This window comes from Roseovarius ramblicola (assembly GCF_042430665.1).
Taxonomy (GTDB): Bacteria; Pseudomonadota; Alphaproteobacteria; order Rhodobacterales; family Rhodobacteraceae; genus Roseovarius; species Roseovarius ramblicola.
In genome coordinates this window covers 277,519-333,510 of sequence record NZ_JBHMEC010000008.1, presented here as the reverse complement: position 1 = coordinate 333,510, position 55,992 = coordinate 277,519, and the positions used below count along the sequence as shown (strand labels likewise).

Annotated in this window: 52 protein-coding genes (2 of these 52 cut by a window edge); 23 read left to right on the top strand and 29 right to left on the bottom strand. The window is 66.4% G+C overall.

The features are described from left to right. The 3 genes in view from ACFFU4_RS05115 to hslO are tightly spaced (each overlapping or abutting the next) and all read right to left on the bottom strand, a layout consistent with a single transcriptional unit that may run on beyond the window. Positions 1-1,025: the 5' portion of a CCA tRNA nucleotidyltransferase gene (locus ACFFU4_RS05115; protein ID WP_377067712.1), read on the bottom strand. It extends 121 nt beyond the left edge of the window; only the first 1,025 of its 1,146 coding nucleotides appear in the window; it begins with the start codon at positions 1,023-1,025; its stop codon lies beyond the left edge, outside the window. Then, a complete protein-coding gene (locus ACFFU4_RS05110; protein ID WP_377067710.1) occupies positions 1,022-1,645 on the bottom strand; it encodes a CoA pyrophosphatase in 624 nt (207 codons plus the stop codon). Before ACFFU4_RS05110 ends, ACFFU4_RS05115 begins: the two co-directional genes overlap by 4 nt. Next, entirely contained in the window at positions 1,614-2,609 is a 996-nt protein-coding gene (gene hslO, locus ACFFU4_RS05105) for an Hsp33 family molecular chaperone HslO (protein ID WP_377067708.1), read from the bottom strand. The genes ACFFU4_RS05110 and hslO overlap by 32 nt, the downstream gene beginning before the upstream one ends. 75 nt (positions 2,610-2,684) lie before the next feature. Between hslO and ACFFU4_RS05100 the strand changes: the two genes are divergently transcribed. Next, positions 2,685-3,161, top strand: coding sequence for an NUDIX hydrolase (locus ACFFU4_RS05100; protein ID WP_377067706.1), 477 nt, complete (start codon positions 2,685-2,687; stop codon positions 3,159-3,161). Here ACFFU4_RS05100 and ACFFU4_RS05095 read toward each other — a convergent pair. Further along, a complete protein-coding gene (locus tag ACFFU4_RS05095; RefSeq protein WP_377067704.1) occupies positions 3,103-4,362 on the bottom strand; it encodes a PP2C family protein-serine/threonine phosphatase in 1,260 nt (419 codons plus the stop codon). The two genes, ACFFU4_RS05100 and ACFFU4_RS05095, sit on opposite strands and share 59 nt — an antisense overlap. Before the next feature lie 164 nt (positions 4,363-4,526). On the opposite strand from ACFFU4_RS05095, the gene ACFFU4_RS05090 reads away from it, so the two are divergent. Further along, positions 4,527-4,859 (top strand): Hpt domain-containing protein, encoded by a 333-nt coding sequence (locus tag ACFFU4_RS05090; RefSeq protein WP_377067702.1) that lies wholly within the window; start codon positions 4,527-4,529, stop codon positions 4,857-4,859. Positions 4,860-4,928: 69 nt separating this feature from the next. Here the strand turns inward: ACFFU4_RS05090 and ilvA are convergent, their stop codons facing one another. Then, the gene (gene ilvA / locus ACFFU4_RS05085; RefSeq protein ID WP_377067700.1) at positions 4,929-6,167 is read right to left on the bottom strand and encodes a threonine ammonia-lyase IlvA; all 1,239 of its coding nucleotides are present in this window, start codon (positions 6,165-6,167) and stop codon (positions 4,929-4,931) included. A gap of 103 nt (positions 6,168-6,270) precedes the next feature. On the opposite strand from ilvA, the gene ACFFU4_RS05080 reads away from it, so the two are divergent. Further along, positions 6,271-7,497 (top strand): argininosuccinate synthase, encoded by a 1,227-nt coding sequence (locus ACFFU4_RS05080; protein ID WP_377067698.1) that lies wholly within the window; start codon positions 6,271-6,273, stop codon positions 7,495-7,497. A 71-nt stretch (positions 7,498-7,568) separates the two neighbouring features. Here the strand turns inward: ACFFU4_RS05080 and ACFFU4_RS05075 are convergent, their stop codons facing one another. Further along, positions 7,569-8,291 carry a sulfotransferase-like domain-containing protein gene (locus tag ACFFU4_RS05075; RefSeq protein WP_377067696.1) on the bottom strand — a complete coding sequence of 241 codons (723 nt, stop codon included), beginning with the start codon at positions 8,289-8,291 and terminating at the stop codon, positions 7,569-7,571. Between the two features lie 103 nt (positions 8,292-8,394). On the opposite strand from ACFFU4_RS05075, the gene tmpT reads away from it, so the two are divergent. Beyond that, a complete protein-coding gene (gene tmpT / locus ACFFU4_RS05070; protein WP_377067694.1) occupies positions 8,395-9,033 on the top strand; it encodes a thiopurine S-methyltransferase in 639 nt (212 codons plus the stop codon). On the opposite strand, the gene ACFFU4_RS05065 is transcribed toward tmpT, so the two are convergent. Continuing rightward, on the bottom strand, positions 9,030-9,938 hold the full coding sequence (locus tag ACFFU4_RS05065; protein WP_377067692.1) for a D-amino acid aminotransferase: 909 nt from the start codon (positions 9,936-9,938) through the stop codon (positions 9,030-9,032). The two genes, tmpT and ACFFU4_RS05065, sit on opposite strands and share 4 nt — an antisense overlap. 146 nt (positions 9,939-10,084) lie before the next feature. Here ACFFU4_RS05065 and msrA point away from each other — a divergent pair, with 146 nt between their 5' ends. After that, positions 10,085-10,753 (top strand): peptide-methionine (S)-S-oxide reductase MsrA, encoded by a 669-nt coding sequence (gene msrA, locus ACFFU4_RS05060; RefSeq protein ID WP_377067690.1) that lies wholly within the window; start codon positions 10,085-10,087, stop codon positions 10,751-10,753. A gap of 55 nt (positions 10,754-10,808) precedes the next feature. Here the strand turns inward: msrA and ACFFU4_RS05055 are convergent, their stop codons facing one another. After that, positions 10,809-13,064 carry an NADP-dependent malic enzyme gene (locus tag ACFFU4_RS05055; protein WP_377067688.1) on the bottom strand — a complete coding sequence of 752 codons (2,256 nt, stop codon included), beginning with the start codon at positions 13,062-13,064 and terminating at the stop codon, positions 10,809-10,811. Between the two features lie 159 nt (positions 13,065-13,223). On the opposite strand from ACFFU4_RS05055, the gene mutS reads away from it, so the two are divergent. Further along, positions 13,224-15,857: a DNA mismatch repair protein MutS gene (gene mutS / locus ACFFU4_RS05050; protein ID WP_377067827.1), complete on the top strand. Its 2,634-nt coding sequence runs from the start codon at positions 13,224-13,226 to the stop codon at positions 15,855-15,857. Positions 15,858-15,870: 13 nt separating this feature from the next. On the opposite strand, the gene ACFFU4_RS05045 is transcribed toward mutS, so the two are convergent. Both ACFFU4_RS05045 and hrcA read right to left on the bottom strand, forming a co-directional pair. Then, a complete protein-coding gene (locus tag ACFFU4_RS05045) occupies positions 15,871-16,440 on the bottom strand; it encodes a nucleotide exchange factor GrpE (RefSeq protein ID WP_377067686.1) in 570 nt (189 codons plus the stop codon). Between the two features lie 3 nt (positions 16,441-16,443). After that, a complete protein-coding gene (gene hrcA / locus ACFFU4_RS05040; protein ID WP_377067684.1) occupies positions 16,444-17,514 on the bottom strand; it encodes a heat-inducible transcriptional repressor HrcA in 1,071 nt (356 codons plus the stop codon). Between the two features lie 118 nt (positions 17,515-17,632). Between hrcA and rph the strand changes: the two genes are divergently transcribed. The 3 genes from rph to hemW are packed head-to-tail and all read left to right on the top strand — an operon-like array spanning position 17,633 to position 20,097. After that, positions 17,633-18,349, top strand: a complete 717-nt coding sequence (gene rph / locus ACFFU4_RS05035; RefSeq protein WP_377067682.1) for a ribonuclease PH — start codon at positions 17,633-17,635, stop codon at positions 18,347-18,349. Then, positions 18,342-18,950 carry an RdgB/HAM1 family non-canonical purine NTP pyrophosphatase gene (rdgB, locus tag ACFFU4_RS05030; RefSeq protein WP_377067680.1) on the top strand — a complete coding sequence of 203 codons (609 nt, stop codon included), beginning with the start codon at positions 18,342-18,344 and terminating at the stop codon, positions 18,948-18,950. Before rph ends, rdgB begins: the two co-directional genes overlap by 8 nt. Next, positions 18,943-20,097 carry a radical SAM family heme chaperone HemW gene (hemW, locus tag ACFFU4_RS05025; protein WP_377067825.1) on the top strand — a complete coding sequence of 385 codons (1,155 nt, stop codon included), beginning with the start codon at positions 18,943-18,945 and terminating at the stop codon, positions 20,095-20,097. The genes rdgB and hemW overlap by 8 nt, the downstream gene beginning before the upstream one ends. Before the next feature lie 4 nt (positions 20,098-20,101). On the opposite strand, the gene ACFFU4_RS05020 is transcribed toward hemW, so the two are convergent. The 6 genes from ACFFU4_RS05020 to rho all read right to left on the bottom strand — a co-directional run bounded on the left by ACFFU4_RS05020 (position 20,102) and on the right by rho (position 26,870). Then, the gene (locus ACFFU4_RS05020) at positions 20,102-20,944 is read right to left on the bottom strand and encodes a ParB/RepB/Spo0J family partition protein (protein ID WP_377067823.1); all 843 of its coding nucleotides are present in this window, start codon (positions 20,942-20,944) and stop codon (positions 20,102-20,104) included. A 72-nt stretch (positions 20,945-21,016) separates the two neighbouring features. Beyond that, on the bottom strand, positions 21,017-21,826 hold the full coding sequence (locus ACFFU4_RS05015; RefSeq protein WP_377067678.1) for a ParA family protein: 810 nt from the start codon (positions 21,824-21,826) through the stop codon (positions 21,017-21,019). After that, on the bottom strand, positions 21,819-22,421 hold the full coding sequence (gene rsmG / locus ACFFU4_RS05010) for a 16S rRNA (guanine(527)-N(7))-methyltransferase RsmG (RefSeq protein ID WP_377067676.1): 603 nt from the start codon (positions 22,419-22,421) through the stop codon (positions 21,819-21,821). Before rsmG ends, ACFFU4_RS05015 begins: the two co-directional genes overlap by 8 nt. Continuing rightward, a complete protein-coding gene (mnmG, locus tag ACFFU4_RS05005) occupies positions 22,418-24,289 on the bottom strand; it encodes a tRNA uridine-5-carboxymethylaminomethyl(34) synthesis enzyme MnmG (protein WP_377067674.1) in 1,872 nt (623 codons plus the stop codon). The genes rsmG and mnmG overlap by 4 nt, the downstream gene beginning before the upstream one ends. A gap of 3 nt (positions 24,290-24,292) precedes the next feature. Then, positions 24,293-25,579, bottom strand: coding sequence for a tRNA uridine-5-carboxymethylaminomethyl(34) synthesis GTPase MnmE (mnmE, locus tag ACFFU4_RS05000; RefSeq protein ID WP_377067672.1), 1,287 nt, complete (start codon positions 25,577-25,579; stop codon positions 24,293-24,295). A 19-nt stretch (positions 25,580-25,598) separates the two neighbouring features. After that, positions 25,599-26,870, bottom strand: coding sequence for a transcription termination factor Rho (rho, locus tag ACFFU4_RS04995; protein ID WP_377067670.1), 1,272 nt, complete (start codon positions 26,868-26,870; stop codon positions 25,599-25,601). 515 nt (positions 26,871-27,385) lie between these two features. On the opposite strand from rho, the gene ACFFU4_RS04990 reads away from it, so the two are divergent. From ACFFU4_RS04990 to dnaQ, 4 genes are read left to right on the top strand one after another with little or no spacing between them, the layout of a single operon-like run. Next, on the top strand, positions 27,386-27,985 hold the full coding sequence (locus tag ACFFU4_RS04990) for a Maf family protein (RefSeq protein WP_377067668.1): 600 nt from the start codon (positions 27,386-27,388) through the stop codon (positions 27,983-27,985). After that, positions 27,982-28,815 carry a shikimate dehydrogenase gene (locus ACFFU4_RS04985; protein WP_377067666.1) on the top strand — a complete coding sequence of 278 codons (834 nt, stop codon included), beginning with the start codon at positions 27,982-27,984 and terminating at the stop codon, positions 28,813-28,815. The genes ACFFU4_RS04990 and ACFFU4_RS04985 overlap by 4 nt, the downstream gene beginning before the upstream one ends. Next, entirely contained in the window at positions 28,812-29,405 is a 594-nt protein-coding gene (coaE, locus tag ACFFU4_RS04980) for a dephospho-CoA kinase (protein ID WP_377067664.1), read from the top strand. The genes ACFFU4_RS04985 and coaE overlap by 4 nt, the downstream gene beginning before the upstream one ends. Then, on the top strand, positions 29,398-30,093 hold the full coding sequence (dnaQ, locus tag ACFFU4_RS04975; protein ID WP_377067662.1) for a DNA polymerase III subunit epsilon: 696 nt from the start codon (positions 29,398-29,400) through the stop codon (positions 30,091-30,093). Before coaE ends, dnaQ begins: the two co-directional genes overlap by 8 nt. A gap of 3 nt (positions 30,094-30,096) precedes the next feature. Here the strand turns inward: dnaQ and ubiG are convergent, their stop codons facing one another. Further along, positions 30,097-30,843 (bottom strand): bifunctional 2-polyprenyl-6-hydroxyphenol methylase/3-demethylubiquinol 3-O-methyltransferase UbiG, encoded by a 747-nt coding sequence (gene ubiG, locus ACFFU4_RS04970; protein ID WP_377067660.1) that lies wholly within the window; start codon positions 30,841-30,843, stop codon positions 30,097-30,099. A 49-nt stretch (positions 30,844-30,892) separates the two neighbouring features. Between ubiG and pip the strand changes: the two genes are divergently transcribed. The 6 genes from pip to infB all read left to right on the top strand — a co-directional run bounded on the left by pip (position 30,893) and on the right by infB (position 38,521). After that, on the top strand, positions 30,893-31,867 hold the full coding sequence (gene pip / locus ACFFU4_RS04965; RefSeq protein ID WP_377067658.1) for a prolyl aminopeptidase: 975 nt from the start codon (positions 30,893-30,895) through the stop codon (positions 31,865-31,867). A 25-nt stretch (positions 31,868-31,892) separates the two neighbouring features. Next, entirely contained in the window at positions 31,893-32,951 is a 1,059-nt protein-coding gene (gene zapE, locus ACFFU4_RS04960; protein WP_377067656.1) for a cell division protein ZapE, read from the top strand. A gap of 142 nt (positions 32,952-33,093) precedes the next feature. Continuing rightward, complete coding sequence (gene rimP / locus ACFFU4_RS04955) at positions 33,094-33,669, top strand: ribosome maturation factor RimP (RefSeq protein ID WP_377067654.1); 576 nt, start codon at positions 33,094-33,096, stop codon at positions 33,667-33,669. 4 nt (positions 33,670-33,673) lie between these two features. Beyond that, a complete protein-coding gene (gene nusA, locus ACFFU4_RS04950) occupies positions 33,674-35,368 on the top strand; it encodes a transcription termination factor NusA (RefSeq protein WP_377067652.1) in 1,695 nt (564 codons plus the stop codon). A gap of 23 nt (positions 35,369-35,391) precedes the next feature. After that, entirely contained in the window at positions 35,392-36,015 is a 624-nt protein-coding gene (locus tag ACFFU4_RS04945; protein ID WP_377067650.1) for an RNA-binding protein, read from the top strand. Positions 36,016-36,022: 7 nt separating this feature from the next. Then, entirely contained in the window at positions 36,023-38,521 is a 2,499-nt protein-coding gene (infB, locus tag ACFFU4_RS04940; RefSeq protein WP_377067648.1) for a translation initiation factor IF-2, read from the top strand. A gap of 79 nt (positions 38,522-38,600) precedes the next feature. Here infB and ACFFU4_RS04935 read toward each other — a convergent pair whose 3' ends face one another. The 9 genes from ACFFU4_RS04935 to ACFFU4_RS04895 all read right to left on the bottom strand — a co-directional run bounded on the left by ACFFU4_RS04935 (position 38,601) and on the right by ACFFU4_RS04895 (position 48,715). After that, positions 38,601-39,956, bottom strand: a complete 1,356-nt coding sequence (locus ACFFU4_RS04935) for a TRAP transporter large permease (RefSeq protein WP_377067646.1) — start codon at positions 39,954-39,956, stop codon at positions 38,601-38,603. Positions 39,957-39,959: 3 nt separating this feature from the next. Then, positions 39,960-41,204, bottom strand: a complete 1,245-nt coding sequence (locus tag ACFFU4_RS04930; RefSeq protein WP_377067644.1) for a TRAP transporter small permease subunit — start codon at positions 41,202-41,204, stop codon at positions 39,960-39,962. A gap of 87 nt (positions 41,205-41,291) precedes the next feature. Then, complete coding sequence (gene dctP / locus ACFFU4_RS04925) at positions 41,292-42,392, bottom strand: TRAP transporter substrate-binding protein DctP (RefSeq protein ID WP_377067642.1); 1,101 nt, start codon at positions 42,390-42,392, stop codon at positions 41,292-41,294. A gap of 195 nt (positions 42,393-42,587) precedes the next feature. Continuing rightward, positions 42,588-43,976, bottom strand: a complete 1,389-nt coding sequence (locus ACFFU4_RS04920; protein WP_377067640.1) for a polysaccharide biosynthesis/export family protein — start codon at positions 43,974-43,976, stop codon at positions 42,588-42,590. A 30-nt stretch (positions 43,977-44,006) separates the two neighbouring features. Further along, positions 44,007-44,621, bottom strand: coding sequence for a YjbF family lipoprotein (locus ACFFU4_RS04915; protein ID WP_377067638.1), 615 nt, complete (start codon positions 44,619-44,621; stop codon positions 44,007-44,009). Further along, positions 44,618-46,687 carry a YjbH domain-containing protein gene (locus ACFFU4_RS04910; protein WP_377067636.1) on the bottom strand — a complete coding sequence of 690 codons (2,070 nt, stop codon included), beginning with the start codon at positions 46,685-46,687 and terminating at the stop codon, positions 44,618-44,620. The genes ACFFU4_RS04915 and ACFFU4_RS04910 overlap by 4 nt, the downstream gene beginning before the upstream one ends. 148 nt (positions 46,688-46,835) lie before the next feature. Beyond that, positions 46,836-47,819 carry a UDP-glucose 4-epimerase GalE gene (galE, locus tag ACFFU4_RS04905; protein ID WP_377067634.1) on the bottom strand — a complete coding sequence of 328 codons (984 nt, stop codon included), beginning with the start codon at positions 47,817-47,819 and terminating at the stop codon, positions 46,836-46,838. A 40-nt stretch (positions 47,820-47,859) separates the two neighbouring features. Next, positions 47,860-48,372 (bottom strand): transcription termination/antitermination protein NusG, encoded by a 513-nt coding sequence (nusG, locus tag ACFFU4_RS04900; RefSeq protein ID WP_377067632.1) that lies wholly within the window; start codon positions 48,370-48,372, stop codon positions 47,860-47,862. A 148-nt stretch (positions 48,373-48,520) separates the two neighbouring features. Next, the gene (locus ACFFU4_RS04895) at positions 48,521-48,715 is read right to left on the bottom strand and encodes a SlyX family protein (protein ID WP_377067630.1); all 195 of its coding nucleotides are present in this window, start codon (positions 48,713-48,715) and stop codon (positions 48,521-48,523) included. Between the two features lie 99 nt (positions 48,716-48,814). Between ACFFU4_RS04895 and hisS the strand changes: the two genes are divergently transcribed. The 3 genes from hisS to hisG are packed head-to-tail and all read left to right on the top strand — an operon-like array spanning position 48,815 to position 52,208. Then, positions 48,815-50,431: a histidine--tRNA ligase gene (gene hisS, locus ACFFU4_RS04890; protein WP_377067628.1), complete on the top strand. Its 1,617-nt coding sequence runs from the start codon at positions 48,815-48,817 to the stop codon at positions 50,429-50,431. Then, positions 50,431-51,516, top strand: a complete 1,086-nt coding sequence (locus ACFFU4_RS04885; RefSeq protein ID WP_377067626.1) for an ATP phosphoribosyltransferase regulatory subunit — start codon at positions 50,431-50,433, stop codon at positions 51,514-51,516. The genes hisS and ACFFU4_RS04885 overlap by 1 nt, the downstream gene beginning before the upstream one ends. Next, entirely contained in the window at positions 51,513-52,208 is a 696-nt protein-coding gene (gene hisG / locus ACFFU4_RS04880) for an ATP phosphoribosyltransferase (RefSeq protein WP_377067624.1), read from the top strand. Before ACFFU4_RS04885 ends, hisG begins: the two co-directional genes overlap by 4 nt. A 201-nt stretch (positions 52,209-52,409) precedes the next feature. Here the strand turns inward: hisG and ACFFU4_RS04875 are convergent, their stop codons facing one another. The 3 genes from ACFFU4_RS04875 to ACFFU4_RS04865 all read right to left on the bottom strand — a co-directional run bounded on the left by ACFFU4_RS04875 (position 52,410) and on the right by ACFFU4_RS04865 (position 54,436). Next, the gene (locus tag ACFFU4_RS04875) at positions 52,410-52,970 is read right to left on the bottom strand and encodes an outer membrane protein (RefSeq protein WP_377067622.1); all 561 of its coding nucleotides are present in this window, start codon (positions 52,968-52,970) and stop codon (positions 52,410-52,412) included. Positions 52,971-53,237: 267 nt separating this feature from the next. Next, complete coding sequence (locus tag ACFFU4_RS04870; RefSeq protein ID WP_377067620.1) at positions 53,238-53,897, bottom strand: outer membrane protein; 660 nt, start codon at positions 53,895-53,897, stop codon at positions 53,238-53,240. Between the two features lie 113 nt (positions 53,898-54,010). After that, positions 54,011-54,436 (bottom strand): DUF1489 family protein, encoded by a 426-nt coding sequence (locus ACFFU4_RS04865; RefSeq protein WP_377067618.1) that lies wholly within the window; start codon positions 54,434-54,436, stop codon positions 54,011-54,013. Positions 54,437-54,631: 195 nt separating this feature from the next. On the opposite strand from ACFFU4_RS04865, the gene ACFFU4_RS04860 reads away from it, so the two are divergent. Further along, on the top strand, positions 54,632-55,992 hold the 5' portion of the coding sequence (locus tag ACFFU4_RS04860; RefSeq protein WP_377067616.1) for a trimethylamine methyltransferase family protein. It continues 193 nt past the right edge of the window; 1,361 of the gene's 1,554 nt are visible here — the first part of the coding sequence; the start codon lies at positions 54,632-54,634; its stop codon lies off the right edge, out of view.

Genomic DNA, 55,992 nt, shown 5'->3' with positions numbered 1-55,992 from the left:
GGACAGACCGCCGCCGCGCCGCGCCGCAGATCGTCGAACGCGTCCGGCGCAGGCGGCGTGCCAAGGAGCGCCGCGCGCAGGAGCACGATATCGCCGCCATCCCGGACCCCGAGACGATAGCCCAGTTCGGCGGGTGACACGGGGTCCGCGATCCCGTCGCGCAGGCGCGCCAGCCGCCGCGATTCGGCGCGCGAGAGGCGCAGCCGCTCCGGCACATCCTCGCCGCCCAGCGCGGCGAGGCGGCGGAGGGAATCGGGGGGCGTGCCGGTCTCTGACTCGATGTGGACAAGCGGGGCGAGCGCCGCGCCGTCGGCCCCCGGCAGGATCGCCCCGAGCACGCCCGCCGCCTGCATCGCGGCGACCGAGGGCGCGGGATCCGGGGCGCCCAGAAGCTTGCGCATCTCGGCCCCGATCCGCTCTCGCGAGAGGGTGGCGAGGCTGTCTTGCGCGGTGGCGCACGCGGCGAGCCCCTCGGCGTCAAGCCCGCCCTCGGGATCGCCGTAGCAGGCGTGAAAGCGGAAAAACCGCAGGATGCGCAGGGTGTCCTCGCGTATGCGCTGCGCCGGATCACCGATAAAGCGGACGCGGCGGGCGCGCAGATCGGGCAGCCCGCCAAGCGGGTCGATCACATGCCCGTCGGGCGTGGCATAGAGGGCGTTCATGGTGAAATCGCGACGGCGCGCGTCGGCCTCGATGCTCTGGCCGAAGGCCACCTGTGCATGGCGTCCATCGGTCTCGATATCGGCGCGAAAGGTGGTCACCTCGTGCGGCACCCCGCCCGAGACCACGGTGATCGTTCCGTGTTCAATGCCGGTGGGGACCGGCCTGAGTTCGGCCTCTTGCGCGCAGGCCATCACCGCCTCGGGGGGCGCGTCGGTGGCGATGTCGATATCGCCCACCGGCACGCCCAGAAGCGCGTTGCGCACGCAGCCGCCGACGAACAGCGCCCTGTAGCCGCCAGCGACAAGGGCGTCACAGACCGCGCGGGTCCCGGGGCGGCGGATCCAGTCGTCCTCGATCCTCATGACCGGCCCGCCATATCGGCCATCACCCGCAGGATGCGGGCGGTCGCGCCCCAGATGTAGTAGGGCCCAAAAGGCACCGTGTAATAGCGCCGCCACGTCCCCTTCCAGCGGCGCTGCTCGACGCGGAAACGGCCGGGATCGAGGACGTGCGCCAGCGGCACGGCGAACACTTCGGCCACCTCGCCCGGCTCGGCCACGGCGGTGAAGGGTGCGGTGACGCGGGCGAGCACCGGCGTCACGTCGAAGCCGGTGACCGTCTCGTGGCGCGGCAGGTCGGCGAGGATCTCCACGGAACCGGGGGCGAGGCCGATCTCCTCGTGCGCCTCGCGCAGGGCGGTGGCGTGCAGGTCCGGGTCGCCCGCATCCTGCTTGCCGCCGGGAAAGGCGATCTGACCGGGATGGTGCCGCATTACCGAAGAGCGCATGGTCAGGATCACGCGCGGCGCATCGCCGCCCGTGTCGACCGCCACGAGCACGGCGGCGGGGCGCAGCCGCCGCCCCTCCGGCAGGGTGACGCCGGGGTTGAGATCGTAATCGGACGATCCCGCGCGTGCTGTGCCCGCCGCCCTCAGAATGCGGGTGAGGGGATCACTCGGTGTCACCCGGGGCCTCCGGGGCATCGAAGCCGAGGGTGGCCGGGTCGAGCCGGTAATGCGCCCCGCAGAACTGGCAATCGGCGGTGACGATGCCCTCGTCGGTGGTCATGCTGGCGATGTCGCGGGCCGAATAGATCGACAGGCTGTTGCGCACCCGCTCCTCGGAGCAGGTGCAGCCGAAGCGCACCGGCTGCATCTCGAAGACGCGGGGGGCCTCGTCGTGGAAGAGGCGCACCAGAAGGTCGGCGGGGGAAACGGACGGCCCGATCAGCTCCAGCGTTTCGACCGTGTCGAGCAGGTGGTTGGCACGGCCCCAGTTCTCGGCATCGTCGCCGTGCACGATGTCGCGGGCGGCGAGCAGACCGCCCTCGCCCGAGCCGCCGCCGGTGGCGGAGGGCGACGCCTGGGGCATGTGCTGCAGCATCACGCCACCGGCGCGCCAGTGCTCGGCCCCGCCCGGTTCGGTGGAGCGGCCGAAGCTGAGCGCGAACCGGGTGGGCAATTGCTCGGACTGGGCGAAATATGCCTCGGCGCAATTGCGCAGGGCCGCGCCGGCGATCGGGGTGATGCCCTGGTAGGGGGTGGTGCCCTGGCCCTGATCGAGCAGCACGGCGAAGTAGCCCTCGTCGAGCTGCGCGAAGGCGTCACCGTCGGTGATCATGTCGCCGTCGAAGCTGGCATAGGCGCGCATCCGGGCCGGATCACCCTCTTTCGCGGGGGCGAAATAGTCGCTGGCGATGCGGCGCACGGCGCCCTTGCTCTGAAGCTGGAGCGACAGCTTCCAGCGCAGCTTGATGGTCTGGCCGATCAGCGCGGTCAGGAGCGCCATCTCGGCGATCAGGGCCTCGACCGCCGGGGGATAATCGTGCTGCTCCAGGATCGCGTCGAGCACGCCGTCGAGCCGCGCGACCCGGCCGCGGATATCCGCGTGATCGAGCTGGAACGGCAGGACCGTGTCGTCCCAGGCCAACCTCTGTCCAAACGTCATGGGCTTTCCTTCGCTGCGCGGGTCGGGCATATCGCGAGCGCGCGGGCAGGACAAGGCGGGCATGGGAGAGACGGCATGACACGGCGATTCGGCGAGCCGCCGCGGCCCGGAATCCGCTATCGGCCCCGGCCCGGCGTCTATGCGGTGCTGCCGCGGGGCGGGCGGATCCTGGTGACGCATCAGGCCGAACCGGTGCCCGAGCTGCAACTGCCCGGGGGTGGGATCGACCCGGGCGAATCGCCGCTGCGCGCGCTCCATCGCGAGGTGTGGGAGGAGACCGGCTGGCTGATCGCGCGGCCGCGGCGCATCGGGGTGTTTCGCCGGTTCGCCTATATGCCGGACTACGATCTCTGGGCGGAAAAGCTCTGCGTGATCTACAGCGCCCGCCCGGTGCGGCGGCTGGGGTCTCCGACCGAACCGGGGCATCATGCGCTGTGGATATCGCCGGCGCGCGCCGCCCGCGAGCTCGGCAATGCGGGCGACCGGCACTTTGTCAGCCGGGCCGCGGCATGGGCCTCAGTTCCAGCAGAACCGCCGAGATATCGTCGGTAAAACGCGCCTCGCCCGCGTGATCGGACAGCTTCCACATGAGTGATTCGAGAAAGGCCGGGCCGCGTGTCTGCCGCAGGTGCACCATGATCGCGGCGAGGCCGGTATCGTCGAGCATGGTGCCATCGGGGGCGGCACACTCGGTGATTCCGTCGGAATGGATGAGCAGCCGGTCGCCGGGGGCGAGCGTGAACTCAATCTGGTCGAAGCGCGCCTCCTCGATGAGCCCGACAGGCAGGCCGCCCTGTCCCACGAACTCGACCGACCCATCCGCGCGCTGCACCGCCGGGTGCGGGTGCCCGGCCTGCGTGAGAATCACACGCCCCGTTGCGAGATCGACATCGGCGAGTGCGATGGTGAAGTAATGCTCGGTCTCGAGATCGGAGAGGAACACATGGTTGAGCCGCGCCACCGTCTCGGCCGGGGGGCGCGCGGCAAAGCGGCCCGGCGCAACCTCCTGCAGGGCGAGGTTGTGCTCGGGCACGGTGGCCGAAAGATACCCGGCAAGCCGCGCGGTCATCAGCGCGGAACTGATTCCGTGACCCGATACGTCGAGGCCATAGAGGCCGACATGGGTATCGGAAATCGGAAACATGCCCACCAGATCGCCGCCGACATGGCCGGAGGAATGCAGCGCCAGCGACACCTCCGCCGGACCGAGATCGCGGTACCGCTCGCTGAGCAGCGATTGTTGCAGCTTCTTGGCCTCGACCAGGTCGCTGTCGAGCGAATCATAGAGCGCCTGCAATTCGTCCAGCGTGGCCCGGACGAGGCGATTCCTGGCGAGAAGCTGTTGCTCCATGTCGAGGATGCGCGTGCCGGCGGCCATGCGCGCCCGCAGCTCGGCGGAATTGACCGGCTTGGTCAGGAAATCATCGGCCCCGTCATCCAGACCGAGCGCGACCTCTTCCTTGCCGCTCTTGGAGGTGAGCAGGATGAAATAGACGTAGCTTTCGCTCTTCATACCGCGGATGGCGCGGCAGAATTCCGGGCCGCTCATCCCCGGCATCATCCAGTCGCTGACCACCAGATCGGGGAGGTCGCGGTGACAGATGCCGATCGCCTCGCCACCGCTTGCCGCCTCTTCCACGGCATAGCCCCATTGCCGCAGATAGCTGCCGAGAATGCGCCGCTGCGCCCGGCTGTCATCGACAACGAGCACGCGGCGCGGCGCCGCGGGGCCGCCTGCCTGATCTTCGGTCATGTTCGCGAGCCGCACCGCTCTCACCCCTGAATGTTACGCGGCGAGGCTCGCATCGGGTATCTTTACATTCCGTGAATGGTAAAATTTTCCGGTATTTTCCCGTCGGCGTTAACACGTTCTGAAGACCTCGTGGGGAGACTGGCGAAAATGCGGGAGAGACCGACATGATAGACTGGAGCCGGGTGCGTGAACTGCGGGAAGAGATCGGTGCCGACGCTTTCGAGGAGGTGCTCGACCTGTTCCTGGAGGAAGTGGAGACGGCGCTGGCGGTGCTGCGCACCGCCACGACGGAGGACGATCTCGGGGCACAGTTGCATTTCCTGAAGGGCGGCGCGCTCAACCTCGGCTTTGCCGCGTTCGCGGACCTGTGCGCCGATGGCGAGGCACAAGCGTGCGCCGGCGCGCGCGACAGCGTGGACATCCCCGGGATCGTGTCCGGCTATGAGACGTCGAGAGCCGCGTTTCTCGCCGGGATCGCCGAGGGGATCGCCGCCTAGAGCGTGCCCGCGTTCATTCGCATTCACGCGACACGCTCCAACTTCTTGATTTCGCATGTTCAAGGAGCTCTAGATGAGGAACTCGGCCAGAACCTCGTCGCGCGTGATGTCGCGATACGCGAATCCGGTCCGGTCGAGCCGCTCGATCAGCGCGTCGAAATTGCCGGCATGCGTGGTCTCGATCCCGATCAGGACCGAGCCGAAATTGCGCGCGGATTTCTTGAGGTATTCGAACCGCGCGATATCGTCGTCGGGGCCGAGCACGTCGAGAAAATCGCGCAGTGCGCCGGGGCGCTGCGGCATCCGCAGGATGAAATATTTCTTGAGCCCCGAGAAGCGCTGCGCGCGCTCCTTGACCTCGGGCAGCCGCTCGAAATCGAAATTGCCGCCGGAGGTGACGCAAACGACTGTTTTACCACGGATAACCGAGGCCATATCCTTGAGCGCATCGACCGACAGCGCGCCCGCCGGCTCGAGCACGATGCCCTCGACATTGAGCATCTCGAGCATGGTGGTGCAGAGCCGGTCCTCGGCAACGGTCAGAAGGCTGTAGCCGTCATGCGGGGCGAGCCGCGCGAAGGGGCGCGCGCCGATCTGCGCCACCGCCGCCCCGTCGGCAAAGGTATTCACCTGATCCAGCCGCACCGGTGCCCCGGCCCCGACCGCCGCGGCAAGACAGGCCCCGCCCGCGGGCTCGACCAGGGTGAGCGGCACGCGGTCGCCGAAATAGCTGCGCACGCCGGAGGACAGCCCGCCGCCGCCAACCGGCAGGAACAGGTGATCGGGCAGCCGGTCCATCTGCATCTCGATCTCGACGGCGACGCTGGCCTGACCGGCGATCACGTCCTCGTCGTCGAACGGCGGCAGGAAATGTCCGCCCACCTCCGTGCAATAGGCCTGCGCGGCGGCGAGCGTGTCGTCGAAATAGTCGCCGATGAGCCGGATGGTGACGGCATCGCCGCCGAATTTCTCTGTCTTTCCAATCTTTTGCTGCGGTGTCGTCACCGGCATGAAGATCGTGCCATGCACCCCGAAATGGCGGCACATACAGGCCACGCCCTGCGCGTGATTACCGGCGCTCGCGCAGACGAACTGTGCCGTGGCGGGCCGCGCCGAGAGCACATGGCGCATGGCGTTGAAGGCGCCGCGCAGCTTGTAGGAACGGACCGGGCTGAGATCCTCGCGCTTGAGCCAGATATCGGCCCCGTACCGCTCCGACAGGTGGTCGTTGCGTTGCAGGGGCGTGGCCGGAAAGACGGCGCGCATGGCGGCCTCGGCGGCGCGGGCGGTATCGCGGAACTCGGACATGGCCGTGTCAGTGACGCAAACGCGGGCGGCTGGCAAGGGGCTGGCTTGCCCCGCCCCGCAAAACCCGCTAATCGCGCGGGAAATCCGCGAAGGGAGACGCATGATGTCCGCGCCGAAGAAAGTCGTTCTGGCCTATTCCGGGGGTCTCGATACCTCGATCATCCTGAAATGGCTGCAGACGGAATATGGCTGCGAGGTGGTGACCTTTACCGCCGACCTGGGCCAGGGCGAGGAGCTGGAACCCGCGCGGGAAAAGGCGAAACTCCTTGGGATCAAACAGGAAAATATCTATATCGAGGATGTGCGCGAGGAATTCGTGCGCGATTTCGTGTTTCCGATGTTCCGCGCGAATGCCGTCTACGAAGGGCTCTACCTGCTCGGCACCTCGATCGCCAGGCCGTTGATTTCAAAGCGCCTTGTCGAGATCGCGGCCGAAACCGGGGCCGATGCCGTGGCCCACGGCGCGACCGGCAAGGGCAACGACCAGGTGCGGTTCGAACTGGCAGCCTATGCGCTCAACCCCGATATCAAGGTGATCGCGCCGTGGCGGGAATGGGACCTGACCAGCCGCACGCGACTACTTGATTTTGCAGAGAAAAACCAGATTCCGATCGCCAAGGACAAGCGCGGCGAGGCGCCGTTTTCGGTGGATGCAAACCTGCTGCACACGTCGAGCGAGGGCAAGGTTCTGGAAGACCCGGCGGAGGCGGCGCCCGACTATGTCTATCAGCGGACGGTGCGCCCCGAGGACGCGCCGGACACGCCGGAATTCATCGAAATTTCCTTCGAGAAAGGCGATGCCGTGGCTATCGACGGCACCCCGATGAGCCCCGCCAACATATTGACAAAACTCAACGAATTGGGCGGCAAGCATGGTATCGGGCGGCTCGATTTCGTGGAGAACCGCTTTGTCGGGATGAAGTCGCGCGGCATCTACGAGACGCCGGGCGGCACCGTCCTGCTGGAGGCGCATCGCGGGATCGAGCAGATCACGCTCGACAGCGGCGCCGGGCACCTCAAGGATTGGCTCATGCCGCGCTATGCCGAGCTGATCTATAACGGCTTCTGGTTCAGCCCGGAACGCGAGATGTTGCAGGCGGCGATTGACCAATCGCAACATCATGTGTGCGGCACCGTCCGGCTCAAGCTCTACAAGGGGGCGGCCACGACCGTCGGGCGGTGGTCGGATCACAGCCTCTATTCCGAGGCGCATGTGACGTTCGAGGAGGATGCCGGGGCCTATGACCAGAAGGATGCCGCCGGGTTCATCCAGCTCAACGCGCTGCGGCTGAAGCTGCTCGCGGCGCGGAACCGGCGGCTCAAGGGCTGAGCCGAACCGCACGGTTCAAGCCGCGAACCGGGAGGCTCGCGGCGCGCCCGGCACGGTGGCGCAAGGATTTGCTAATCGGGCAAGAGCGCCACGGCGCGCAGCCGGTCGTAGGCGGGCATCGCCGCCTCGGCCAATGCCGCGCGCGGACCGTCGAGCGCGGGCGGCGGCCCCTCGGCGGGGGCGAAGCCGGCGCTGTCATGCACCGCCCCGTACCAGTGCGCCGCCCAGACCCCGTCATCGGCGTGGCCGCCGCGCGGCCAGGTGAGCATTGCGGGCGTCCAGTCGAGGCCCAGCGCGGCACAAAGCCGTTGCAACATGGTTGACGGATCGCGCCGGATATCGGCCGAATCGATCACCACCGGGGCGTGCCCCACGGAAACCAGGTATTCATAAAGCTCGACCTGCTGAACAAAGCCGATATCGGCGAGGGTGGGGTTGTCGTATTTCGCGGAAAAGCTGGCGGCGACGCGCGCCGGGTGGCGGATGAGAAACACGTTGACCACCTCGCGTACCCAGTCGCGGGGGATGCCGGGGATCATGTGCTGGGCCATGTGCTTTTGGTAGAAATGCGGCTTTTGCGCGGGAACCGGGCCCAAGAGGCGCGCGACCACCCTGGCCGGGTCCTGCGGTTGCGCGGCGAGGATGGCGTCGCGCATCGGGTGATCGAGGCCGGTCTGCGCGAGGTAGGCGGCATAGAACGGCTCGTCCACCACCGCGCAATCGCCGCGCGCGGCGAAGGCGTACATCATCGCGGTCGACAGGTTGCGCGGCCCCGACCACATGGCGATGCGCATCCCCTTCCCTCCCCTTGCTCCCCGGTTCGTGAGCCGCAAGCGCTTGGCTTTGCCCGCAACTCTGCTACCACATCGGGGCAGGCGATAAAGGGGGCCATGGGCGATGGACGCGCAATTCTGGCATGACAGGTGGCAAGAGGGGCGGCTCGGCTTTCACGAGGGGCGCGTGAACCGGATGCTGGAGGCGCATGTGGGTGCGCTGGGCCTCGGGCCGGGGCAGCGCGTGTTCCTGCCGCTGTGCGGCAAGGCCGTGGATATCCCCTGGCTGTTGTCGCAGGGCTATCGCGTGGCCGGGGCGGAGCTGAGCGAGATCGCGGTGCGCGACCTGTTCGCGGAGATGGGGGTGGTGCCGGAGGTGACGGAAACGGGATCGCATCGCCGCTATTCCGCCGACGGGATCGACATTTTCGCGGGTGATATCCTTGAGATCACGGCAGATGTGCTCGGCCCGGTGGACGCGGTCTATGACCGCGCGGCGCTGGTGGCGCTGCCGGAGGAGATGCGCCGCCGGTACGCCGCGCATCTGTCCGGGATCACGGCGGGCGCGCCGCAACTTCTGGTGACGTTCGAGTACGATCAGGCGGCGATGGACGGCCCGCCGTTTTCCGTCACCGAGGACGAGGTGGCGCGCTGTCACGGGGCGCGGTATGCCATCGAGGTGCTGGCCGATGCGGAGGTGCCGGGGGGCCTCAAGGGGATCGTCGCGGCGCGCGAAAAGGCGATGCTGCTGCGGCCGGTCTAGGCCGTTTCGCGCCGGATCAGAGCGTTGTAAAGGTCCTGAATGCGGGTCGTGACGGGGCCCTGCGCGCCGTCGCCGATCGTGCGGCCGTCGATCTCGCCCACCGGGGTCTGTGCGCCGAACGTGCCGGTGAGGAACGCCTCGGCGGCGGAGTAGGTCTCGACCAGCGAAAAATTCTTCTCGTAAACGGGGATGCCATCCTCGCGGCAGAGGTCGATGACCTTTTGCCGCGTGATGCCGTTCATGCAGTAGTCGCCCGTCGAGGTCCAGACCTCGCCCCGCCGGACGATGAAGAAATTGCAGGCGTTGGTGGTGTTCACGAAGCCGTGGATATCGAGCATCAGCGCCTCGTCGGCCCCGGCCTTTTCGGCGGCGATGCAGGCGAGAATGCAGTTGAGCTTGGAATGCGAGTTGAGCTTGGGGTCCTGCGTCATCGGCAGGCCGCGGACATGCGGCACGGTGGCAAGGCGGATGGGGCGGGCGATGGAGGGGGTCGAATGCTCCATGATGATGGCGATGGTGGGGCCCTGGCGCGACAGCGAAGGATGCTGGAACGGCCGGGTCTTGACGCCGCGCGTCACCATCAGGCGGGCATGGGCATTATCGGTCATGCCATTGGCAGCTTGTGTGTCTGTTATGGCCTGAAACAGCTCTGTCCGCGTCATGCCGATATCGAGGTCGATGGCGCGGGCGGCCTCGAACAGGCGGTCGAGATGCTCGTCTGCGAACGCCCATGTGCCGTTGTAGAGGCGCAGCCCCTCCCACACGCCGTCGCCCAGCATGAAGCCGCTGTCATAGACGCTGACCAGCGCCTGCTCTTTCGGCACGATGCGACCATCGAGCCAGATGCGGATGGCCTCGTTGCGGGCATCCTCCTGCGCGGCGTGGGTGGTCTGGTGATCGGTCATGGCGGCTCCTTTCAGGGACGAGGGTAGCGGCGGCGGGGGAGCGGGCCAAGGGCGAAACCGCGCTCAACAGCGCGTGAGGTCACGCGTTTGTCGGTTGGGCGTGACGGGCTTGCACGGCATCCTCGGCGCATCAGGGAGGGCAGGCCATGGCCATCGGACTAAGGGAATTCAAGGCGGGGATGCTGGCGCTCCTGATCGCGGCGGCGCTGTGTTTGCAGGGCGGGCGCGCCGGGGCAGCCGAACCCGCGACGCTGGTGGTCGCGGGCGGCTGTTTCTGGTGCGTGGAGGCGGATTTCGAGGTCGTCGCGGGCGTGTTCGGGGCCGAGGCAGGGTTTGCCGGGGGCAATGTGGACAGCCCGACCTACAAACAGGTAACACGCGGCGGCACCGGGCATCTGGAGGCGGTGCGGATCAGTTTCGACCCGGGAAAGGTGAGCCGCGCGGACCTGCTCCGGCTGTTTCTGCGCTCCATCGACCCGACCGATGCGGGCGGGCAATTCTGCGACCGGGGGGAGAGCTATACCACCGCGATTTTCGTCTCTGATCGGGCGGAAAAGGCACTTGCCGAGGCCGCGATCCGCGAGGCCGCGGCGGCGCTGGGTCAGGACATCGTCACGCCGGTGCGCGCGCTCGACCGGTTCTGGCCCGCCGGGGCCTATCACCAGGATTACCACCGGAGCCGCGACATCGTCCTCACCCGTTTCGGGCCGCGCACCAAGGCCAGCGCCTACAAGCTCTACCGCAAGTCCTGTGGGCGCGATGCGCGGGTGCGGGCGCTGTGGGGCGACGCCGCCGCGTTTGCCGGGGGATCGTGACGGGGTTTCTTCCTGGTGAAAATACTCATGGCCCAGGGTGGCCGCGCGCGCAGCGTCAGCCCACCTTGCACGCCGCCAGCACCGCCATGTTGAGGATGTCGTTGGAGGTGAAGTTGGACGAGCAGATCTGGATCGGGGATTCGACCCCGGCGAGGATCGGGCCGATTACCGTGGCGCCGGCCATTTCCTGCATCAGTTTGACCGAGATCGAGGCCGAATGGCGCGCGGGCACGACGAGGACGTTGGCGGGCCCCGAGAGGCGCTGAAACGGGTAATTCTCCTGCGCGCGGGCGTTGAGCGCCACATCGACGGTCATCTCGCCCTCGAACTCGAAATCGACGCCGCGCCGCTCCAGCACCAGCGGCGCACGGTGCATTTTCTCGGCGCGCTCGGAATCGGGATAGCCGAAGGTGGAGAAACTGACGAAGGCCACCCGCGGATCGAGCCCGAGATGGCGCGCCACGTCGGCACCGCGGGTGGCGATGGTGGCAAGATCCTCCTCGTCGGGCCATTCGTGGACCAGCGTGTCGGCGATCAGCACGATGCGCCCCTTGTGCAACAGCGCCGTCACCCCCACCGCGCCATGCCCGGCATCGGCGTCGAAGACGTGGTTGATCCGTTCGAGGATATGGGCGGATTTGCGCGTGGCCCCGGTCACGAGCGCGTCGCCGTGATCGTGGGCGAGCATCAGCGCGGCAAAGACGTGCCGGTCGCGCGCGGCGAGGCGGTGCACATCCTGCCGGTCGAAGCCCTTGCGCTGAAGGCGCGTGTAGAGGAACGCCTTGTATTCGTCGAGCCGGCCGGTCTTGGCGGCGTTGACCACCTCGAGCTCGCGCACCGCGTCGGACATGCCGATGGCGTCGAGCTTGGACTTGACGTCGTCGTCGCGCCCGACGACGAGCGCCTTGCCGAGGCCGGTGCGCTGATACTGCACCGCGGCGCGCAGCACGCGCACGTCATCGCCCTCGGCAAAGATCATCCGCGCCTGAGCGCGGCGCGCGCGGGCGTTGATGCCGCGCAGGATATTGGCCGTCGGATCCATGCGAGACTTGAGCGACAACTCGTAGGCGTCCATGTCGACGATGGGGCGGCGCGCCGCGCCGGTGTCCATCCCGGCGCGCGCGACGGCGGGCGGGATGGTGTGGATGAGGCGCGGATCAAACGGTGTGGGGATGATGTAATCGCGCCCGAAGGCGAGCTTGCGCCCGTAGGCCATCGCCACCTCGTCGGGCACGTCGAGCCGGGCGAGACGGGCGAGCGCCTCGGCGCAGGCGATCTTCATCTCGTCGTTGATGGCGCGGGCATGGACGTCGAGCGCGCCGCGAAAGAGATAGGGGAAGCCAAGCACATTGTTGACCTGGTTGGGATAATCAGAGCGTCCGGTGGCCACGATCGCGTCGGGACGCACGGCATGGGCGTCCTCGGGGGTGATCTCGGGGTCGGGGTTGGCCATCGCGAAGATCACCGGGTTGTCGGCCATCGAGGCGACCATGTCCTGCGTCACCGCGCCCTTGGCCGACACGCCGAGGAACACGTCTGCGTCCTTCATCGCGTCTTCGAGGGTGCGCCGGTCGGTCGCGGCGGCATGGGCGGATTTCCACTGGTTCATGCCTTCGCTGCGGCCCTGGTAAATGACGCCCTTGGTGTCGCACATGATGCAGTTGTCGTGCCGCGCGCCCATCGACTTGAGCAATTCGAGACAAGCGATACCCGCCGCCCCGGCGCCGTTGAGCACGATGCGCACATCCTCGATCTTCTTGCCCGACAGGTGCAGCGCGTTGATCAGCCCGGCGGCGCAGATCACGGCGGTGCCGTGCTGATCGTCGTGGAACACCGGGATGTCCATCACCTCCTTGAGACGTTGCTCGATGATGAAGCATTCGGGGGCCTTGATATCCTCGAGGTTGATGCCGCCGAAGGTGGGGCTCATCAGGCGCACCGCGTCGATGAACGCATCCGGGTCCTCGGTATCGAGCTCGATGTCGATGGAATTGACGTCGGCGAAGCGCTTGAACAGCACCGCCTTGCCCTCCATCACCGGCTTGGAGCCGAGGGCGCCGAGATTGCCGAGGCCCAGAACCGCAGTCCCGTTGGAGATGACGGCGACGAGGTTGCCCTTGTTGGTGTAGTCATAGGCCAATTCGGGGTTGGCCGCGATCTCCTCGCACGGCACGGCGACGCCGGGAGAATAGGCGAGGCTGAGGTCGCGCTGTGTGGTCATCGGCACGGTGGCCGTGATCTCGAATTTGCCGGGGGTCGGCTCGAGGTGGAAGGCGAGCGCCTCTTCGCGGGTGTATTTTGGGTTGGTCATGGGGCGGCCTTTTCGGAGATGGTCAGTCTTCAATAGCGGGGGACGGACGTTGTCTCAACCGAAAGGCGGAAGGGGCTTTCGCGCAAACCGGGGGGTTTGTAAGGTCCGCGCCAAAGGCAGGGGGCAGCATTGAGCGAGACCGACGCGACAGTAACGCCGATGATGGCGCAATATCTGGAGATCAAGGCGCAGCACGCGGATGCGCTCCTGTTCTACCGGATGGGCGATTTCTACGAGCTGTTCTTTGACGATGCGGTGGCCGCTGCGGAGGCGCTGGATATCGCGCTCACCAAGCGGGGCAAGCACCTGGGCGAGGATATCGCCATGTGCGGGGTGCCGGTGCATTCCGCCGAGGGGTATCTGCTGGCGCTCATCCGCAAGGGCTTTCGCGTGGCGATTGCCGAACAGATGGAGGATCCGGCGGAGGCGAAGAAGCGCGGCGCGAAATCGGTGGTGCGGCGCGAGGTGGTGCGGCTCGTGACCCCCGGCACGCTGACCGAAGAGAGCCTGCTCGATGCGCGGCGGCACAATTTTCTCGCCGCCTTTGCCGAGGTGCGGGGCGAGGGGGCGCTGGCCTGGGTGGATATCTCGACGGGCGCGTTTCACGTCTTGGGGCTGTCGCGCGCACGGCTGGGGGCGGAACTGGCGCGGCTGGGGCCGCGCGAGCTTGTGGTGATGCAGGAGAAAGAGGGCGATTTCGCCGGAATAGTGACTGAGTCTGGCGTGGCGCTGACCACGCTGGGGGCAGCGGCCTTTGACAGCGCGGGGGCGGAGGCGCGGCTTTGTGCGCTCTATGGCGTGGGCACGCTGGATGCCTATGGCGCGTTTTCGCGGCCCGAGATCGCGGCGATGGGGGCAATCATCGAGTGGCTGGAGATCACGCAGCGCGGTAAGCTGCCGCTGCTGCGGGTGCCGGTGCGCGAGGCGCAAGGGTCGGCGATGCAGATCGACGCGGCGACGCGGCGCAGCCTGGAGCTGACGCAGGGGCCCGACGGGCGGCGCGCCGGATCGCTGTTGTCCACCATCGACCGGACGGTGACGGCGGGGGGCGGGCGGCTTCTGGAACGGCGGCTGTCGAGCCCGAGCCGGAGGCTTGACGAGGTGCAGGCGCGGCTGGATTGCGTGGGGTTTCTGGTGGAACGGTCCCGATTGCGGGATGCTCTGCGGGATACATTGCGCAAGGTGCCCGATCTCGACCGGGCGCTGTCGCGGCTTGGGATCGACCGGGGCGGGCCGCGCGACCTGGCGGCGGTGCGCGACGCGCTGGCGCAGGCGGCGGGCATTGCGGGGCGGCTGAATGGTCTCGATCTGCCCGGGCGGCTGTGCGAGGCGGTGACGTCCCTGTCGGGGCATGACGACTTGCGCGACCTGCTGGACAGCGCGCTGGTGGCCGAACCGCCGCTGCTGGTGCGCGAGGGCGGGTTCATCGCCGCCGGGTACGATGACGACCTGGACGAGGTGCGGCAGCTTCGCGACGAGGGGCGCGGGGTGATCGCGCGCATGCAGGGGGAGTATGTCAGCCAGACGGGCATCGCGTCGCTGAAGATCAAGCACAACAACGTTCTGGGCTATTTCGTCGAGGTGACGGCGACGCATGCCGGCAAGATGCTGGCCGCGCCGCTCAACGAGACGTTCAAGCATCGGCAGACCACGGCCAGCCAGTTGCGGTTCACCACGCCGGAGCTGAGCGAGACGGAAAGCCGTATCCTGAACGCCGGGGGGCGGGCCATCGAGATCGAAAAGCGGCTCTATGATGGCCTGAAAACGGATATTCTGGCGCAGGCCGGGCCGCTGGGAGAGGCGGCGCGGGGGCTGGCGGAAATCGACCTGGCCGCGGCGCTGGCGGAGATCGCTGTGGCCGAGGACTGGTGCGCGCCGGAGGTGGACGGCAGCCGCGCGCTGCATATCGCGGGCGGGCGGCATCCGGTGGTCGAGCGGGCGCTGCGCGCCGAGGGGGGCGCGCCGTTCATCGCCAATGATTGCGACCTCGGGGACGACAGCGACATCTGGCTGCTGACCGGGCCGAACATGGCCGGGAAATCCACGTTCCTGCGGCAGAACGCGCTGATCGCGCTGCTGGCGCAGATGGGTAGCCATGTGCCCGCGCGGGCGGCACATGTCGGGATCGTCAGCCAGCTATTCAGCCGGGTGGGCGCGTCGGACGATCTCGCCCGCGGGCGCTCGACCTTCATGGTGGAGATGGTCGAGACGGCGGCGATCCTCAACCAGGCGGACGATCATGCGCTGGTGATCCTGGACGAGATCGGGCGCGGCACGGCGACCTATGACGGCCTCAGCATCGCCTGGGCGGTGATGGAGCACCTGCACGAGGTGAACGGGTGCCGCGCGCTGTTTGCCACGCATTACCACGAGATGACGCGACTTTCGGACCGGCTCGACCGGGTGACCAATGCCACGGTCAGCGTCAAGGAGCATGACGGCGAGGTGATTTTCCTGCACGAGGTGCGGCGCGGCGCGGCGGATCGCAGCTATGGCGTGCAGGTTGCGCGACTGGCGGGGCTGCCGGAGACAGTGGTCGAGCGCGCGCGGGTGGTGCTCGATGCGCTGGAGAAGGGCGAGCGCGAGGGGGGCGCGGCGCGGCAGACGCTGATCGACGACCTGCCGCTGTTTGCCGCGACGCCCGCACCCACCGCCGCCGCGCCGCGCGCCTCTCACGTTGAGGCGCGGCTGGCCGAGGTGCTGCCGGATACGCTCAGCCCGCGCGAGGCGCTGGATTTGATCTATGAGTTGAAAACGATGGCGGACGGACCGGGGGCGGACGGGGCAGGATAAGCCCCGGCCTGTTTCAGCCCTTGTTCGACGACACGCCCACCTGCGCGGGGCGCAGGATACGGTCGTGCAGCATGAATCCCTGCGTCGAGACCTGGATGATCTCGCCCGATTTGGTGCCCGGCAGCGGCGCCTCGAACATCGCCTCGTGATGTTGCGGATCGAAACGGTCGCCGACCTGCGGATCGATCACGGTGATGCCATGCTTGGCGAACACGTTGAGAAGCTCACGCAGCGTCAGCTCGATCCCCTCGACGAGGGCGCCGGAGGCGGCACGCTGATCCTCGGTGATGGTGTCGAGCGCGCGCTTGAGATTGTCATGCACCGGCAGCATGTCCCGGGCGAGCCGGGAGCCGCCGTAATTCTCGGCCTCGCGGCGATCCTTGTCGGAGCGCTTGCGCGCGTTCTCGGCATCGGCCAGCGCGCGCATGAACTTGTCCTGGAGCGCGTCACGCTCGGCGCGCAGGGCGTCGATCTCGGCCTCCTGCGGCGATGTTCCCTGGTCTACCGCGTCGGCGGCGTCGCGCTCCTCGGCGGCGGCCTCCTCGATATCGTCCAGGAAACCCTGTTCTTTCGGCTCTGCCATAGTCTACCTCTCACTCCGGTCGGAGATCAGTCTGCCCACGAGCTGTGCCGTGTAGTCCACGATCGGCACGATCCGCCCGTAGTTGAGGCGCGTGGGGCCGATGACCCCGACCGCGCCAATGATCTTACGGTCAGCGTTCATATATGGAGAGACCACCAAAGAGGAACCCGAAAGTGAGAAAAGTTTGTTCTCCGAGCCGATAAAAATGCGCACGCCTTCGCCCTCGTCGGCGCGTTCGAGGAATTCGGCGATGTCGCGCTTGCGTTCGAGATCGTCGAACAGCACGCGAATCCGTTCGAGATCGGCCTCGTCCACATCGGCGTCGATCAGATTGGCGCGGCCGCGCACGATCAGGCGCTCGTGATTCTCGCCCTCGCTCTCCCACACGGCGAGGCCGCTCTCGACAAAGGCATGTGCAAGCGCGTCGATCTCCTGCCGCCGGGCGGCGATCTCGGTGCTGATGCGGCGCTGCATGTCCGAGAGCGTCTTGCCCTCGACCAGCGCGTTGAGAAAATTGGCCGCCTCGCGCATCGAGCTTGGCGTCTGGCCCGGCGGCGGGGTGAACACCCGGTTTTCCACCTGCCCGTCGGAAAACACCAGCACGGCGAGCGCTCGGTCATGGGCGAGGCTGACGAACTCGATATGCTTGATCGGGGCCTCGTGCTTGGGGGCGAGTACCAGCGACGCGCCGTGGGTGACGCCGGAGAGCGCCGAACCGATGCTGTCGAGCAGACCGGTCACGTCGCGGGAATTGCTGGCGACGGTCGAATCGATCAGCTCGCGGTCGGAGGCTTCGAGCCCGCCCACCTCGAGCAGCCCGTCGACGAACATGCGCAGCCCCTCCTGCGTGGGCACGCGGCCGGCGCTGATATGGGGGCTGCCCAGCAGGCCGAGATATTCGAGGTCCTGCATGACGTTGCGGATGGTGGCCGCGCTCACCTTCTCGGAGAAATCGCGGGTGAGGGTACGCGAGCCGACCGGGTCGCCGGTGGCGAGATAGCCCTCGACGACGCGGCGAAACACCTCGCGCGAGCGATCGTTGAGTTGGGCAAGGTTGGTCGTGTCCTCGGACATCTGGTGCGCTTTCATGGTCGAACAGGCATTAAAGACGGGATGGCGCAAAGGTCAATCGGGGTTGCCATCGCGGACCGCTCCCATATATGCCGAGGCCAACATCACGAAGGGGACAGAAATGCGGCCTTCCGGCAGAGATTTAAGTGAAATGCGGCCCGTTTCAATCGAAACGGGCGTTCTGAAACATGCCGAGGGGTCTTGCCTCGTGAAGATGGGCGACACGCATGTGTTGTGCACCGCGACGATCGAGGACCGGGTGCCGCCCTTTGTCAAGGGGACGGGGCTTGGCTGGGTCACCGCCGAGTACGGAATGCTGCCGCGCTCGACCGGGAGCCGGATGCGGCGCGAGGCGGCGGTGGGCAAGCAGGGCGGGCGCACGGTGGAAATCCAGCGGCTGATCGGCCGCGCGTTGCGCGCCGGGACCGACCGGGTGGCGCTGGGCGAGCGGCAGATTACGGTGGATTGCGATGTGATCCAGGCCGATGGTGGGACGCGCTGCGCCGCGATCACCGGCGGCTGGGTGGCGCTTCGGCTGGCGGTGGGCAAGCTGATGGCCGCGGGCGACATCGTGAGCGACCCGCTGCCCGACCCGGTGACGGCGGTGTCCTGCGGCATCTATGCCGGGCAGCCGGTGCTCGATCTCGATTACCCCGAGGACAGCGCGGCGGGTGTCGACGGCAATTTCATCATGACCGGCGCGGGGCGGCTCATCGAGGTGCAGATGAGCGCCGAGGGCGCCACCTTCAGCCGCGACGAGATGGGTACGCTGCTCGACCTCGCGGCGAAGGGTGTCGGAGAGCTGGCGGCACGACAGCGCGAGGCGACCGGTGCGTAAACTCGATGGCGACACGCTCCTGGTGGCGACGCATAACGCGGGCAAGCTTGAGGAGATCGCGCATCTTCTGGAACCGTATGGCGTGCGGGTGATCGGCGCGGGCGAGCGTGGGCTGCCGGAGCCGGAGGAGACCGAGACCAGTTTTGCCGGCAACGCGCGGATCAAGGCGCACGCGGCGGCGCAGGCCACGGGCCTGCCGGCGCTGGCCGACGATTCCGGTATCGCGATCGACGCGCTGGACGGCGCACCGGGGGTCTATACGGCGGATTGGGCCGAAACAGGCTCTGGTCGCGACTTCATCCTGGCGATGGGCAAGGCGCATGACCGGCTCCGCGAGAGCGGCGCGCCGCAACCGTGGACGGCGCGGTTCTGCTGTACGCTGGTGCTGGCCTGGCCCGATGGGCATGACGAGGTGTTCGAGGGCACCGTCGAGGGGTGGATCGTCTGGCCGATGCGCGGGGCGCAGGGGCATGGCTATGACCCGATCTTCCAGCCCGCGGGGCACGACGTGACCTTTGCTGAGATGGATCGCTGGGAAAAGAACCGGATCAGCCACCGCGCCGACGCCTTTACCAAGATGATCGACGGTGCCTTTGGCTGAGGACTGGCAAGAAGGGGGCTTTGGCCTCTACGTGCACTGGCCGTTCTGTCAGGCGAAATGCCCCTATTGCGATTTCAACAGCCACGTCGCGCAGGTGATCGACCACGCGCGCTGGCGCGACGCCTACCTGCGGGAAATCGCCTTTTATGCCGGGTTGGTGCCGAATCGTGTGCTGGGTTCGATCTTTTTCGGGGGCGGCACGCCGAGCCTGATGGACCCCGAAACCGTGGCCGCGGTGATCGACGCGGCGCGGGCCGCGTGGCCGGTGGCCAATGACCTCGAAATCACGCTGGAAGCAAACCCCACATCGGTGGAGGCCGGGCGCTTTGCCGCCTATGCCCACGCCGGGGTGAACCGGGTGTCGCTGGGGGTGCAGGCGCTGAACGACACCGATCTGCGGCGTTTGGGGCGGTTGCACAGCGCGGCGGAGGCGATGCAAGCCTATGAAATTGCAAGAAAGTTCTTTGATCGGACGAGCTTTGACCTGATTTATGCTCGGCAGGATCAGACGCTTGACGCGTGGCGGGACGAGTTGCGCCGCGCGCTCGATCTGGCGGTGGATCACCTGTCGCTCTATCAGCTCACCATCGAGGGGGGCACGGCGTTTGGCGAGCGGTATGCCGCCGGAAAGCTGCGCGGGCTGCCCAACGAGGATCTGGCCGCGGACATGTACGAGGCGACGCAGGAGATCTGCGGCGCGGCGGGAATGGCGGCCTATGAAGTCTCCAACCATGCCAGACCGGGGGCGGACTCGCGGCACAACAGGCTTTATTGGCGCTATGGCGATTACGTCGGCGTCGGTCCCGGCGCGCATGGGCGGCTGACCATCGGCGGGCAGCGGCACGCCACCGAGGCGTGGCGCGCGCCCGGCAAATGGCTGAACGCGGTGGCGCAGGGGACCGGCGAGAGCCTGCGGGACGCGCTGAGCCGGGAGGAACAGGCTACCGAGCACTTGCTGATGGGGCTGCGGCTGAGTGAGGGGATCGACATGGCGCGACACGCGGCGCTGTCGGGCACCCCGCTCGATGCCGGGCGGTTGCGCCATCTGGAAGAGATCGGGATGGTGGAGATGGCGGGCACGCGGCTGCGCGTCACCGGGGCGGGGCGACCGGTGCTCAACGCGGTTCTGCGGGAGCTGCTGACCTGAGCGGTCAGGCGCTGAGCAGGCCCATCAGCCGATCAAGATCGTCGAGCGACGTGTAGCGGATGGTGAGCGCGCCGCCCTCCTGCCCCGGCGTATGGTCGATCTGCACCTTCATCGACAAGGCCGCCGAGAGGTCGGATTCCAGCGCCTTGGTGTCGGCGTCCTTTTCCGGCTTGCCGCCCGCCTTGGCGCTCCTGGCGGGCTTTCCCGTCTCGGGGCCGGCCTTGGCGAGCTTTTCTGTCTCGCGCACCGACAGGCCCTTCTGGATGATCTTGCGGGCGAGCGCCGCGGCATCCGGCGCGGTGATGAGGGCGCGCGCGTGGCCCGCCGACAGGCGCCCCTCGCGCAGATGCTCCTGCACCTCCTCGGGGAGGTTGAGCAGGCGCACGGCGTTGGCGATGTGGCTGCGGCTCTTGCCGAGGACATCAGCGAGCTTTTCCTGGGTATGGCCGAACTTGGTCATCAACTGGCTGTAGCCCGCCGCCTCCTCGACCGGGTTGAGATCGGCGCGCTGGATGTTCTCGATGATCGCGACTTCGAGCACCTCGATATCCGAGAAGTCGCGCAGCAGCACCGGCACCTCGTGCAGCTTGGCCATCTGCGCGGCACGCCAGCGGCGTTCGCCGGCGACGATCTCGTATTCGCCGGGGGTGGCCGGGCTCTCGCGCACGATCAGGGGCTGAATGATGCCCTTTTCACCGATCGAGCGCGCCAGATCGGCCAGCGCATCGGCGTCGAAATGGCGGCGCGGCTGGTCCGGGTTGGGGTGGACCTTTTCCACCGGCACGCGCATGTCGGGCTGCGGCGGCTGGCTCTCGGCGCTCTCGGTGGTCTCGCGGACATCGGCCATCAGGGCCGACAGCCCACGCCCGAGGCCGCGTTGCTGGGATTTCTTCGTGCTCACCGCCTCGTCTCCTTTTTGTTATGCCGCGACGCGGGCGTGCCGCCGGATGATCTCGCCCGCGAGATCGCGGTAGGCCTGCGCCCCCTTGGACGCGGTATCGTAGGTCAGGACCGGCATGGCGTAGGACGGGGCCTCGCTCACCCGGACGTTGCGGGGGATGCGCGTGGCAAAGACGAGATCGCCCAAAGTGTCGCGGGCGTCGGCCTCGACCTGCGCCGACAGGTTGTTGCGCCCGTCCACCATGGTCAGCAGCACGCCCTCGATGCGCAGATCGGGATTGGCGCTATGCCGCACCTCGCGGATCGTGAGCATCAATTGCGACAGCCCCTCGAGCGCAAAGAACTCGGCCTGCAGCGGGATCAGCACCGAGTGCGCGGCAACCATCGCGTTGATCGTCAGAAGACTGAGCGAGGGCGGGCAGTCGATCAGCACGTAATCGGGCGCGAGCGCCCCCATCGCCGGCTGGCGCAACGCATCATGGAGCAGGAAGCTGCGCTTTTCATTGGAGAAAAGCTCGATATCCGCCGAGGAAAGATCAACCGTCGCGGGGATGATCGACAGCCGGTCCTGCGACGTGGGCTGCACCGCCGTGTCGAGCGGGGCCTCTTCGAGCAGGAAATCGTAGGTGGTGATATCGCGCGCCCCGGCCTCGATCCCGAGCCCGGTGGAGGCATTGCCCTGCGGGTCGAGATCGACGATCAGCACACGCGCGCCGGAATCCGCGAGCGCGGCGCCGAGATTGATGGTGGTCGTGGTCTTGCCCACGCCGCCCTTCTGATTGGCGACCGCGATGATGCGGGGGGCGGTGGTCAGGCTCGGGTCAGGCACGGGATACTCCTGTGACGTGCAGAATGACAGCGTCGGGGTCTGTCCTGCTTTTATCAACACGGGACGTGAATTGCCACTTGCTTTGCGCCTCCGCGATCTCCTGGCGCCATGTTGCGCCCTTGGGGAAGAGCGCGGTGCCGCCGGGGGCGAGATGGCGCTCGGCATGACCCATGAGCGTGGCAAGATCGGCAAGGGCGCGGGCGCTGAGCACGTCCGCCTGGAGCGGCGCGGTCGACTCGATGCGATCAGTGATGACGGTGGCGGCGAGGCCGGTTTCGCGAATCACCGTGCGCAGAAAGGCGGATTTGCGCGCGTCGGATTCCACGAGGGTGACGCGGGCGGGCGATTCCGTATCCTGCGCGAGGATAGCGATCACGAGCCCCGGAAAGCCGCCGCCGGAGCCGAGATCGGCCCAATGGGAAACGGGATGCGGAGCGAGCGCGTGAAGCTGCGCGGAATCCGCGAAATGGCGTGTGTGCAGATTGGGAAGGGAGGCGCGCGAGACGAGGTTGATCCGCGGATTCCATTTCTCGATGAGCGTGGCGTAGAGGTCTAGCCGCTCCTTTGTTTCACGTGAAACATCCCGGAGGATCATGCGCTCTGCGCCCGCTCGCCCCGGCGCAGGCAGATGAGGATCAGCGCGAGCGCGGCGGGGGTCATCCCGTCGATCCGCGCCGCCTGCGCCAGCGTTTCCGGTTTGGCGGCGGCAAGCTTGGCCTTGAGTTCATTGGACAATCCGTCGATGCCCGCGTAATCGAACGCCTCCGGGATTGCCACGCCCTCGTCCCGGCGGAGCATCTCGACATCGCGGGCCTGCCGGGCGATGTAATTGGCGTAGGTCGCGTCCTTCTTGAGCTGCGCGGCGATGTCCGACGCGACGTCGGCGAGCGCCGGGGTGAGCGAAACGAGATCGGCCAATTCGGTGCCGGGAAAGGCGAGAACCTGCATTCCGTTGCGGCGCGTGCCGTCCTGATTGACGGCGATTCCGGCGGCGGCAAGGTCACGCGGCGTGTAATTTGCCGCGTCGAGCAGACCGCGGGCGGCGGCGATCCGGTCTATCTTGTCCTCGAAGGCGCGCTGTCGCTCTTCGCCGACGCATCCCGTCGCGATCCCGAGGGGCGTCAGCCGCTGGTCGGCGTTGTCGGCGCGCAGCGACAGGCGGAATTCGGCGCGGGAGGTGAACATGCGATAGGGCTCGGTCACGCCGCGGGTGGTGAGATCGTCGATCATCACGCCGATATAGCTGTCGGTGCGGCTGAACGTGACGGGCGCCGCGCCGGCAGCATGGCGCGCAGCGTTGAGCCCGGCGACGAGCCCCTGTGCGGCGGCCTCTTCGTAGCCGGTGGTGCCGTTGATCTGCCCGGCGAGAAAGAGCCCCGGCACGTCGCGCAGGGCAAGGCGGTGGTCGAGCGCGCGGGGATCGACGTAATCGTATTCGATGGCATAGCCGGGTTGCAGGATGTCGGCGTTTTCAAGACCGGCGATGGAGCGCACATACGCCTCCTGCACCTCAAGCGGTAACGAAGTGGAAATACCGTTCGGGTAAATTACCGAATCGGAAAGACTCTCCGGTTCGAGGAAAATCTGGTGCGACGGCTTGTCGGCAAAGCGAACGATCTTGTCCTCGATGGAGGGACAGTAGCGGGGGCCGATACCGTCGATATGACCGCCATACATGGCCGACCGGCCGAGATTGTCGCGAATGATGTCGTGGGTGCGGGCATTGGTGTGGGTAATGCCGCAGGACACCTGCCGCGCGACGGGCGCGGTGGACAGGAAGGAAAACATCACCGGGTCGTCATCCGGGGGCTGCATGTCGAGGCCATCCCATGCGATGCTGCGCCCGTCGAGACGCGGCGGCGTGCCGGTCTTGAGGCGCCCGAGGGGCAAGCCGAAGCTGTCGATGCGCTGCGCGAGGCGGAGGCTGGGCGGATCGCCCATGCGGCCGCCGGGACGCGACACATCGCCGATATGGATGACGCCGCGCAAAAAGGTGCCGGTGGTGAGAATCACGGCGCGCGCGGCGATCTCGCTGCCATCGGCGAGAATCACGCCGGTGACGGTATCGCCGGTCATGCGGAAATCGGCGGCCTCGCCCTCGATGATGGCCAGATTCGGCTGTGCGGCGAGTGCCTTCTGCATCTCCTCGCGGTAGATGCGGCGGTCTGCCTGGGCACGCGGGCCCTGCACGGCGGGGCCCTTGCGGCGGTTGAGCAGCCGGAACTGAATGCCGGCGCGATCCGCGACGCGGCCCATCACCCCGTCGAGCGCGTCGATCTCGCGCACGAGATGGCCCTTGCCCAGGCCCCCGATCGCAGGGTTGCAGGACATGACCCCGATGCCGTCGCGCGACAGGGTGACGAGCGCCGTGCGCGCGCCCATCCGGGCGGCGGCGGCGGCAGCGTCCGCGCCGGCATGACCGCCACCGATGACCAGCACATCGAATTGTTTCACGTGAAACACCCCCTACTTGCCAAGGCAGAAGCTGGCGAAAATTTCGCCCAGCACCGTCTCCACACCGATGCGTCCTACCAGAGAATCGAGCGCCCGGACAACGGCGTGGACCTCTTCGGCCGCGATATCCGTCGCCGCCTCGCCGCCGTCAAGCGCCTGAAGCGCAGCATCAAGCGACGCGCTGCCGCTGCGCATCGCCGCCTCGTGGCGCGCACGGATAGCCATTCCACCGCCCTGCGCCCGCGATCCAAGCGTCTCGGCGATGCGCGCGACCAGTCGATCCGTCCCCAGTCCCGTCAGGCCCGACACGCCCTCGGCATCGACCGGAGAAAGGTCCGCTTTGGCGCGCACCGTGATATCGTCGTGCTGTCGAAGATCGGAAAACTCCTGACTGCCGTCATCGAGGAACACCCGCAGGTCGGCGGCGGCGGCGCGGTCACGGGCGCGGGTAATCCCGATGGATTCCACCGCGTCATCGGTCTCGCGCAGGCCGGCGGTATCGAGAAGTGTAACCGGCAGGCCAGCCAGATCCATCCGCACCTCGATCACATCGCGGGTGGTGCCGGCATGTTCGGAGGTGATCGCCGCCTCGCGCCCGGCAAGCGTGTTGAGCAGGGTGGACTTGCCCGCATTGGGCGCCCCGAGGATCGCCACCTCGAAGCCGGAGCGGATACGTTCGGCCACGGCAAACCCCGAGATCTCCGCCTCAAGCCCGGATTTGACCGAGGTGAGCGCCGCGCGCACCTCGGGGAAAACATCGACGGGCACCTCCTCGTCGGCAAAGTCGATCGTTACTTCCAGCAGGGCGAGAGCACGCACAAGCGCCGCCCGCCACTCACCGCATTTCCTGCCAAGCGAACCGGAGAACACGCGCATCGCCTGACGCCGCTGCGCCTCGGTCTCGGAGTCCAGAAGGTCGGCCAACGCCTCGACCTGCGTGAGGTCCAGCCGCCCGTTGGCGAGCGCGCGGCGGGTGAATTCCCCGGGATCGGCGGCGCGCAGACCAGGCAGATTGCCCAATTGGCGCAGAAGCGCGGTAATGACCGCCGGGCTGCCATGCGTCTGAAATTCGATCACCGGCTCGCCGGTAAAGCTCGCACCCTCGGGGAAGTAGAGCACCACCGCCTCGTCGAGCCGCGCGCCATTGCGATCGCGCAACACGCGCAGGCTCGCCCGTCGCGGGGCAGGAAGGCCCCCGCAGAGCGCGGTTGCAGCCGCGGATACCTCGGCACCGGAAACACGGATGACCGCGACCCCGGCCTTGCCGGGAGATGTGGAGAGGGCGAAGATCGTCTCCATCGCGACGGCGCGCCCGCGCTCAGGTATTCATCGAATCGAAGAACTCGGCATTCGTCTTGGTCTGCTTGAGCTTGCCCAGCAGGAATTCCACCGCATCCGTCGTCCCCATCGGGTTGAGGATGCGCCGCAGGACAAAGGTCTTTTGCAGCTCCAGCTTGTCGACGAGAAGCTCTTCCTTGCGGGTACCGGACTTGAGGATGTCGATGGCCGGGAACACGCGCTTGTCGGCGACCTTGCGGTCGAGCACGATCTCGGAATTGCCGGTGCCCTTGAATTCCTCGAAGATCACCTCGTCCATGCGGCTGCCGGTCTCGATCAGCGCGGTGGACACGATGGTGAGCGAGCCGCCCTCCTCGATGTTGCGCGCCGCCCCGAAGAACCGCTTGGGCCGCTGCAACGCATTGGCATCGACCCCGCCGGTCAGCACCTTGCCCGAGGACGGCACCACCGTGTTGAAGGCGCGGCCCAGTCGGGTGATCGAATCGAGCAGGATCACCACATCACGCTTGTGCTCGACAAGGCGCTTGGCCTTTTCGATGACCATGTCCGAGACGGCGACATGGCGAGTCGCGGGTTCGTCGAAGGTGGAACTGATGACCTCGCCCTTGACCGAGCGCTGCATGTCGGTGACTTCCTCCGGCCGCTCGTCGATCAGCAACACGATGAGGTAGCACTCCGGGTGGTTGTGCGCGATACTGTTGGCGATGTTCTGCAGCAGCACCGTCTTGCCGGTGCGCGGCGGTGCCACGATCAGAGATCGCTGACCCTTGCCAATGGGCGCCACAAGATCGATGAGCCGGGCCGAGCGATCCTTGACCGTGGGATCCTCGATTTCCATGCGCAACCGCTCATCGGGGTAGAGCGGCGTGAGGTTTTCAAAGGCGATCTTGTGACGGGCGCTCTCCGGGTCCTGAAAATTGATCTGGCTGACCGAGGTGAGCGCGAAATAACGTTCGGTATCGTCCGGCTGGCGAATCTCGCCCTCGATCGTGTCACCGGTGCGCAGCGAGAACTGGCGGATCATGTCGGGCGAGACGTAGATGTCATCCGGGCCCGGGAGGTAATTGGCCTCGAGCGAGCGCAGGAAGCCAAACCCGTCCTGCAAGACCTCGAGGACGCCGTCGCCGAAGATCACCCAGCCTTCTTCCGCGCGCTCCTTGAGGATCGAGAACATCATCTCGCCCTTGCGCATGGTCGAGGCGTTTTCGATCTCAAGCTCTTCGGCGATGTCGAGCAGATCCTTGGCGGTCATCGCCTTGAGATCTGCGAGGTTGAGACGGTCTTCGGACATGGCGGGCCTCGATTGGCGCAGGGACCCGGATGGGCCAGGAACGGGGATAAGGGGATTTCAGAACCACCGGACGGTAGCGTGGGCAGTCATAGGCATCACACGCCAAGACGTCAAGCGCCGGTGATGGCAAGCCTGGTTTTCTAAAAATAAAGAAATTTAAAGAGAATGATGATGTTGATGGGCCTGACCCTTGATGTGGATTATCCCGTTGTCATCCGGTCTGTCCACAAGTGGACAAGGTTGTGTACTGTCGTTCGGATATCCGCGAGGTATCCAGAGGATTTAGAATTTATAACATTAATTCAGTATGTTAAAAGACACCTCACGTTACGGATAAGCCCTGCCTGCCTGTGGAAAACCGCCGAACACCCTGTTACCCACACGCCGATTCCATCCTTTTCCAGAGCGGGAGAAGCTGTTGACCGAAGCGGTGAACCGGTGCGCGCCACCGGGACGGACCGGACACCTGCGGCACGGGGTTGATCCCTCCCCGGTTTTGTCATCAGGTTATCCCCATGACTTTCGACCTTGTCCTCGCCTCCGGCTCGGCGATCCGGCGCACATTGCTGGAGAATGCCGGGCTTCGGGTCGTCGTCAGCCCCGCGCGGGTGGACGAGGCAGCGCTGCGCGATTCGCTGCTGGCCGAAGGCACCGCGCCGCGCGACATTGCCGACGCGCTGGCCGAAACCAAGGCGCGGCGGGTGAGCCAGAAGATGCCCGGGCGGATGGTGCTGGGTTGTGACCAGGTGCTGAACCTTGGCGGGCGGCTCCTCTCGAAGCCCGCGGACATCGATGACGCGCGCGCGCAGCTTCGCGGGATGCGGGGACAGGCGCATGACCTGCTGTCGGCGGCCGTGATCTGCGAGGACGGCGCGCCGGTCTGGCGGCATGTCGGGCGTGCGCGTATGCGGGTACGCGACTTTTCCGACGCCTGGCTCGATGGCTATCTTGAGCGGAACTGGCCCAATGTTGCCGACTGTGTGGGGGCTTACAAGCTGGAGGCCGAGGGTGTGCGCTTGTTTTCCGGGGTGGAAGGCGATTATTTTACCGTGCTGGGCCTGCCGCTCCTCGATCTGCTGGCCTTTCTGACGTTGCGTGGAGACTTGCCAGGATGAGCCAGGACCGTATCCCCCTCGCCGGTGTCATCGGATCGCCGGTGGCGCATTCACGCTCGCCGCAGCTTCATACCCATTGGCTGAAGACGCTGGGAATTTCGGGTTATTACATCCCGATGGACGTGTCCGAGGCCGATCTGGAGACGGTGTTGCGCAGCCTTCCCAAGATGGGCTTTCGCGGGGTCAACATCACGGTGCCGCACAAGGAAAAGGCGCTGGAACTGGCCGATACGGTGACCGATCGCGCGACCATCATCGGCGCGGCCAATACGCTCGTATTCCGCCATGACGGGCAGATACAGGCCGACAATACCGATGGTTATGGCTTTACCGAGAACCTGCGCCAGAATGCGCCGGGCTGGGCCCCGGAAAGCGGGCCCGCCGCGGTGCTGGGCGCGGGCGGTGCCGCGCGGGCGGTGATCGCGGCGCTGCTGGATCTGGGCGTGCCGGAGATCCTGTTATCCAATCGCACGCGGGTCCGGGCCGAGGCATTGCAGAGCCAATTCGGCCGCCGGGTGACGGTGATCGACTGGGTACAGGCGGGCAACATGCTGGAAGAGTCGGTGACCGTGGTGAACACGACATCGCTCGGAATGGTGGGCAACCCGCCGCTTCGCGTGCCGCTCGACGGGCTGCGCAAGGGGGCGGTGGTGACCGATCTGGTTTATGCGCCGCTTCAGACGCGGCTTTTGATCGAGGCGGAAAAGGCGGGGTGCGTGACGGTGGATGGCCTCGGCATGCTGCTTCATCAGGCGGTGCCCGCGTTTGAGCGGTGGTTTGGCACACGGCCGGAGGTGGACGCAGGCACCCGCGCGGCGGCGCTGCGATGACCTTCCGGCTCGGGCTGACGGGCTCTATCGGGATGGGGAAATCGACCACGGCGCGGCTCTTTGCCGAAGAAGGCTGTGCGGTGTGGGATGCGGATGCGGCGGTGCATCGGCTATACGCGCGGGGCGGTGCCGGTGTGGCACCCATTGCCGAGGCATTTCCCGAGGCGGTGGTGGATGGCGCGGTGGATCGCGGGCGGCTGCGGGCAATCATCGCCGGTGATCCCGGGGCGCTTGCGCGGATCGAGGCGATTATCCATCCGTTGGTGGCGCAGGACCGGGCGGATTTTGTCGAGGGGCAGGAGGCGGATGTAACCGTTCTGGACATCCCGCTGCTCTACGAGACCGATGGCGAGGGCGCCCTCGATGCCGTGGCCGTGGTGAGCGTGGCGCCCGGGGTGCAGCGCGAGCGGGTTCTGGCGCGGGGCACGATGAGTGCCGCGGATTTCGAGACGATTATGGCCCGGCAGGTGCCGGATGCCGAGAAGCGGGCGCGCGCCGATTACGTGATAGAGACCGACACGGTGGACCATGCGCGTGCGCAGGTGCGCGAGATACTGGCGAAGATCAGGGAAGGGCAGAGCGATGCGTGAGATCGTCCTCGATACCGAGACCACGGGACTGGAGCCCGCCGACGGCCACCGCGTGGTCGAGATCGGGGCGGTGGAGCTCTATAATCACATGCCGACGGGCCGCACATATCATCAATATATCAACCCTGCGCGCCCGATGCCGGAAGAGGCCTTTGCCGTCCACGGTCTGGGTGATGATTTCCTGCGCGACAAGCCGCTTTTCACCGATATAGGCGCGCAGTTCATCGCGTTCGTGGGAGATTCCAGGCTGGTGATCCACAACGCGGGCTTCGACATGAAATTCCTCAACTGGGAGCTCAAATCGTGCAGCCTCGCGCCGCTTCCGATGGAGCGCGCCATCGACACGCTGGCGATCGCACGCAGGAAGTATCCCGGCGCCCCGGCATCGCTCGATGCGCTGTGCCGCCGTTTCGGGATCGATAACGCAGCCCGCACGCTGCATGGCGCGCTGCTCGATTCCGAGATCCTCGCGGAGGTGTATCTGGAGCTGATCGGCGGGCGGCAGCCGGATTTCGCGCTCGGCGCGGGGCCGGGCGTCTCGGGGTATGGACCGGCAGGCAACCGGGACGCGGGCTGGCGTCCGGGCGCGCGCCCGGAGCCGCTGCCCCCGCGGCTGACCGACGCCGAGCGCGCGGCGCATGAGGCGTTCGTCGCCGGGATGGGCGAAAAGGCCCTGTGGGACCGGTAATGCTCAGGCCGGGCGCAGGCTCGTGGTCACGTAATTCACGCTCAGGTCACGGTCGGAGAGCCGCCATTGCCACGTCACCGGGTTGAACAAGAAGCCCTTGCGATCCACCGGGTCGAGCCCTGCCTGCCCGAGCAGGGCAATAAGCTCGTCCGGGGTAATGAATTTCGACCATTCATGGGTGCCTTTGGGCAGCCATCGCATGACGTATTCGGCCCCGACGATGGCCATGGCGAAACTCTTGGGGTTGCGGTTGATGGTGGAGCAGATGTGCAGCCCGCCAGGGCGCAGCAGGGCGTGGCAGGCGGTGAGATAGGCGAGCGGATCGGGGACATGCTCGACCACCTCCATGTTGAGCACCGCGTCGAAACGCTCGCCCGCGGCGGCGAGGTCCTCGGCGGTGGTATGGCGATAGTCGATGTCGAGGCCGGATTGCGCTGCATGGACCTGCGCCACGGGGATGTTGCGCGGGGCGGCGTCGGCCCCGACCACATCTGCCCCGAGCCGGGCCATCGGCTCGCTCAGCAATCCCCCGCCGCAGCCGATATCGAGCAGGCGGAGCCCCTGAAACGGGGCCTCGCCGGTCAGGTCGCGGTCGAACTCGGCGGCGATCTGGGTGGTGATATAGTCGAGTCGGCAGGGGTTGAGCATGTGCAGCGGCTTGAACTTGCCGTTCGGATCCCACCATTCGGCGGCCATCGCCTCGAATTTCGCGACTTCGGTGGGGTCGATCGTGCTCTGGGCGGTTTGCATTCCCGTCTCCCTGTGGCTCAATGGGACATGCGCGGTATATAGGACGGGAATGGACAGAGTCGCGAGCCATAAGAGCGCAGTGCAATACCTCTATCCGCCGGTCGAGCCTTATGACCGGAGGATGCTGGACGTGGGCGACGGCCACGCTCTTTATGTCGAGCAGTCGGGCCGCGCCGACGGCGTGCCGGTGGTGGTGCTGCATGGCGGGCCGGGGGGCGGATCGAGCCCGGCGATGCGGCGCTATTTCGACCCGCAAGTGTATCGCACGGTGCTGTTCGATCAGCGTGGCTGTGGCCGCTCGAAGCCCCATGCGAGTATCGAGGCCAACACCACATGGCACCTGGTGGCCGATATCGAGCGTATCCGCGCGGCGCTGGGCATCGACGCCTGGATCGTGTTCGGCGGAAGCTGGGGGGCGACGCTGGCGCTGATCTACGCGCAGACGCACCCCGATCACGCGCGGCACCTCGTATTGCGCGGTGTGTTTACCATGACGCAGGCCGAGCTCGACTGGTTCTATGGCGGAGGGGCGGCGGCGTTCTGGCCGGAGACATGGGCGCGGTTTGTCGCGCTCATCCCCGAGGAAGAGCGCGGCGACCTGATTGCCGCCTATCACAAGCGGCTGTTTTCCGGGGACATCGCCGAGGAGATTGCCCATTCCAAGGCGTGGTCGGCCTGGGAGAACGCGCTGGCCACGGTTCATTCCACCGGCACCGGCGGCGAAGCGCCCGCCGATTACGCCCGCGCCTTTGCGCGGCTGGAGAATCACTATTTCATGAATGGCGGATTTCTCGGGCGGGACGGGCATATCCTCGATCACATGCACCGCATCGCGCAGGTGCCCGGCACCATCGTGCAGGGCCGCTATGACATGATCTGCCCGCCCGCCGCCGCGCACCGGCTGGCCGCGCGCTGGCCGTCCTGCGATCTGCGGATGGTGCCGATGGCCGGGCACGCCCTGTCGGAGCCGGGGATCAGCGCCGAGCTTGTCCGCGTGATGGCGCGGCTGGCGGACCGATACTGATCCCCGGACCGCGATTGGCCATCTGATGGAAGCCTTGCCCGACATTTACGAGCGTCTCGTCGCCGAGGGCACGCTGAGCCGCGATCCGGCGCAGGAGGCGATCCTGCCGGAATTCGAGCGGATCCGGGCCGCGCTGGCCGCGCCACAGCGGCGCGGCTGGTTCCGGCGCGCGCCCGAGCCACCGAAGGGGCTCTATCTCTGGGGCGGGGTCGGGCGCGGCAAGTCGATGCTGATGGACATGTTTGCCGACAGCATCGACGTGCCGAAGCGGCGGGTGCATTTCCATGCCTTCATGCAGGAGATCCATGCCGGGCTCCATGCTGCACGGGCGCGGGGCGAATCGGATGCGCTGGCGCCGGTGGCGGCGGAGGTGGCGCGCGCGGTGCGGCTTCTGGCCTTTGACGAGATGCAGATCAGCGACATCACCGATGCGATGATCGTCGGTCGGCTGTTTACCGCGCTGTTCGAGGCGGGGGTGGTGGTGGTGACGACCTCCAACCGGGTGCCCGACGACCTATATGAGAACGGGCTCAACCGGCAGCTCTTCCTGCCGTTCATCGCGCTGGTAAAGGAGCGGATGGTGGTGCGCGAAATGGCCGGGCCGCGCGATTTCCGGCAGGATCGGCTGGCAGGGAGCGGCACCTATTTCACGCCGGTGACACCGGAGAACCGCGCCGGGATCGAGACGATCTGGCAGGATCTGACCGGGGGCCGCGCCGCGCCGCACGATATCATCGTCAACAAGCGCGAGGTGACGATCCCGGCGTTTCACAACGGTGTCGCGCGGGCCACGTTCTATGACCTGTGCGGCCGGGCGCTGGGCCCGGCGGATTACCTTGCGCTGGCGCAGGCGGTGCGGCTGCTGGTGCTGGAGAACGTGCCGCAGATGGGCCGCGCCAATTTCAACGAGGCCAGGCGGTTTGTCACCTTGATCGACGCGCTCTACGAGGCGCGGGTGCGGCTCATCTGCCTTGCGGCGGCGGAGCCGGAGTACCTCTATGTCGAGGGCGAGGGATCGTTCGAGTTCGGGCGCACGGCGAGCCGACTGCGCGAGATGCAGTCGGCGGGCTGGGGCGATTTGTAACGCACGGACCCCGGCGAAAATCCTCGCTTGCAAACCGTGCGGCAGGCGCATATATCGCCCTCAACAGCGGCACCGCGGGCCTCCCGCCGGTCCCACCGGGGAAGACAACGGGCCGCGCGCCCGTTTTTTTGTGTTTGGATCAATGACCAACGACCTCATCGCCAAGGCAGCAATCGACCGCAGGCTCGCCGAGATCATCACACCGGTGATCGAGGATATGGGATTCGAGCTTGTGCGCGTGCGCCTGATGGGCGGCAAGACGCAACTCTTGCAGATCATGGCCGACCGGCCCGAGGGTGGGATCGAGGTGGATGAATGCGGCGAGATCAGTACGGCGGTGAGCGCGGTTCTCGACGTGGAGGACCCGATCATCGACGCCTACACCCTTGAGGTGTCGAGCCCCGGCATCGACCGACCGCTGACGCGGCTCAAGGATTTCGAGGAGTTCGAGGGCCATGAGGCCAAGCTCGAGACCGCCGAACCGATCGACGGGCGCAAACGGTTCAAGGGCGTGCTGGCCGGGATCGAGGGCGACGAGGTGATGCTCAATGTCGCCGAGGGCACGATCGGCCTGCAGTTCGACTGGCTGAGCGATGCCAAGCTGGTGCTGACCGATGAGCTGATTCGCGAGATGCTGCGCGCGCGCAAGGCGGCGGGTGTGATCGACGAGACGAATTTTGACGAGATAGAAACCGAGAGCGGTTCCGAGGAGGACTGAAGTCATGGCAATCACATCGGCCAACCAACTGGAGCTCCTGCAGACCGCGGAAGCGGTGGCGCGCGAGAAGATGATCGACCCCGGTCTGGTGATCGACGCGATGGAAGAGAGCCTCTCGCGGGCCGCCAAGAGCCGCTATGGCGCGGAGATGGACATCCATGTCAGGATCGACCGCAAGACCGGGCGCGCGGCGTTTACCCGCGTGCGCACCGTGGTCGACGAGGAGGAGCTGGAGAATTACCAAGCCGAGTTCACCCCCGAGCAGGCAAGGGCGTATTTCGTCCCCGCGGCGGCAGGGCGTGACGAATTCTGGCTGCGCGACGGTGTGCGGATCGACCCCGCCGAGGCGGGCGAACCGCAGGCGGGCGACGAGTTTCACGAGGCGGTGCCGCCGGTGGAGATGGGCCGGATCGCGGCGCAGAGCGCCAAGCAGGTGATCCTGCAGAAGGTGCGCGAGGCCGAGCGCGACCGGCAATACGAGGCGTTCAAGGACCGCGCCGGCACGATCATCAACGGTGTCGTCAAGCGCGAGGAATACGGCAATGTCGTCGTCGAGCTTCAGGGCTATGGCGAGGCGATGCTGCGCCGCAACGAAAAGATTGGCCGCGAGGCCTATCGTCCCGGCGAGCGCATCCGTGCCTATGTCAAGGACGTGCGCCGCGAGCAGCGCGGCCCGCAGATATTCCTCAGCCGCACGGCACCCGAGTTCATGGCCGAGCTGTTCAAGATGGAGGTGCCGGAGATCTATGACGGCATCATCGACATCAAGGCCGTGGCCCGCGATCCCGGCAGCCGCGCCAAGATCGCGGTGATCAGCTATGACGGGTCGATCGATCCGGTCGGGGCCTGCGTCGGCATGCGCGGCAGCCGCGTGCAGGCCGTGGTCAACGAGCTTCAGGGCGAGAAGATCGACATCATCCCGTGGAACGAGGATCAGGCGACGTTCCTCGTCAACGCGCTGCAGCCCGCCGAGGTCAGCAAGGTGGTGATCGACGAGGATGCGCAGCGCATCGAGGTGGTGGTGCCGGAGGATCAGCTCAGCCTTGCCATCGGGCGGCGCGGGCAGAACGTGCGGCTTGCCTCGCAGCTTACCGGGCTCGATATCGACATCATGACCGAGGCGCAGGACAGCGAGCGGCGTCAGAAGGATTTCGAGGAGCGCACCAAGCTGTTCATGGACGCGCTCGACCTCGACGAGTTCTTTGCGCAACTGCTGGTGGCCGAGGGCTTTACCACGCTGGAAGAGGTCGCCTATGTCGAGGTGGACGAGCTGCTGACCATCGACGGGGTGGACGACGACACCGCCGGCGAGCTTCAGGCGCGGGCGCGCGATGTGCTTGAGGCACAGGCCGCCGAGGCGCTGGAAAAGGCCCGTGCGCTGGGTGCCGAGGACAGCCTCATCGGCTTTGAGGGGCTGAGCCCGCAGATGGTGCTGGCGCTGGCGCAGGACGATGTGAAGACGCTGGAGGATTTCGCCACCTGCGCCGACTGGGAACTGGCCGGTGGCTGGACCTCGGACGAGGGCGTGCGCGTCAAGGATGACGGGATACTGGAGCCGTTCGACGTGGCGCTGGAAGAGGCGCAGGACATGGTGATGACCGCGCGGGTCATGCTTGGCTGGGTCGATCCCGACGATCTCGTGCCGCAGGCGGACGAAGCCGGCGAGACCGGCGAAGAAGAAGAGGAGACCGGGGCCTGATCGCTCAGGCCCCGGGGTCAGTCATGGGTCGCGGTGGGCAACCCAAGGATCGCGCGGACGGTCCGGAACGCAAGTGCATCGCAACGGGTGAGGTGCGCCCGAAGGCGTCGCTCGTGCGGTTCGTGGTCGGGCCCGATGGCGCGGTGGTGCCCGATGTGGCGGGCAAGCTGCCGGGACGCGGCATCTACGTTATACCGGACCGAACCGCCATCGACCGCGCGGCAAAGAAGGGGCTCTTCGCCCGGGCGGCGCGGCAGCAGGTGACCGTGCCCGAGGATCTTGCCGCGATGGTCGAGGACCTCATCGCGCGGCGGGTTATCAATCTCGTGAGCCTCGCGCGCAAGGGTGGCGGTGCCGTGGCCGGGTACGAGAAGGTCAAGGACCGGCTGAACCGCGGTGACGTGCGCGCCCTGTTGCAGGCGAGCGACGGCTCGGAGCGCGGCAAGTCGGGCTTGAGCACCCCCGAGGGCGCGACCTATATCGGCTGGCTCACTTCAGACGAGCTTGGACAGGCTTTCAGCCGCCAAACGACGATCCATGCCGTGCTGGGCTATGGAGGTTTGGCGCAACGTGTTGTAGAGGAGGCGGCAAGACTGAAAGGTCTGCGCGTCTCGGACGGCGGGACTGCGCGCCGGAAAGGAAAGTAAGAGCATTATGAGCGACAACGACGGAAAGAAACCTCTGGGTGTGCGTGGCGGTCCCCGTGCGGGGAACGTGAAGCAAAGCTTCAGCCACGGGCGCACAAAGAACGTCGTGGTGGAAACCAAGCGCAAGCGTGTCGTCGTGCCCAAGCCGGGTGCCGCGCCGGGCGCTGGCATGTCCGGCAAGTCGTCTGCCGGGGGAAGCGGGGGTGCCAAGCGCCCCGCCGGGGTCTCGGAGGCTGAGCTTGAGCGCCGCCTGAAGGCGCTCGCCGCCGCCAAGGCCCGCGAGGCCGACGACGCGGCCCGCCGCGAGGCCGAGGAAAAGGCGCGTGAGGAAGAGCGCCAGCGCCGACGCGACGAGGCCGAGGCCCGCGAGCGCGAGCAGCGCGAGGCCGAGGAGCGCGCCCGCCAGAAGACCGAGGACGAGGCGCGCCGCAAGCGCGAGGCAGAGGAAGAGGGTGCCAAGCCCGCCGCCGCCGCCTCGCCCGAGCCGGTCCAGACCCCGGCCCCGGCCAAGCAGGCCCCGGCAAAATCAGCCCCCGCGGCGCGCAAGCGTGACGACGATGACAAGAGCAACCGCCGTGGCAAGGGCCGTGGCGGCGAGGACGGTCGCCGCGCGGGCAAGCTGACCCTAAACCAGGCACTTTCGGGTGGCGAGGGTGGCCGGCAAAAGAGCATGGCCGCGATGAAGCGCAAGCAGGAGCGCGCCCGGCAAAAGGCCATGGGCGGCACGCAGGAGCGCGAAAAGGTCGTGCGCGATGTGCAACTGCCCGAGACGATCGTTGTCTCGGAGCTGGCGGGCCGCATGGCCGAGCGCGTCGGCGACGTGGTCAAGGCGCTGATGCAGAACGGCATGATGGTCACGCAGAACCAGTCGGTCGACGCCGACACCGCCGAGCTCATCATCGAGGAGTTTGGCCACCGCGTGGTGCGCGTGAGCGACTCTGACGTGGAGGACGTGATCGCACAGGTCGATGACAAGCCCGAAGAGCTCAAGCCGCGCCCGCCTGTCATCACCATCATGGGCCATGTCGATCACGGCAAGACCTCGCTTCTGGATGCCATTCGCGACGCCAAGGTCGTCGCGGGCGAGGCTGGCGGCATCACCCAGCATATCGGGGCTTATCAGGTCACGACCGACAGCGGTGCGGTGCTCAGCTTCCTCGACACGCCGGGACACGCCGCCTTTACCTCGATGCGGTCGCGGGGCGCGCAGGTCACGGATATCGTGGTGCTGGTGGTGGCCGCCGATGACGCGGTGATGCCGCAGACCATCGAGGCGATCAACCACGCCAAGGCGGCGCAGGTGCCGATGATCGTGGCGATCAACAAGGTCGATCTGCCCGCCGCCGACCCCGACAGGGTGCGCGCCGATCTGCTGCGGCAGGAGGTCGTGGTCGAGGCGATGTCGGGCGACGTGCAGGATGTCGAGGTGTCGGCCGTGACCGGGCAGGGGCTCGACGAGCTTCTTGAGGCGATCGCGCTTCAGGCCGAGATTCTCGAACTCAAGGCCAATCCCGACCGTGCCGCCGAAGGCGCGGTGATCGAGGCGCAGCTTGACGTTGGCCGTGGTCCGGTGGCAACGGTTCTGGTGCAGAAGGGCACGCTGCGGCAGGGCGATATCTTTGTCGTCGGCGAGCAGTACGGCAAGGTCCGTGCGCTGATCAACGACCGCGGCGAGCGGGTCAAGGAAGCCGGGCCGTCGGTGCCGGTCGAGGTGCTGGGACTCAACGGGACACCCGAGGCGGGCGACGTGCTCAACGTCGTCGAGGCCGAGGGGCAGGCCCGCGAGATCGCCGAATACCGTGCCGACGCCGCCAAGGAAAAGCGTGCCGCCGCCGGGGCGGGGACCTCGCTCGAACAGCTTCTGGCCAAGGCCAAGGAGGACGAGAGCGTCAAGGAGCTTCCCATCGTGGTCAAGGCCGACGTTCAGGGCTCTGCCGAGGCGATCGTGCAGGCGATGGAGAAGATCGGCAACGAGGAGGTGCGCGTGCGCGTGCTGCACTCGGGTGTCGGTGCGATCACCGAGTCAGATATCGGGCTGGCCGAAGCCTCGGGCGCGCCGGTTCTGGGCTTCAACGTCCGGGCCAATGCCCCCGCGCGCAACAGTGCCAACCAGAAAGGCGTGGAAATCCGCTATTATTCGGTGATCTACGACCTGGTGGACGACGTGAAGGCGGCGGCGAGTGGCCTGTTGGGCGCCGAGATTCGCGAGAAGTTCATCGGCTATGCCGAGATTCGCGAGGTCTTCAAGGTCTCGAATGTGGGCAAGGTGGCGGGTTGTCTCGTTACCGAGGGCATTGCGCGCCGGTCCGCCGGGGTGCGTCTGCTGCGCGACGACGTGGTGATCCATGAGGGCACGCTCAAGACGCTGAAGCGGTTCAAGGACGAGGTCTCGGAGGTCATCTCGGGCCAGGAGTGCGGCATGGCGTTCGAGAATTACGAGGACATCCGGCCGGGTGACGTGATCGAGATATTCGAGCGCGAGGAAGTGACCCGCACCCTGTCATGACCGGCAGACAAAAATGCAAAGGGCGGCCGTCGGGGCCGCCCTTTTTGTTTTTGCCGCGACGCGCCGGTCGAAGGTCGCGTCAGCCGTAAACGATGTCCGGTAACCATGTGATGATCTGCGGGAACAGCATGCACAGGGTCAGCCCGACCACCTGCAGGAACAGGAACGGCAGCGCCGACTTGAAAATGTCGCTCATCGGGATTTCCGGCGGAGCCACACCGCGCAGGTAAAAGAGCGCATAGCCGAAGGGCGGTGACAGAAAGCTCATCTGCATGTTGACGAGGTAGAGCACCCCGAACCACAGCACCAGATCGCCCTCGGAGCCCAGACCGAAAGCCTGCGCGCCCAGCGCCTTGACGATCGGCACGAAAATCGGCACCGCCAGCAGCAGGATACCGACCCAGTCGAGGAACATGCCGAGCGCGATCAGGATCACCTGCATGAGGATCAGGATGCCCCACGGCCCGAGGCCGAATCCCGTCATCGTCTGCTCGACGAACTCCTGCCCGCCTTCGAGCACGTAGAGCCCGACGAAGATCGTTGCGCCGAACATGATCCAGATCACCATGGCGCTGGCCTTGAGCGTGGTCATGCAGGCCTCGCGCACGGTGGGCCAGTCGAGCTTGCGGTGAATCGCGGCCACGATGAAAGCGCCGAACGTGCCGATGCCCGCAGCCTCCACCGGGGTGGCGACGCCCGAGAAGATCACGCCGAGCACCACCACGATGAGCGAGAGCGGTGCGGCCATGTTGCCCAGAAGGCGCAGCTTTTCGGCCGGGCTGACACGGTCTTCGACGGGGATCGGCGGGCCCTTGGACGGGTCGATCAGACACACGATGCTGACATAGGCGATGTACATCCCCGACAGCAGCAGGCCCGGCAGAACCGCCCCGATGAACAATTCGCCCACCGACTGCTCGGCCACCACCGCGTAGATGATCGCGAGGATCGAGGGCGGGATGAGAATCCCAAGCGTGCCGCCGGCCATGATCGATCCCATGGCGATCTTGGGGTTGTAGTGCCGCTTGAGCATGGCAGGCAGGGCGATGATGCCCATGGTCACCACCGCCGCCCCGATCACGCCGACCATCGCCGCGAGGATCGTCGAGGCGATGATCGTGGCCGACGCCAGCCCGCCCTTCACGCCGCCCAGCAGCTTGTAGATGACGTCGAACATCTCGTTGATGATCCCGGCACGTTCGAGCATCGCGGCGAGGAAGATGAACAGCGGAATCGCCGATAGCTGATAGTTCGTCATCAGCGGGAAGATGCGGCTCGGCACGATGTTGAGCGTCTGACCGTCACCAAGGATGAACAGGAACACGCAGGCCAGCCCGCCGGTGACGAAGGCCAGCGGCAGCCCGGCCATGAGCAGCACCATCAGGCTGCCGAACATCAGCAGCGTCAGCCAGCCGATTTCCATTTCGATACCCATGGATTACGCTTCCTTCAGGCTGTTGCGCAGGATGGCCACGTCGCGGGCGAGTTTGGCGATCCCCTGAAGGATCAGCAGCACCGCGCCGATGGCGATGGCCCATTTGAAGGGCCAGTAGGCGATTTTCCACTCCGAGAAGGAAACCTCGCCGACGCGGGTGGCGTCCATCGCGAAGATCCATCCCGTCGCGAGCAGTGTGCCGGCGAAAATGAAGAAGAAGATCGAGGTCAGCAGGTCCACGACCGCCTTTCGGCGGGGCGACCATTCGGCATAGAAGACATCGACCTTGACATGGGCGTCGGTCAGGGCCGCATAGGCGCCCGCGATCAGATATTGCATGCCGAACATCAGGAACATGCCCTCGTGCACCCAGATCGTGGGCGAGTTGAAGACATAACGCGCGACCACCTCGAAATAGTAGCAGAACACGGCGATCACCGCCCAGTAGCTGACGAATTCGCCGGCGTAGTAGGACAGCCGGTCGATCGCCCCGGTCCAGCCGGTGCCGATATGGGCCATGTCACCATGAGCCTCCTCGACCTCGAGCGCGTCGGGTGCCGCCCCGGTGGTGTCCGCCGCGGCCACAAGGCTTGACGATGCGTCCGCCTGCGCGGCCTCGAGCCGCGCCCTGGCGTTTCGCACCATCGCGGGGAGCAGGACGGCATCGACCGCCATGAACGCACAGATCGCCAGAAACGCGCCAAAGGCCACGTTGGACCACAGATCGCGACCCGCCTGCGCGTCGGCAAGACGGGGCCGTGCCTCTTCCAGATCGGCGCGGGCCTGTTCGAGGCGCGCCGAATCCTCTTCGAGGCCGGTGATTGCCTTTTCAAGCATCCGCTCGGCGCGTATCTCGGCAAAGCTGCCCTCCTCGGCCTCGCCGAGTTGCGTGCGCAAGTCGGCGATCTTGTCGTCGGCCCCGGCGACCTTTGGCGCCAGCCGGTCGATCACCCGCTCGGCGCTCGCCACCGTATTGGACGCGTCCGAGTGAAGCTCGCGGGCGTCGCGGCCCTGTGCGTTGGCAAACAGGATGGTGAAGAACAGCAGCAGGTAGAGCAGCCCCCAGAGATTACGCAGATAGAGCCTGTGCAGCCCCAGAATGCCGCCGGTCACAAGGATCATGTAACCGATGGGGAGCGAATAGCTGCGGATCGAGCCGCGCCGCGCCATGATCATGGCGACAAGCGGGAAAACGATGAGGCCGCCCCAATAGAGCCAATGGGGCAGGATGAAGCTTATGCTGGGCATGAAGTTGGGTCCGTGCGCAAGGTCGCATCATGACCGCGCCCCCGGGTCTGTCCGGGGGCGCGGCGTGTCAGGAAAGCATCGTCGGGTTCAGAGCTTGAGCTCCTGGCCCTCGATCATCTCGGGTGTCACGTATCCCAGCGAACCGGACATCATGTAATCCAGTTGCGTCTTGAACACGCGCGCCGCGTCCTTGTCCTGGTTGGCGTATTTGTACCAGATCGGCACCGCGACCTCGGTCATGATCTCGACATCGGTCTGGCTCAGGCGGGTGACCTCGGTGCCGTCGGCCGTGAACTTTGCCCAGGCCTCCTGATCGGCCTTCTGGATCGCCGCGTGGTGCATGTCGGAATAGCTGTGCACCTCCATCTCGACGAATTGTTGCATCTCGGGGCTGAGCGCGTTCCACGCGTCCATGCCAACGGTCAGGTCCATCAGGTCGACCGGTTGATAGACCGACATGAAGCCCGGCGGGCCCATCGAGATATAGTCGGTCACCTGGCTGAAGCCGAGGGCATAGTTGACCGCCGGCCCGACATAGTCGGCCACGTCGATGGTGCCCTTTTCCAGCGCCGGAAAGATTTCCGAACCCGGCAGGAGCGTTGTCTTGGCACCGAGCGCCGAGAACAGTTCCGCGACCATGCCGCCGGGCGCGCGCATCTTGCGGCCCGCGAAATCGTCGACCGACCGGATCGGCACCTTGGAGTGGATGATGTTGGGGCCATGGTGGATCGGCCCGACAAAATACATGCCCTGCTTGGCGTAGAGGTCGCGTGCCATCTCGAGACCACCAAGCCCGTAATAGAACACGTCGAATTCATGCGGGTTGCGCAGACCGAGCGGATAGCTCGTCAGGAACATCGCCGCCGGGATGATGCCCTGCGCATAGATGGTGAACGGGTTCACCGCCTGCAGGACGCCATTCTTGACCGCGTCGTAAAGCTGAAAGTCGCCCACGACATCCTTGGCGCCGAACGGCTCGAAGGCCAGCTCGCCGCCGGTCTTCTCGACAATCGAATTGGCCCACTCCTCGAAGATCCTGAGCCCGATGCCTCCGGGCCAGGATGTCTGGATCTTCCACGTTGTTGTCTGGCCCTGCGCCGTGGCGATGGCCGGTGCGGCAAGCGTGCCGGCGCCGGCGGTCGCGATTCCGGTCAGTGCCGAGCGGCGGGAAATGAGTTTGTCAGTCATGCTTCCTCCCTTGTGGCAGGTGTTGACCACCTGCCGATTGCAGTCTCCTCCGAACGGGGCCAAGTCTAAAGAGAATCCGAAATTGGTAAAGAGATTTTTCCAAATTTTCGTATTTCCCGACAGGCAGCCACGGACGGACGGGCAGGATGGCCCTTCCCCGATGCCGTGCGCGGTGCGTTTCGCTGCCAGGTTGCCTTAATTTGCGGCGAGATTGGCCGGTGTGGTCAGGAGCGACGGCACGAATTGCTGGATCACGCGGTTCCACTTGGTGATCGGCTGTTCCTCGACGAAGACGATGTCGTCGGGGCGCATCTCGAACCGGGTGGCAAGTGTCAGGTTCGCGCCGTGGCGCGCGTTCAGATGCCAGGCGGTCACCGCCCCGAATTCGGCCGGGTCCGTCGACGGGCGCAGGACGTAGATGTTGGCGGGGTTCCCCGTCCGCGTCGGAAAGCCGCCCTCGCCGTAGAGCACATCGGCGAGGCTGGCCCGCTGCTCGTAGGGCAGCGGCACGCGGGCCTGGCTGTCCACCTCGCCCGCGAGGTAGACATGGTCGCGCGGCTCGGCCCCGAATTCCTGGCGCGCGCGGAAATTGGCGCGGCGTTCGTCCAGCACGCCGCGGCGCATCTCGAACTCGGTGCGCATCGCATCGAGAACATCCCGCCGCGCCTCGCTGCGCAGGCGGATCACGTCCACCTCCTGCCGATAGAATTCGAAGGCACGGTCGAGATCGTAGGCGGTATCGACGAACACCGCGTCGCCGTCCCTGAGCGGCAGTTCGCGCAGGGCGGGCCGCGCCAGGTAATCCTCGTAGGGGATCTGATACAGCGTATCGTCGCGATAGAGCCGGATCGAGGCGAACTCCTCGTCCTTGACGACGACACCGCCGGTGGCCGTCAGGGCATCGCCAAGCGTCGGCGGAAGCAGCGTGACCGGCACCCGCGCCGCCTGACGCACCGCCCCGCCCACGGTGACGCGCTGCGAGTTGAACTCGGTCACTTCCAGCGAAAAGGCCGGGTCGATCTGATTGTCGAGAAGGAATTTGAAGATGCGGTCCTGCGCCTCGTTGAGGGTCAGGCCGGCGATCGCGACCTCGCCGATATCCGGGATCGAGATCGCGCCGTCATCCGAGACGGTGTAGCCCTGCCGCTTGGTCTGTGCCGCGAGCAGGCCGCTGAGCCGTTCGACCGAGGTGCCGTTCTCCTTGGTGGCGAGCAGCACCACGTCGCCGACGCCGATGCGGTAGGGAGACGGCGCGATCTCCGGCGGCAGGCGCAGATCGAGTCGCCGCGGGCGGCGGTCCGGTGTCTCTGGCGCCTCGGGAAGCGTCGCGAGGCCCCGCCCCTGACGCGCCGATGCGACGGTGGAGAACTCGCGCGGCAGGCTGCGCGGGCTGTACGGGCTGCGGTTGGCCAGCAGGACTGTTTCCGGCGTCAGCTCGATGGTGCGCACATCCATTCCCGCGCCGGCGGCACGGCTGACGGTCGGGCTGTTATACACGACACCGCAGCCGGCGGGCACGATCAGCGCGGCCGTCAGTGCAAGCCCGAGGGCGGTCCGTGTCTGCGTAATCCTGCGGTGTGTCATCGGGATCCTCCGAAATGAACTGGTTGATGCCTAGCGCGCTACGCGCTGCGTTTCCATGTACCCGATCCGCGGGCCGACCCATTGGCGCGACCGTGTCACGGTCCCCGCGCCATCGAGCCAATAGACATTGGTAAAGCTGTCCCGTGGCGAGATGCAGTGCATCGCGACGCGGCGCAGGGCAGTGCCCCGTGGGCCGCTGTCGCGATCCGTCCCGGCGCGGCGGCACTGGTAGCTGCGAAAGACCGTCCGGTTCTCGCCGTCGAGATAGGACCGGATATGCGGATGATGACCGCCCGGCCCGGTGCCGCGCAGCATCGCCAGATCACCCGAGACATCCGCCGACATGAGATCGTCGCCAAGGCCGCGCGTCCCGGTGAGCGCCCCGTCGCGAAAGGCGAGCGTGATTCCGTCGAGTGTCTGCCAGACGGTCACGCCGCCCGTCCTGGAGACCGGTCCGAGCACCGCCTGCGCGCCCCTGTCAGGCACGGTCACGCGCAGGCGCTCGGGGCCGATCAGTTGCGGCGCGGTGGCACCGACCGTGCCGGTCAGGCCCATGACCCCGCCCACCCTGTCGCACCCGGCAATGAGCGCGGTGGCGAGGGCCAGCATCACAGCGGCCAGCGACGGGACGCGCGGTTCTGTCATCGCCAGAACCTCCCCCAGCCATCGCGCAGCGCCGGTTTCTGCAACGGGCGGACGCGGTCGTAGAGCCGCCCGCCGACATCGAGCCGCGCGCCGCCGTCGCGCAGAACCGGCCGGATCGTGGCGGTGTAGGCGGTCTTGTTGGGCTCTCCGGTCAGCCACGAGATCGGGATCGTGATGCGGATCCCCTTGTCGAATGACCCTTCGCCGAATTCGTCGAACGACACGTCGGTCAGCGTCGCGAAGGCGCCGATCTTCCAGCCGTTGCCGAACTCGCGGTCGAGGCTCAGCGTCGCGCCCCAGTCGCGCGCAAGGTAGCGCCCGGCATCGAGCTGCGCGTGAAACCCGTTGCCCATCTCCCAGTAGGCAGAGACATGGCCGGTGGCGACCTCGTAGTCCTGAAGGCCGAAATCCTGATCGAAATCGCGCTGCCGGGCGTAATTGACCTCGACGCCGAGCGCGAACCGGCTGTCATTGCGCTTCCACAGCAGTTCGGAGGACACCCCGGCGAACATCCGCTCCAGATAGCCCGCCGTCACCCGGCCATAGAGATCGCGCCCCGGCTTGAAGTAATAGGCCGCCGTCAGGTCGGTCAGCGCCGGGTCGCCCTTCTCGTCGTAGAGATTGAAATCGCTGCGCACGCGCGGCAGCACGGAATTGGATCGCCGGGTCGATTCGTCGAGATTTCCGACGACCTTCTTGCGCAGGCTGCCGGAGAATTCGAGCCCGCGGACCGGCTCGTAGTCGAGTTCGATCTGCGCGCCGAAATCGGCCCGGAGCGGGTTGTCGGGATCGAAGAAGCTGGGGCTGAGATAGGGCTTGAGGGCCCAGTCGAGGTGCGGGTAGCGCCCGGGCACCGGCGGCAGCCCCGCCATCGGCGAGGCCATCGCGGTGCGCGTGAAACTCTTCCAGCTCGCATCGAGATCGTAGTTCAGGTCTTCCATGTCCGCGCGGCGGACGCGCAGTTCCGAGACCGCAACGCCGCCCGTGACAAGGATGATGACGAAATCGCTGATCCGCGGCGGCATCCGCCGCGACAGGATGCGCGCCGTGCGCCCCACGGCCTGCGCCTCCTGCAGATAGGTCATGTTCTCGATCTCGACCCGTGCGGTATCTTGCCCGACGGCGAGGCCATGCAGGCGGATACCCTGTTGCCCGAGCGCGCCGGCGAGCCCGGCGCGGTGGTCGGGGTCTTCCTCGACGCCCGCGGGCCAGGATATCTGCGCAACCTGCGGCGCGCTGCGCGGCAGCACCGGCGGCGGCGCCGGTTCGCGTCCCGCGCCGTTGGGTGGCGTCCTGGGGTTGAGGGCGGCGGTGAGCTGAAGCCCGAGTTCGCTGCCGTAGAGATAACGCAGCGACAGGTCCACGCCGGGTCGGATCGTGTAGGTCGCGCCAAAGTTGAGCTGGGTCTCGCTCTCGAAAGCGCCGCGGGCTTCGCGCGGGTTGGAGTCGGACGAGTATTCGGCGACCAGCCTGAGCTTGTCTGTGGCCTGCCATTCGATGCCGCCGAACAGTGCCGCGTCGCCGCGAAACCATTCCGCCGATTCGACATCGCCGCCCTCGTCGACATCGCGCTCCGGGCGGGTCTCGAACCGGTTGTCGATGACGCCCAGCGGGTTGGTGATCCCGCCGCCGGTGCCGAGCCGCCCCCAGCCCAGCCCGGCGCTGAAGCGCAGGCGCTCTCCGACAGTCCTGGTCGCGACGATGTATTCCGAGGCATAGACGCCGGTGCCGAGAAAATCGTTGAGCCCGACGGCCATGGCGGGGCGCAGACCGGCCTCGTCGAGAAAGCGGTAATGCAGCGAGAAACTGCGATCGTAGAGCGTTTCGGTGCCGCCTTCGCTCATGTTGTCCAGCACGGAATAGCGGAAGCTCGCCGACAGGCGCGGCAGCATCTGGAAGGTGAGCGTGTTGCGCGTCTGCCCGGCGAAGCTGCTAACCGTCAGGGCAAGCTCGCCATCGGGCCGGCTGGTGGCGACCGGCATGTCGATCAACCCGGGGTAGCCGTAGCTGTTGTAGCCGGTGCTGATCTTTGCGTCATCAGCCGCCAGCGGCACCGTCATGGACATGACGAAAACCGGGAAAAGAACCGGGATCAGACGTTTGAAACCACACCGCATGACCACTGCATAATCGCGCGTGCCGCGAAAGAACATGGAAAGTGTATCGTTATCGTGATCGCCGTAGGGTTGTAGCAAATGCGACACGCTTGTCGCATCACCGCGAATAGCCCCCGGTCCGGTACCAGCGCCAGGAATCGGAGATCATGTCCCGCAGCGTCGAGCGCTGCGGGGACCAGCCGAGTTCTGCGGCCGCCCTGCGACTGCCCGATACCAGGGCGGCGGCGTCTCCTGCCCGTCTGGGGCCAAAGCTGCACGGGACGTCACATCCGGTCGCCACCTTGCACGCGGCGATGACCTCGCGGACCGAAAATCCGGTGCCGGTCCCGAGGTTGAACACCCGGCTTCCCCTGCCGCCGAGCAGCCATTCGAGGCCCCTGATATGGGCATCCACAAGATCCATGACATGCACATAGTCGCGCACGCAGGTGCCATCCGGTGTGGGATAATCCGTGCCATGGACCGTCAGGGCCGCGCGCGCACCGGCGGCGGCCTCGATCATCAGCGGGATGAGATGGGTTTCCGGCATGTGCCACTCGCCGATTTCGGCCTCGGGGTCGGCGCCGGCGACATTGAAATAGCGGAACACCACGGATTCCAGCCCGTGGCTCGCGCCGAAATCGCGCAGCATGTCCTCGACCGCGCGCTTCGAGGCTCCGTAGGCGTTGAGCGGCATCTGCGCGCTGGTCTCGTCCAGCACGACGCCGTCCTGATCGCCATAGGTGGCGCATGTCGAGGACAGGACCAGGGCCGTGCACCCCGCCTCGACCATGGCCTCGACCAGGTTGAGCGACCCCGCCATGTTGTTGCGCCAGTAGCGGCCCGGTTCGCGGGTCGCCTCGCCCACCTGGCTGAGGGCGGCGAAATGCATCACGGCGACGGGTGCGTAGCGGGCAAAGACGGCCTCGAGCGCGGCACGATCCAGTAGGTCCCCCTGCACGAAGGGGCCGAACTTCACGGCATCGCTCCAGCCCGTCACGAGGTTGTCGAACGTGACCGGCACGTAGCCCCGGCGCGCCAGCAGCTTGCAGGCGTGCGAGCCGATATAGCCCGCACCCCCCGTGACCAGAACATGCTTCATGATGCGCGCCTTTCAAATACCCGTACCATTACACGACGGGTCAGAGGGTGCGCAACTGACCCGGGGTGACGGAAAGCCGCTTTTGCCCGCCCATGATCTCCATCAGGACCCAGACTCGCCGGTCGGGGTCGATCCGCTCCACCTCGGTGACAAAGCCGGCAAACGGCCCCGTTGTCATGGTGACCGTGTCACCCTGTGCCACATCATCGGGGGTCCGCAGTTTTCCCGATCTGTCGCAACGCCGCATGAGATGGGATACCAGCTCCGCCGGGACCGCCGTCGGCGCGGTGCCGAAACTGACGAGCCGGACGACGCCGCGGGTGGAATTGACCTTGCGCCACAGGCCGCGCGCGACATCGAGGGCCACGAAGATGTAGCCCGGAAACAACGGTCGCTCGGCGGTGACGAACCTGCCGTTGCGCTGGCGCGTTTCCTCTTGCAGCGGCAGGAATGTCTGAAAGCCCTGCCGACTGAGATGACTGTCCGCGATCCTCGCGCAGTTGGGCTTCAACTGGGCCAGGAACCAGGCAGTATCATGCGCGTGGGCGGTCATGTGGACTCTCGTTAAACGTGCACTCGTTTAACGTGCAAATGCCCAGCGATGCAAGTCGTCTGGTTGCGCTTTGATGTGACATCCCGATGACGCCCACGCTGCCCCGGCTGGCCGCAGTGGCGTGACGTTTGCAATCCGCGTCTGTTGGTCAGTAATGCGGCGGGCGCTCCGCGCCGAGCATGACGCCGCCCTCGCCGTCGCGCGTGCGGTCCGATTCGCGGCGCACGAGCCACGCCACCTGACCGCGCAAATGCGCGATCTCGCGATCCTGCCGGGCGATGACGTCCGACAGGTCGTCCACCGCGCGAATGAGATGGGCAAGGCGTTCCTCGATCTCGGTCATGGCGCGGGCTTACGCGCGCCGCGCGCGCCGGTCAACCTTGCCCCTGCGCGCCCCTTGGGCTAGACCCCGCCGCGAATTGCCGCGAAGGATCGCCGACCGATGGCCAAGCCACGTAAGACCCCGCGCCCCAGGGCCGAGACGCCCAAGGGCTTCCGCGATTATTTCGGCTCGGACGTGACCGAACGCGCGGCCATGCTCGGCAAGATTGCGGAGGTCTATCACCGCTACGGCTTCGACGCGCTGGAATCGAGCGCGGTGGAGACGGTCGAGGCATTGGGCAAGTTCCTGCCCGACGTGGACCGGCCCAACGACGGGGTATTCGCCTGGCAGGACGAGGACGAGAAATGGCTGGCGTTGCGCTATGACCTGACGGCACCCTTGGCGCGGGTCTATGCGCAACACCGCAACGACCTGCCGACGCCATACCGACGCTATGCGATGGGTCCGGTCTGGCGCAATGAGAAGCCGGGTCCGGGGCGGTTTCGGCAGTTCTATCAATGCGATGCGGATACGGTGGGGACGGCGTCGATGGCCGCCGATGCGGAAATCTGCGCGATGCTGGCCGACACGCTGGAAGCGGTCGGGATCGAGCGCGGCGATTACGTGGTGCGGGTGAATAACCGGAAGGTTTTGAATGGGGTGTTGGAGGCAACGGGCGTCTCGGACCCAGAGCAACAGGCCGCCGTTCTGCGCACCATCGACAAGTTCGACAAGGTGGGCGAGGCAGGCGTGCGTGAATTGCTCGGCAAGGGGCGGCTCGATGCCTCGGGGGCCTATATTGACGGGGTTGGGCTGTCGGATATCCAAATGCAGCCTGTAATGGATTTTGTTCAGGCAAAGAAAATTGTTCTAGACCGGGTCGAAAAGGAACTGGATAGCTTCGCCGACAACAAACCGATTGAATATCAGCAGCTCCTGCGTGTCTGGTCTGTCGAACGCGGCCCCGACGGAAAGAGAGGTTTGCAGCACAACGCTGAATCATACGCACTACTTACTGCTCGTGTTCTAGGCTTTCTAAATGAGCTAATTGGAAGCTCAACTGTTGGTCAAGAAGGGGTACTAGAGCTCAGGGAAATTTCGACCTTGCTCTTAGCCCAAGGCTATGGCCCCGACCGCATTGTCATCGACCCCTCCGTCGTGCGCGGTCTCGGCTACTATACCGGTCCGGTCTTCGAGGCCGAGTTGACCTTTGAAATCCTTGACGAAAAGGGCCGTCCCCGCCAATTCGGCAGCGTCGCGGGCGGGGGGCGTTACGATGACCTCGTCAAGCGCTTTACCGGGCAGGCGGTGCCCGCCACGGGCGTTTCCATCGGGGTGGACAGGCTGCTGGCCGCGCTGCGCGAAAAGGGGCGCGTGGGCGGCGAGGTGGAGGGGCCTGTCGTGGTCACGGTCATGGATCGCGGCCGGATGGCGGACTATCAGGCGATGGTCGGAGACCTGCGCCGCGCGGACATCCGCGCCGAGGTCTATCTCGGCAACCCGAAGAATTTCGGCAACCAGATGAAATACGCCGACCGGCGCGGCAGCCCGGTGGCGATCATCGCGGGCGAGGATGAATTCGCGCGCGACATGGTGCAGATCAAGGACCTGATCCTGGGCGCGCGGATCGCCGAGAGCGCCACGCTCGAAGAATGGAAGGAACGGCCCAGCCAGGTCGAGGTGCCTCGCGCGCAGCTTGTTGAAAAGGTGCGCGAAATTCTGGAAGGCCAACGCTGATGCCCGACCGCGCCGCGACCCTGGCCGAGGCCGCGCGCCTGCGCGGGATCTTCGAGGCGGCGGGCGCGCAGCCGGTGGAGACCTCGGTGCTGCAGCCCGCCGAGGTTCTATTGGACCTCTACGGCGAGGATATCCGCGCGCGCGCCTATGTCACCTCCGACGCGCTGCGCGGCGAGCAGATGCTGCGCCCGGATTTCACCGTGCCGGTGGTGCAGATGCATATGGAACACGGTGCGGAACCGGCGCGCTACACCTATTCCGGCGAGGTGTTTCGACGGCAGGAAGAGGATGCGCGGCGGCCCAACGAATATGTTCAGGTGGGCTTTGAAATCTTTGAGCGTGACGCGCCAGAGGCGGCGGATGCCGAGGTTTTCTCCAATTTTTTCAACATCCTGCGACCCCTTGGCCTGCGCGCCGCGACGGGCGATATCGGCATCCTGATGGCCGCCGTCGAGGGGCTTCGCACGACCCAAAGGCGCAAGGCGGCGCTGCGGCGGCACATCTGGCGCCCCCGGCGCTTTCGCGCGCTGACCGAGCGGTTCTCGGGGCGTGCGCCCATGCCCGGGACGCGGGCGGCGCTTTTGTCCGCGCGTGACCCGATGGCCGGGGCAGGGCCGCTGATCGGATTGCGCGGCGAGGATGAAATCATCAGCCGTATCAAAGCCCTGAGCGAAGATGCACGGACCGAGCCAATCTCCGAAACCGAGGTCGGGCTGCTCGACGCGATTCTCGCGGTGCGCGAGACCTGCCCCAACGCGCTCGAACGGCTGCGCGACATCGCGGTGGACATGGCCGCGATACAAGGCGCAGTTGACCGGCTGGCGCGGCGTCTCGACGCGCTGGACAGGCGCGGGATCGACGTGAGCGCGCTCGATTTCGAAGCGAGCTACGGGCGCACGCAGATGGAATATTATGACGGCTTTGTCTTTGGTTTTCATGCCGAAAATCGCCCCGATCTGCCGCCGGTGGCGACAGGTGGGCGCTATGACGCGCTCACCCTGCAATTGGGGCAGGGGCGCGAGATACCGGCGGTGGGCGGGGTGATCCGCCCGGGACTGGTGCTGGATCTCGGGGGGGTGTCATGAGCCTCAAGCTGGGCGTGCCGTCCAAGGGGCGGCTGATGGACAAGACGGTGGAGTGGTTCGCACGCCACGGGATCGCGCTTGGGCGGAGCGGATCCGACCGGGAATATGCCGGGTATGTCAATGGGATAGACGGTGTCGAGCTGGTCCTCCTGTCGGCCGGTGAAATCCCGCGAGAGCTGGCCGCCGGGCGCATCCACCTAGGCGTGACCGGCACCGACCTGATCCGTGAAAAGCTGGCCCAATGGGAGCAGCAGGTCGAGGAACTGATCCCGCTCGGCTTTGGGCAGGCCGATCTCGTGATCGCCGTCCCGCACGCATGGGTGGACGTCAACACGCTCGACGATCTCGATGCCGTCGCCGCCGCCTTTCGGGCGCGGCACGGGTTTCGCTTGCGCATCGCGACGAAGTACCATCGGCTTGTGCGCGACTTCCTGCGCGAGGCGGGGGTGGCCGATTATCAGCTTGTGGACAGTCAGGGCGCAACCGAGGGCACCATCAAGAACGAGACCGCCGAGGCGATCGCCGATATCACCTCATCGGGTGACACCCTGCGCGCCAACCATCTGAAAATACTGGAAGATGGTCTGATCCTGAAGAGCCAGGCGACGCTTTTCAGATCGCGCCGTGCCCCGATGGAACACGCCGACCGGCACGCGCTGGGCGCGCTCGGGACACGGCTGGCGCTCGACTGAGCCGGACTTTGGAGCGGGCCCGCGTTCATTCGCGGTCTCGCGCCACGCTCCAACGGCTCGATTTCGCATGTTCGAGGAGCTCAACACCGGGTCCCGCCTTTGAGCAACATGCTTTCGCAAGGTATCGCGCGCACCCATGCGCATGTCCGACGAAAAAGGGCGGCCCCGAAGGACCGCCCGCTGCAGGTCTGTTCGACCGGATCAGAAGCGGAAGGCCGCCCGCGCCTGAACCGTGGTCGCGTCGGCATCCGGGCCGCCGTTGAAATCGTCGAACTGGTGGTAGAGCACTTCGCCACCGAGCGAGACTTGGTCGGTCACCATGTGCTCGTACCCGGCACCAATGAAATACCCGTCATCATCGCCGAAATTGTCCGTGTCGGCCCACGCGTATCCACCGGTGGCATAGACAAGACCCCGACCGATCTTGTAGCCGCCGCGGAGCTTGGCACGAAAGCCGTCTTCGACCGACGCGACATTGCCGATATCGGCATCGAGAAAGTCGTAATCGAAACCGACACCCACCACGAAACCATTCTGCAGGTCGTAATCGTACCCTGCGATGAGGCCGCCGATGACAGAGTCGTCATCGTCGAACCCGTCTGCATCGACATTGGCATAGCCCAACTGGCCACCTGCATAGAAACCGGTCCAGTTCGGTGTCAGCGGGGCGGCCGGCACCGGGGCCGGGGCCTTGACGACAGGTTCGGGGGCGGGTTCGGACACGTTGCCGGCCAGCGCGGGCATTGCCGCGAAGACCGCCATAGTCGTTATCGCTGTGGTCCTTCTGAACATGTTGCGTCCTTTCCTCGTTCTTGTCACGGGACCGGGGCGAGGGGCCGCCGGACCGGCGGTCATGAGCCTGACCGTCGCGGCGAATATCGGTGCCATGGCAGTATCGGACAAGAGGGGGCGTATCGCGATCCGGATCACGACCGGGTGATCCGTGGTTTTCCGCCGGAATCGCGGGCCGCTCCGGCAAGTTTCCGCGCACGTCGGCTAGTCGTTGGCGACGACGGTACGATCGGGCACTCAGAAGCGAAAGGTCGCGCGCACCTGCACGGTGGTGAACTCGACATCGTTGCCGTTGCCGCCAAGGTCGTCAAACTCGTGATAGAGCACCTCGCCGCCGACCGAGACCCTGTCATTGACAAGGTATTCATAGCCGCCGCCGATGAACCAGCCGTCTTCGTCGCCCGTGTCGCTGGTATCGGCATTGGCATATCCCCCTGCGCTATAGAGCAGGCCCCTGCCGATCTTGGGACCGCCGCGAACCTTGAGGCGGAACACCTCTTCCAGATCGGAGCCGGCCCCGATATCGGCATCGGCGAAATCGTAATCAAGCGCGCCGCCCAGCACGTAACGTCCGAAATCGTGATCGTAGCCGGCCGTCACGCCGCCCATGAAGCTTTCGTCATCGCCGCCGTTATCCGCGTCGGCGAAGCCGTAGCCAAGCTGACCGCCAACATAGAAGCCGGTCCAGTTCACGGTACCGCCGATGGCGCGGCCCCGCGAGGACAGGATCGACCCGGAGTCCGACGCCGCGGCGCTGCCCTCTGCGTCAAAACTCAGGTCGGTCGGGGTGTCAAAGACCGGCGGCGGGGGCGCGGTGCCGGCATTCTGGGCGAGGGCCGGCGTCGCGGCGACGGGGATCGCGGAGGCGAGAGCGAGTGCGAGAGCGGTGGAACGCATGAGCCTGTCCTTTCCTGTTGATCGTCCATGACAGGATGGGACCGGGGGTACGCTGCGGGAATGAACGTTGCGGTCGCGCGTCGTCAAGGTATGGTGACCGGCGCGCGAGCCAGTCAGATCACGCCGATATCCGCGAGCGCGGCGGACAGCTCCGGCGGCAAGCTGTCATCGGTCTGGCGCGAGGAGGCGAGATCGGGGGGCGCGTCGCCTGACACAAGGTAGCGCCAGCCCTGAAACGGGCGCTTGCGCGCGGTGGCGGTGCGGACAAGGCTTGGATCGAGCACGATGGCACAGCGCCGAACGCCATCGTCGCCCGTCACTTCGTCAAGCCGCAGGATACGCTGGCGGCATTGCACCAATCCCTGGATGACCCAGTAGATCGAGCCGCCGTCCAGCAATTCACCGGCGCGGCGGGGCCACATGCGGGTGACGTGACGGGGCAGGCCGTCGGGCCCCCTGGCGCGGACCGAGCCCTGCCATGCAACGAGATCCTCGACCGAATTGCTGCCGACGCTCAGCTTCAAAAGGTTGAGTGCCACGCGAATCCCCCCTCTCACACGACATATCGTAGCGTGTGGAGCGCTGGGAGCAAGGGATGGTGGATATGGCGTGACCGGAACGGGCAAGGACACGGACGGTCATGCGCCCGTGTCGCTTTCTGCAAAAGCGTTTCGCAAAGCTGCACGCGGCGGGGAGGCAGGAGGCGCATCATGGCGGGCAGAAGGAGACCCGCCATGACAGCCCTGACCAAACCCCGCGCCCGCGCCGGTGGCCGCGCCGCGCGGCGCAGCATCCGCAGCGCGCCGAAATTCGAGATGCTCCCCGGTCTGACCCGCACGCTGCCCACCTGCGAGGTGATGGACCCCGATCAGATCGCGCGCATCGATGCCGCGTCGATGGACATCCTCGAAAACGTCGGCGTGGTATTCCGCGACGAGATCGCGCTTGAGGATTGGAAACGCGCGGGCGCCAAGGTGGTGGGCGAGCGCGTATATCCCGACCGCGGCCTCGTGCGCGACCTCATTGCCACGATCCCGGCAGATTTCACCTACCATGCCCGCGATCCAAAAAAGAACGTGGCGCTCGGCGGGCCGAATTCGATCTTCGTGCCGATGACCGGCGCACCCTATCTTCGCGATCTCGACGACGTGCGCCGCAACCCGATGCTGGCCGACCTCGCGATGTTCCACAAGCTGAGCCACATGATGCCCGCCCTGCATTCCAGCGCGCATCACATCGTGGAGCCCTATGATCACCCGATCAGTCAGCGGCACCTGCGGATCACCTATTCCTCGATGAAGCACTCGGACAAGACCTTCATGGGGATGACGACCAGTCCCAAAAACGCCGAGGACGTGATGGAGATGTGCGCCATCCTCTTCGGTGAGGCGTTCATGGAAGAGCATCCGGTCACCACCGGCAACTGCAACGGCAACTCGCCGCTGGTCTGGGACGAGACGATGTTGGGCGCGATGCGCGCCTTTTGCCGCCGCAATCAGCCGGTGCTGTGCTCGCCCTTCGTCCTTGGCGGGGCGAATACTCCTGCGTCGGTGCCCGCCACCGTGGCGCAGCTCAATGCCGAGGCGCTCTCGGCGCTGGCCTATACACAGGTGATCCGGCGCGGCTGCCCGGCGATCTACGGCCATTACCTCTCGACCGTATCGATGCGGTCCGGCGCGCCGATGGCGGGAACGCCCGAGATCAGCCTGATGAATTTCATGATCGGTCAGATGGCGCGGTTCTACGGTGTGCCGTGGCGCACATCCAACACGCTCGGCGGGGCCAAGACCTTCGACGCGCAGGCGGGCTACGAGAGCGCCACGACCCTCTCGGCGGTGATCCATGCCGGGGCCAACTACATCTGGCATTCGGCGGGCTGGAACGAGGCCGGGATGCACTGTTCCGTCGCCAAGTTCGTGGTGGATGCCGAGCAATGCGCGATGGCGCATCGCATGGCCTCGGGGCCGCAATGGGGCGATTTCGATGAGGCGCTCGCGGCGATCCCCGATGTGGGGCCGGGCGGGCATTACCTCGGCCACCCGCACACGCAAGAGAATTTCCAGACCGCGTTCTTCATGCCCGATCTCTTTGACAA

Coding starts and splice junctions, on each gene's coding strand:
- ACFFU4_RS05110 (WP_377067710.1), bottom strand. CDS start 1,645: ATGCCCCGGAGGCCCCGGGTGACACCGAGTGATCCCCTCACCCGCATT.
- ACFFU4_RS04930 (WP_377067644.1), bottom strand. CDS start 41,204: ATGCCCAGCATAAGCTTCATCCTGCCCCATTGGCTCTATTGGGGCGGC.
- ACFFU4_RS04945 (WP_377067650.1), top strand. CDS start 35,392: ATGGGTCGCGGTGGGCAACCCAAGGATCGCGCGGACGGTCCGGAACGC.
- ACFFU4_RS04885 (WP_377067626.1), top strand. CDS start 50,431: ATGCCCGACCGCGCCGCGACCCTGGCCGAGGCCGCGCGCCTGCGCGGG.
- hslO (WP_377067708.1), bottom strand. CDS start 2,609: ATGACGTTTGGACAGAGGTTGGCCTGGGACGACACGGTCCTGCCGTTC.
- dctP (WP_377067642.1), bottom strand. CDS start 42,392: ATGACTGACAAACTCATTTCCCGCCGCTCGGCACTGACCGGAATCGCG.
- rsmG (WP_377067676.1), bottom strand. CDS start 22,421: ATGATCCTCCGGGATGTTTCACGTGAAACAAAGGAGCGGCTAGACCTC.
- infB (WP_377067648.1), top strand. CDS start 36,023: ATGAGCGACAACGACGGAAAGAAACCTCTGGGTGTGCGTGGCGGTCCC.
- msrA (WP_377067690.1), top strand. CDS start 10,085: ATGGCCATCGGACTAAGGGAATTCAAGGCGGGGATGCTGGCGCTCCTG.
- tmpT (WP_377067694.1), top strand. CDS start 8,395: ATGGACGCGCAATTCTGGCATGACAGGTGGCAAGAGGGGCGGCTCGGC.
- ACFFU4_RS04910 (WP_377067636.1), bottom strand. CDS start 46,687: ATGTCCATGACGGTGCCGCTGGCGGCTGATGACGCAAAGATCAGCACC.
- rimP (WP_377067654.1), top strand. CDS start 33,094: ATGACCAACGACCTCATCGCCAAGGCAGCAATCGACCGCAGGCTCGCC.
- ACFFU4_RS04990 (WP_377067668.1), top strand. CDS start 27,386: ATGACTTTCGACCTTGTCCTCGCCTCCGGCTCGGCGATCCGGCGCACA.
- nusG (WP_377067632.1), bottom strand. CDS start 48,372: ATGACCGCCCACGCGCATGATACTGCCTGGTTCCTGGCCCAGTTGAAG.
- mnmE (WP_377067672.1), bottom strand. CDS start 25,579: ATGGAGACGATCTTCGCCCTCTCCACATCTCCCGGCAAGGCCGGGGTC.
- ubiG (WP_377067660.1), bottom strand. CDS start 30,843: ATGCAAACCGCCCAGAGCACGATCGACCCCACCGAAGTCGCGAAATTC.
- ACFFU4_RS05090 (WP_377067702.1), top strand. CDS start 4,527: ATGATAGACTGGAGCCGGGTGCGTGAACTGCGGGAAGAGATCGGTGCC.
- ACFFU4_RS05045 (WP_377067686.1), bottom strand. CDS start 16,440: ATGGCAGAGCCGAAAGAACAGGGTTTCCTGGACGATATCGAGGAGGCC.
- ACFFU4_RS05065 (WP_377067692.1), bottom strand. CDS start 9,938: ATGACCGATCACCAGACCACCCACGCCGCGCAGGAGGATGCCCGCAAC.
- ACFFU4_RS05100 (WP_377067706.1), top strand. CDS start 2,685: ATGACACGGCGATTCGGCGAGCCGCCGCGGCCCGGAATCCGCTATCGG.
- ACFFU4_RS04985 (WP_377067666.1), top strand. CDS start 27,982: ATGAGCCAGGACCGTATCCCCCTCGCCGGTGTCATCGGATCGCCGGTG.
- ACFFU4_RS04875 (WP_377067622.1), bottom strand. CDS start 52,970: ATGGCGGTCTTCGCGGCAATGCCCGCGCTGGCCGGCAACGTGTCCGAA.
- zapE (WP_377067656.1), top strand. CDS start 31,893: ATGGAAGCCTTGCCCGACATTTACGAGCGTCTCGTCGCCGAGGGCACG.
- hisS (WP_377067628.1), top strand. CDS start 48,815: ATGGCCAAGCCACGTAAGACCCCGCGCCCCAGGGCCGAGACGCCCAAG.
- ACFFU4_RS05055 (WP_377067688.1), bottom strand. CDS start 13,064: ATGACCAACCCAAAATACACCCGCGAAGAGGCGCTCGCCTTCCACCTC.
- ACFFU4_RS04920 (WP_377067640.1), bottom strand. CDS start 43,976: ATGACACACCGCAGGATTACGCAGACACGGACCGCCCTCGGGCTTGCA.
- ilvA (WP_377067700.1), bottom strand. CDS start 6,167: ATGTCCGAGTTCCGCGATACCGCCCGCGCCGCCGAGGCCGCCATGCGC.
- hisG (WP_377067624.1), top strand. CDS start 51,513: ATGAGCCTCAAGCTGGGCGTGCCGTCCAAGGGGCGGCTGATGGACAAG.
- pip (WP_377067658.1), top strand. CDS start 30,893: ATGGACAGAGTCGCGAGCCATAAGAGCGCAGTGCAATACCTCTATCCG.
- rph (WP_377067682.1), top strand. CDS start 17,633: ATGCGGCCTTCCGGCAGAGATTTAAGTGAAATGCGGCCCGTTTCAATC.
- galE (WP_377067634.1), bottom strand. CDS start 47,819: ATGAAGCATGTTCTGGTCACGGGGGGTGCGGGCTATATCGGCTCGCAC.
- ACFFU4_RS04895 (WP_377067630.1), bottom strand. CDS start 48,715: ATGACCGAGATCGAGGAACGCCTTGCCCATCTCATTCGCGCGGTGGAC.
- ACFFU4_RS05080 (WP_377067698.1), top strand. CDS start 6,271: ATGTCCGCGCCGAAGAAAGTCGTTCTGGCCTATTCCGGGGGTCTCGAT.
- ACFFU4_RS05095 (WP_377067704.1), bottom strand. CDS start 4,362: ATGACCGAAGATCAGGCAGGCGGCCCCGCGGCGCCGCGCCGCGTGCTC.
- ACFFU4_RS04870 (WP_377067620.1), bottom strand. CDS start 53,897: ATGCGTTCCACCGCTCTCGCACTCGCTCTCGCCTCCGCGATCCCCGTC.
- mutS (WP_377067827.1), top strand. CDS start 13,224: ATGATGGCGCAATATCTGGAGATCAAGGCGCAGCACGCGGATGCGCTC.
- hrcA (WP_377067684.1), bottom strand. CDS start 17,514: ATGTCCGAGGACACGACCAACCTTGCCCAACTCAACGATCGCTCGCGC.
- ACFFU4_RS05020 (WP_377067823.1), bottom strand. CDS start 20,944: ATGGCCGATGTCCGCGAGACCACCGAGAGCGCCGAGAGCCAGCCGCCG.
- coaE (WP_377067664.1), top strand. CDS start 28,812: ATGACCTTCCGGCTCGGGCTGACGGGCTCTATCGGGATGGGGAAATCG.
- ACFFU4_RS05075 (WP_377067696.1), bottom strand. CDS start 8,291: ATGCGCATCGCCATGTGGTCGGGGCCGCGCAACCTGTCGACCGCGATG.
- ACFFU4_RS04915 (WP_377067638.1), bottom strand. CDS start 44,621: ATGACAGAACCGCGCGTCCCGTCGCTGGCCGCTGTGATGCTGGCCCTC.
- rho (WP_377067670.1), bottom strand. CDS start 26,870: ATGTCCGAAGACCGTCTCAACCTCGCAGATCTCAAGGCGATGACCGCC.
- ACFFU4_RS04935 (WP_377067646.1), bottom strand. CDS start 39,956: ATGGGTATCGAAATGGAAATCGGCTGGCTGACGCTGCTGATGTTCGGC.
- nusA (WP_377067652.1), top strand. CDS start 33,674: ATGGCAATCACATCGGCCAACCAACTGGAGCTCCTGCAGACCGCGGAA.
- dnaQ (WP_377067662.1), top strand. CDS start 29,398: ATGCGTGAGATCGTCCTCGATACCGAGACCACGGGACTGGAGCCCGCC.